Genomic DNA, 50,397 nt, shown 5'->3' with positions numbered 1-50,397 from the left:
CCGAAGGCATAGGCACAGTTCGAGACCACGAACAGGACGATACCCAGAGCCAGCGCGCCGGGCGTGACGAAATAGAGCGCCGCGGTGCCGAGGCAGCACAGAATCCACATCACGACCAGAAACGGCTTCTTGCGTCCCGAGCCGTCGGCGATCGCACCGATGATCGGTGCCAGAACCAGGACGATCAAGTTGCTGGTGCCGACCGCCACGCTCCACCACCAGTCGGCGTTGGCGCCGGGCGCCACCAGCTTGGTGAAGTAGATCGAAAACGCGACCGTGACGATGATCGTGGTGTAGGCCGAGTTGGCGAAATCGAACATCGCCCACGAGACGATCTCGCGTCGCGTAACCGGAGGGTAGTTAGGCATCACGAGCCGCAGTGTAGCGTCCAAGGCTCTCGTCTCGTTGCGCGATCATCGGTTTTGCTGGAGCACAACGAGAGGATCCGCCGCATCGGGGACACGATTCCTTCGTGTCCCCTCCCGACTGCTTTTGCCCGAAAAGCCAACCAAGCGGAGGTCCCTCGTTCTAGACTCCTCGTTCGAGAGTCCGAACTTCGAAGACAGGAGAAAACAGAATGTCTCATCGCACTTCCACTTACACCGCTGCTTTCGCGTTCAGTCTCGTCCTCCTCTTTGGCGCAATCGCGAATCCGGTGGCGGTTGCCCAAGAACGGCCGATCAAGATCGCCGTCGTGGACCTCGAGCGACTGGTGGCACAGTCCACTCCGGGCCAGGCGCTCCAGGCTCGTCTCGATCAGTTTCAAAAGACCGTCCAAGCGGAAGGCGAACAGAAAGCCCAGAAGGCCCGCGACATCCGCCAGAAGGCCAGCGACGGCGGCAGCACGCTGTCCCAAGCGGAGCAGGCTGACCTCCAGAAACAGTACGAGGACGCGACCCTGGAGATTCGTCGCTTTCGAGAAGAGAAACAACGCGAAGGCGAGAGGATCCGAAATGAGGGCCTGCGCGAGATCGAAAAGCAGATGGCGCCAGTCTTCCGCCAGGTCCGCGACGAAGGCGACTACGATCTGATCCTCAACAACATTCCGGGCGTCGTCGTGATGGCCAACGAGCGAGTCGATATCACCCAGATGGTGATGGAGCGCTTCAACGCGGCGCAGCAGTAGGCCTGGTTGACCCACCTGGCCGCGATCGCGGGCGTCCTAATCATCTCGTTCTCGGCGATCTTCGTTCGCCTGGCCGGCGTCTCGCCGGATACCGCGGCGTTCTTCCGAACGCTCTACGCGGTGCCCGTGCTCTTGGCTTTGTGGTTCGCATTCGGCCGCTCGTCGGGTTCAGCCGGACGCGCGTGGATGCTCCAGGCAATGGCTCTGGCCAGCGGCATTTTTCTGGGGATCGACCTGGCCGTCTGGCACCGCGCGATCGAGTGGATAGGAGCCGGCTTGGCGACGGTCCTGGGTAACACCCAGGTGATCTTCGTGGGGCTCGCGGCCTGGCTGCTCCACGGCGAGCGGCCGCGGCGGTCGATGTTCGTCGGTATTCCCCTGGCGTTTCTCGGCATGACCTTGGTTTCGGGCCTGGGGCGCGCCGACGCCTACGGTGACAAGCCGCTCCTCGGCACCTTCTTCGGACTTCTGACCGGGATCACCTATGCGTTCTTTCTGTTGCTCTTCCGGCGCTCGTCGCGCGACGAATCGACGCCGTTCGGCGCCTTTTCCGTGGCGACGGTCGGCGCGCTTCTCGCGGCCGGAGGAATCGGCCGCCTGGGCGGTCACCTCGAGCTCGCTTGGAGCTGGCCCGCTCACGGCTGGTTGATTGCAATGGCCCTCGGCTCACAGGTCGCAGGCTGGCTTCTGATCGCCTACGCCTTGCCCCGGCTGCCGGCCGTCGAGACCTCTATCCTCCTGCTGCTCCAACCCATGGCCACCGTGCTCTGGGCCTTCCTGCTCTTCGACGAAGACCTCTCCACGGTTCAATGGCTGGGCGTCGCCCTGGTCCTGAGCGGGGTCGCCCTGCCGAGCGCCGGCTCGGCGGTGCGCTCCTCGCTCAAGGCCATCGGCAGACCCGGCTCGCGGTGCTCGGTTCGGGAATCAGACTGCGCTGGGAACGAACTGAAGGGATGGTAGACCGTACGGGATTCGAACCCGCACGGTGCTTTCCGTCGACACGGAGGTCGACCCTCGCAGTGGACCGGGCTAGAACAGCTTCCTCGGCTCGACGGTCAGGTTCGCGAGCAGGAGCCCGGTCACCAGGGCCAAAGCGATCATGGCCATGGTGAAGCCGGCCTCGACGCCCGAGACGACGTCCTTGGCGATCAGGGCCGAAAGGCTTCGGAATCCGAGACTTCCGGGAACCAGGAGCAGGAGCCCCGGCAGGATCGGGGTCGCCGAGGGGATGTCGCGCCAGCGCGACATGATCGTGCTTACCGTGCCAAGGAGGAAAGCACCGAGGCAGGTACCGAGCTCCAGCCCCAGGTACTCGGTACCGTAGCGGGCTCCGAGAAAGGCGGTCGCGGCGGCGACCAGGATGACCGGCGCGTCTTCAAGACGCGCCTGAAAGAGCACCGAGAGCGCCATGGCGTTGACGACCAAGGCGACCGCCAGAAACGTGAAGGACAGGCTCTCGGGCGCGGTTGCCGCGACCTCACCGAAGAGGCGTGACGCCAGGGCGTTTCCCAGCGCCATGCCGAAGCCGATCTGGAGAAACGTGATCAGCGCGCTCATCAGCCGAGCCGAGCCGCTGACGATATGACGATGCGCCATCTCATTGACCGCGATCGTGAGCGTCAAACCGGGCAAGAGCACGATCAAGCCCGCCAAGGTCGGGATCGACGGAAACAGCGGTCGAACCCAATGAGCGGCAGCCTGAGAGCCGGCGGCACAGGCGATGCCGGCCACGGCCGGCAGCACCAACGCGAACCGGGGCCAGCGACCGGCGAGGAGCACCAGCAGTCCGACCATGAGGCCGAGGCCCAGCGCAACCATGGCTTCTCGCGCGCCACCGCCGAAGAACATCGAAACCACCGCAGAAACCACCGCGAAACCCGTGACCAATGCCACGGGGCCGTAGAGCGGCGGCTTGGCCTCGATCTCGGCGAGCCGATCGGTGGCTTCGCCGGGAGTCGCTCGGCCGGCGAAAACGTCGCGCAGAACGTCGTGCAGGTCGGCGAGCTTGGCGAGATCGGCTTCGCCCTGATCGAGGCGCACCAACGAAGTCCTGGCGGCCTCTCCCTTTCCGATCGAGGTCACGATCGAGGTCGGGGTGACCAGAAACTGCGCCTGAACGTCGAGCTTGGCGGCGACCTTCGAGAGCGCGGCCTCGATCCGGTGGACCGGCATGCCGTAACGATGGAGAGCCCGAGCGAGTCGTTTCAAGAAGCGCGCCGCCCGGCGGTCTTCGGAGACAGAGCCGGCGTCGCTCGCGAAAGCGTTCGACGAGTCGGGAACCAGGGTCATCCGGACGTCAGGGCAGAAAAGCCTTGGTGTTCGCCATCTTCTGCGGCAGATACTCGTCGATGACGTAATTCAAGCCGTGCTTGGCCAGTGCCTGCTGCTCGACGCGCACGCCCATCTTGATCTGGCGCTCGAGGGCCTCCTGCCAGGGCTTGTGATGCCGAACGAAGGGGTCGTTCTTGAGCGCGTCCTTGGCCCGCTTGATGTCGACATCCTTCAAGGGGTGGGTGGGCAGCTTGTAGTCGACGATGTCCTGGGGCGTCACGCCCAGAAAGCGCGCCTGAGGAACGCAGAAGAACTCGTTCATGTGGGCGGCGTTGCCCGAGCCCACTTTGAGCGTGCGATAGATGTTCGAGTAGCCATAGGGGTCGCCGTCGACGAACACATAGACCGGGAGCTTGCGCTCGTCGGCGAGCCTGCGGATGAACCGCCGGCAGGCGCGGGTCGGCACGCCGCCCATGGATACCAGGATGCAGTTGGCACTGCGCCAGTAGGCGTGCTTTACCAGCCGCTGGAACATGCCCGCGGTCTCGATCGCCAGGATGAAGTCGGCCGAGGTCTCGAAGGCGAGCTCTTCGACCGAGATCGGGATCGAGTAGGCCCCGCTGCCGAACTTGGTGCAATCGATGCGCAAGATTTCGCCAGTCTCGCGATCGTGGTCGATCACCACGAGCTCGCCGGCGACGTCGCCGCCCTTCTCCTCGGGGATGAAGCCGAGCTGCTCGCGGTTGACGCCAAACAGCGCCTCGACGTCTTCCATCACGGTGTCGCTCTCCGGCTGCTCCTTGAACCGGCATTCGTCCCAGTTCTTCGAGACGTAGTAGGCCTCCCGCTTGGTGGCGATATCGTCGGTCTCGACCAGCTCTTTCGAGAACGCCATCATACGCAGCGTCTGGGCGAACGTCTTGACGGTGCCGACCGTGAGCGTGCGCTCTTTCTTCTTGCCCTTGATCTCGAAGTAGCCCTTCTTGGCGCGGTAGACGACATTCGAGAGGCTACGGACCGGAAATCTGAGCGACGGCGTCTTGCGGGTAAGGATTTTCGAGTGTACCTTCTTTGCCTCACCTCGAATCTTCGGAACCACCGCAGTCGCCACAACCCGCTTCGGACTCGCGGCCTTCTTCTTGGTCCTCGCGGTCTTCGCGCGCGTTGAGGCCTTGCCACGAACGGTCTTTGTCGCTGCGCGCATCGGGGCCTTTTTCGTTTTCCGCTTCGCCGACTTCTTTGCCGTGCTCTTCGCCATGGGGGGTCCTCCGACCGAGATTCGCCGAGATCATACGGCAGCCTCGTAGAATGTGGGCCGTGAGCGCGACTGTTCGGAAGCTGGGCATCCTCTGGGCGCTCTATTTCGTCCAGGGGTTGCCGTTCGGCTTTCAGGCGACCGCTCTGCCGGTGTACTTGCGCGAGGCCGGTCTTTCGCTGACCGCGATCGGCTTTGCCACCGCGTTGTCTTTACCCTGGATGCTCAAGGCATTCTGGGCCCCGCTGGTCGACCGCTTCGGCTCGAAGAGCTTCGGCCGCAGGCGCTCGTGGATCTTGCCGCTCGAAGTCGTGCTCGCGTCGCTGTGCATCTTTGCGGCGTTCCTGGATCCGGGCTCGGATTTGAAAACCCTGCTGGCGCTCGTCTTCCTGATGAACCTGGCCGCGGCCACCATGGACATCGCGGTCGACGGGCTGGCGATTGACCTGCTGACGTTGCCCGAGCTCGGCAAGGGCAACATCGCCCAGGTCGTCGGCTACAAGATCGGCATGCTGACCGGCGGCGGGTTGCTAGTCTGGGCGAGCGGCAAGATCGGCTGGCAGGGGCTCTTCCTCTCGATGGCGGGGCTGGTCTTCCTGGTCGCGATCGTCACCTCCGCCTACCGCGAGCGCGATCTTTCCGACCCACACGTGCCGACCTCGCCCCTCGAGCACCCGACGATGAGCGCCGTTCTCAGGCTGCTCAAGGAGTCGTTCGCGACGCGCGGCACCGCGTGGCTCATCATTTTCATCGGCACCTACAAGCTGGGCGAGAACATGGCCGACACCATGTTCAAACCGTTTCTGGTCGATGCCGGATTCGCGCGCGAGCAGATTGGATTGTGGGTGGGCACGTGGGGGATGCTGTTCTCGATCCTGGGCTCGGTTGCGGGCGGTTTGCTTGCGAGTCGCATCCGCATGCTGCACGCGGTCGGCCTCGCGGCGGCGTTTCGGGTCCTGCCGGTGATCGGGGAGTGGTGGCTGACCGTTGTCGAGCCGACCTCCGAGCGCGTGCTGGCGGTGACCTGCGCCGAGCATTTCTTCGGCGGCGCGCTCACTACGGCGCTCTTTGCCTACATGATGGCACGGGTCGACAAGCGCATCGGTGCCACCCACTACACGCTCCTGGCCTCGGTCGAGGTCTGGGGCAAGGTGCCGGCGGCCTGGGTCTCGGGGGCGATCACCCAGGCCACCTCCTACACCTTCATCTTCGGCCTGGCGGCCGTCCTGTCCCTGCTGTTCTTGAGCTTGCTGGCGCCGGTCGGCAAGCACGAGCCCGAGCGTTTGAAGACGCGAAGCAGCCAGCCATAACGCCGCTCAGCTCGCCGTTCGACGGCTTGCCGTCGCGTCGTCCCGGAACAGAGCCTTCCCGAGGGCGTCGAAGCCAAGAGCAGGATGCGGCAAACCATCAACAGCAGGGAAAAGAATCGACGCCCCGACGTGTCGCGAAGGACACACCTGCGGAAGAAGCGCCGTGAGCGTCTCGCAGCGAGCCTCTTTGCGCTCGCGAAGGGACGACTCCGGCGCGACACTATCGGTGCAAAGAGAGATCGCTCGCTTGCGCTTGCCGGCTTCGAGCAGACGCGAAACGCGAATCCAAACCTCCCAACGCAGAGCGGGGAGTCGCAAGTGCCAGGCGGCTGAAGGAGCGTCGCGAGCGTCCCGCAGCGAGCCTCTCTGCGCTCGCGAAGGGACGGCTCCGGCGCGACACTGTCGGTGCAGGCCAAGGGATCCCTCGCTGAGCCTCGGGATGAAGCAAGTGTGCTGAATAGCACGCTTGCGTCACATCTTCCGGCTCTTGCGCAGGGTATCGGTGAGCGTCGTCACCACCTTCTTTTCCTGGCGCTCGGAGAGATCCAGGATCTCGCGCAGGGCGATGCCGACGTGGGGGATGTACTTCTCGATGTACTGTCGCTTCCGCTCGGCATCGCGGGCTCTGGCGGCGCGCTTGAGATGAACGCCGAGCCTTCGCCCGACATGCTGGAGAGCGAGCTTCACTTCCTTGATGATCTCGTCGTAGGACGCCACCGCTTCCTTCGATTCGGAGGTAAACGGCACCCACACCGAAGCGATGTGGACCATCAGCAGAAGTGGCCCCGTCGGCGGCGCTCCGCGGGCCTGAAGCAGGCCGTAGCTCTTCCAGTTCGTACCCAGCACGCTCTTGGTCAAGGCGCAGGCACCGGCCTGATAGAGAAGCGGCACCCGGTTGGCGTAGCGGAAGACGGCGGCCAGGTCCTCGGCGCCGAGCTCGCCGCCATGAGCCAGGCCCACCTCGACCTGAAACGGATTCCCACGGTAGACCGCCGGTGACCGGGTGATGGCATCGTAGTACTCGGCCTCGACCTGCTCTTTCAAGCTGGAGAGGATGCGCTCCTCGCCGATCGGAGACAGGCAATCGGTCGGCGGTGCCGGAATCCTGGCCTCGGCGATGGCCGCCAGCAGCAGCTCCACGCGCTCGGGCGAAACCCGCCTCGGGGAGCTCCGCGAGCGCAAGCCCGCCGCCTCGGCCAGGCGTCTGGCAGTGGTTGGACCGACCCGGCTGAACTCGGTCTGGAAGAACTGCTTCAAGGTCGTCGCCTGGGTGTCTTTGAGCATCCGCAAGAGCAGACCGAGCTCGACTCCGTACGGGTGAGGCTTGATCTCGCGCGCCTCGACCGGGAGCTCCATTGAGGCCCGCTTGAAGACGATCGGCTCACTCGTTTCCTCGTCCTCGCCCGGAGGCCAGAATCGGATCTCGACGTGTGGGTTAGCGAGCGTGGTCTGGCGCAGGTAGTTCTCGACGCCGTGCTTGCCGCCACGGTAGACACCTTCGAGCTCGATCTCGACCCGGGTGCCGTGGGCGTCTTCCCAGGGCACGGTCGAGTCCTTCTGGACCACCGGCTGGTTCTTCTTGGTATCGATCACGAGCTCATAGCGATGGGCGGGACGGCGCTTGGACGTTCGGCTCTCGATCACGATCGGCTTGCCCGTCGTGAGCTGACCGTACATGCCGGCGGCGCTGATGCCGATGCCCTGCTGGCCGCGGCTCTGGCGCAACCGGTGGAACTTGGATCCGTAGAGGAGCTTCCCGAAGATGCGCGGGATCTGGTTCTTGAGTATTCCCGGGCCGTTGTCGGTTACCGCGACCCGGTAGCGGTTCTCACCGGTGGCCTCGATCGAGATTTTCAGCGTCGGCCGGATGCCGGCTTCCTCGCAGGCGTCGAGCGAGTTGTCGACGGCTTCCTTGATGGTGGTCAGGAGGGCCTTGGTCGGGCTGTCGAACCCCAGCAAGTGCCGGTTCTTGGTAAAGAACTCGGAGACCGAGATCTCGCGCTGGGCCGCCGCCATCGATCTGGCGGTAGCGCGCCGTCGAGGCTTGGTCGCCGCGACCTTCGGAAGCCGGGTTCGACTCTGGGCCTTGGTCTTCGTCGCGGTCTTCGCCCTCGATTTGGTTTTGGTCTTGGCCATCCTTTTCGGCGGGGCCTTCCTTGCTTTTCGCTTAGCCATCTTGCTCCGCTCGCCGCGGGGAAATTCCGCGACGGCGCCGATGATATCGTCGCTGCTCGTTGACTGCAGACTCTTCTCCAGGAGACCCACAATGTCCCGATTTCCCTTCCACCACTGGGCGTTGATCACTCGAATCTTGGTCCTTGCCGCTTTCGTTGGAGTCAATCCGCTTTCGGCGGCAACCTTGGTTCACGCCGGCAGCCTCATCGACGGCGTCTCGGACAAAGCACTCGGCAACATGACCGTGGTCGTGGACGGCGATCGCATCACTGAAGTTCGTCGGGGCTTCTCGGCTCCCGCCGACGGAGATTCGGTGATCGACCTCTCCAACGCCACCGTCCTGCCCGGTCTGATGGACATGCACGTTCACTTGACCGGCCAGATGAATCCCAGGAACTACCTCGAGCGCGTGCAGAAGAACACCGCGCACTTCGCGATCCAGTCGGTCGAGTACGCCCGGCGCACCTTGCTGGCCGGATTTACGACCGTGCGTAATCCCGGGGACGACGGCACGATCACGATTGCGCTGCGCGGCCAGATCGACAGAGGCCTGGTGCCGGGGCCGAGGATCTTCACCGCCGGCAAGAGCCTCGCGACAACCGGCGGCCACGCCGACCCCACCAACGGTCTACGAGAGGACCTGACCCGTGACGCCGGTCCCGAGGACGGCGTCGTCAACGGTCCCGAAGACGCGGCCAAGGCCGTGCGTCACCGCTACAAAGAGGGTGCGGACTTCATCAAGATCACCGCCACCGGCGGTGTGCTCTCGGTGGCGAAGAGCGGCCAGAATCCGCAATTCACCGAAGAGGAGCTCCGCGCCATCGTCGCGACCGCCAACGACTACGGCTTCCACGTCGCGGCCCATGCCCACGGCGCCGAAGGCATGAAGCGCGCGGTGCGCGCCGGCATCACCTCGATCGAGCACGGCACCCTCATGGACGAAGAGACCATGGAGCTGATGAAAGAGCACGGCACCTACTACGTGCCAACCATCCTGGCCGGCGAGTTCGTCGCCGAGAAAGCGAAGATCGACGGATACTTTCCGGAAGTGGTTCGCCCCAAAGCCGCCGAGATCGGGCCCAAGATCCAAGAGACCTTCGGCAAGGCCTACAGGGCCGGCGTCAAGATCGCCTTCGGTACCGACTGCGGCGTGTCGCCTCACGGTGGCAATGCTGAAGAGTTCTCGCTCATGGTCGAGGCCGGCATGCCGCCGATGGCAGCGATTCAGTCGGCGACCGTGACCACTGCCGAGCTTCTGAAGATCGACGACAAGCTGGGCTCCATCGAAGCCGGCAAGATCGCCGACCTCGTGGCCGTCCCGGGCGACCCGCTCAAAGACATCTCGGTGCTCGAAAACGTCAGTTTCGTCATGAAGGAAGGCGCCGTCTACAAGGATGACTCGCTGGCTGCGATTCCAAGTTTGAGTCAACCTCGGGATTGACATCTCCCTGGTACAAAGACGGGCTGCGATTCGGCTGCACCGGCTGCGGTAGCTGCTGTCTGATCGATGGCTACGTCTGGGTCGACCGCAACGAGATTCGGCAACTGGCAGAACACCTCGGACTCGAGCTGAACGACTTCGGCCGCAAGTACCTGCGCCAGGGCGGGCGCCGCCACAGCCTGACCGAGATCCCCTTTCCCGGAGACTCGGACAAGAGGGCCTGCATCTTCTGGGACGGCAAATGCACCGTCTACGACGCCCGCCCTCGCCAGTGCCGGACGTTTCCTTTCTGGAGGGAGAATCTGGCGACTCCCGAGGACTGGAAAGAGACCGCGGAGCTCTCGCCGGGGGTCGACAAGGGGCGGCTCTATGAGCTCGAAGAGATCAACCGGCTCGCAGTCGGCAAGGGCGAGACCTCGTAGAGAGGATTCATGACTCGCGCGCCTGGGTCGCCGTTCGAGAGCGGCCCGGAGCGAGCCTCTCTTCGCTCGCGGAGGGACGGCTCCGGCGCGACACTCTCAGCGTTCGGTCATCCGATCACTTGTCGAACAGCTTGAGCACCGCAATGGTCGCGGTGACACCGTCATCCGGACCTTCGACCGCGATTCCGAGATCGACGTTGATCAGAGTGCTCCAGGGTCCGACCATGGTCCCGGCCACTCCGACACCGGCCAAGAGTTCTTGATCGAACCCTGAAATCTCTTCGGTCGCCAGGGCCACATCTGCCAGGGCCTCGAGCCGGAATGTACCGCCGACGTTCCAGCCGTAGTTCAGGTGCGCCGCCAGCGTTTCGTCCGCCCGGATCTTGCCGGTCTCGTAGCCGCGTACCCGAACGCTCGAAAAGGTGCCGAAGTCGAACTTCGAAAAACGATCGAGATTCGAGCCGTCCAGATACTCGACCTCGACGCCGAACTTCAGGAACTTGGGCAGGTGCCAGGTTTTGCCGAGCGCGACATTCCAGGTGCTGTAGGTGTCGTCGTCGGCTTCGAACTCGGTGTTCCCGGGGAGTCCCCAGAAGTCCCAGTCGCCGCGCAGGTGTCGACTGCCCCGTACCCGGAAGCGATAGCCCTTGCGGTTGTACTTCGCGGTCAACCGGAATTCATGGTTGAGATGATTCGATGGTAGAACGAAGTCCTCGGCCGTGTTGTCTCCGCGCCGAAAGCTCTGGTAGCCGAGTTGGTACTGAGCTTCGATCTTGGCGAAGTTGCCGAGCGGACGACCGAGTTTGAGGTCGAAATTCGGATTGGATGTCTTCACCTCTTCCAGGGTCGCCTCCTGTCCGTCGCGAAAGAGCGTGTCGTCACCGCGTAAAGCAAAGGCGAAAGCGTCGATACCGAAATCCCACTTCGTGCCGAGAAAATTCGGATCGCTGATTGCCACCGTGGCCAGCGGCCCGGCGAAGAAGATGTTGGCCTGGGTGCCGGTCTCGCGCCAGTCGAACCAGAACCAGTTCATACCGGCCAGAGGAATCGGGAAGTCCTGATTCTCGTCATAGAAGACACCGCCGACAAGAAAGCGGCGCTTCTTGTCGAACTCCTCCTTGACCACACGCTCACCGGTCTCCTCGTCAACAACCAGGTATTTCAATCCTTCTTCGGTATCGCGAACGATGGTGGCCTCCGAATCGAGCGCCGCCTGGCGCTCGGCGTCGAAGCTCGCCGGGTTTATGCGAACATTGTCGAGGAGAATCTCGCGCTCGACCACGGTCGTGCCTCCGAGGAGCGACCAGATCTGTTGCCCGACCAGGCGAGTCGGGATGTAGTAGCTCGCCGCCGACCAGGGTGCTGACGCCCCGTCGGTGGTCAGCGGGGCGAACGACAGGGTTTCCTCGTTCGAGATCACTTCACCCTCGAGGCCGAGCTGGACCGTACGAGTCTTGACGCGAGCGTAGATCTCGCGATCGATCCAGACCGTGCCCTGGTAGAGCGTGCGCTCCGGAGTCACCTCGACCGCCGGGGCAAAATCGACAACCCAGCAGTCTCTTCCCGCTATTTCCTCGGTGCCACGCAACTGGTATCGGTATTCCTTGGAAAAGGTGATCTCGACCGGCAGCGCCGCGGCTTTTTCGGGCTGTACCAGCGGAATCTCGGGAATCGTCTTCCTCTTCCAGCGCACGCCGTTGACCATGAACTCCTGCCAGACCCAGTCATAGCCGCCGCCCTGCTGGAAGAAGTACGGGCCTTTGAACGTCGCCTCGAGCGTTTGACTCGTCGTGCCGAATTGAAACCGCAGATGAGAGGTGTTGCTGGCAATGTATGAATCGATCTTTCGGGCCTGGGCGTCCTCGAACGCCTGGTGGCGCCTCAGGATCTCCTCGACCGGCATCTGCCGGGTGTCGCTCACCAGAACCTCTTCTTCCAAGCCAAGGATGCCTTCGAGCTCGGCCGCGGTCATGCGAGCGAGCGACAGAACCACGACCCCGTCGGGGTCCGCGATCTCGACCGAGAAGCTCTCCGCGTCGCGCGCGATGCCGTACTGGCGCAGCGTCTCTCCGGTCTCGAAGTTGATGATCGCGGGATCGCGCAGGTGGGGATCGGAGAATCGAAGAGCCAGCTCATCGGCGCCGTCGGGCGCGTTGGCAATGACTCGCAGGCTCAGGTCTTCGCCTCGGACAAACGCCCAGGCACCCTCGGCTCCTTCGGGAGAGCTGGTGGGATCGGGCGAAACGTCTCCCGAAAACTCGCGAGAGAGAAGCTTCAACCGGCGTGCCGTCGGACCGGATATCGAGTCCACCGAGAACATCGCCACGTCCACTCCCAGGTAGGCCAGACGGGCGGCCTCGCCGAGCACCCTCGACTCGGGCTCGGGCATGGGCAACGAATCAACCACTACTACCGCTCCGGGGTCCTGCACACGAATCTCGGTCAAGGCCTGGATCAGCACATCGTCGGAAGCCGGAGTCAGGGCGACGGCATCGGCATAGGCCGCGACCTCCTCCGCGAAGAACGTTCGCACGGCTTCGGCATTGGGAAGCGGCGACGACACCACAAGCGCGCCCGGCTGCGCGCCACTGACCGCCACCGCTGCCCTCTTGAAAAGAAAGGCGTAGTCCTGCCACGAGGCCGAACCTCGCGCCGACCAGGCGATCTGGAAGTGCGTACCGTCCGGGCTCGAGCGCGCCAGCAAAGCCAGGGTCTCGAGCTCCAACGCCAGCTCACCGATATTGTCGAGCAGCGGCGGCGGCGTAGTGAACTCGACTCTCAGCCAAGGTGTGATCTGTTCGGCCGCGAGGGCAGCAAAGCCGGTCTCCAGTGCCGTCCTGACCGCGCCGCCGGGTGTGCCGGGGTTGTCAGAGGCAGAGTCGACGTCGGCCAAGGAGACGCTGCGCTTGACCAGAAGCAACGCCTCCTCTTCGAGAGCCGGCCCTTGGGCCAGCGCAACCGCTGCCGCGCTCCAGTCCGACACCGCGACACCCGCACAGGGTGTGCAGCGCTTGGCCGCTCGAGCCGCAGGGGCGGAAAAGGACAGAATCAGAGCCAGCGCAACCGCTGTGAAACAGCTTTTCATCATCAAGAGCCTCTTCGATAGTTGAGGGCATAGCCCGGAACTTCGATTCCGCTTGCAAGATCCGGTGCATCTATCGGAATCCCAGCCTCGAGCCCCAAGGGGATGACGCCGGCCCACATGCCGAGATCGAGATCTTCTTCGTTGTCACCCGGAGGACCGGTTCGGATCTTGGCCGAGGCCTCATCGAGCGGGAAGGCCAGGACCTCGGTTGCGGCTAGCTCCTGCCGGTCGGCCGGTCGCGAATCTGCGCCGCGGCCCGGGGCCAGATGCTCGACCAGGATATCCAGTGCCCGTCGCTTCTCGGCTTCCTCCCGAATCGGGGTGGCGCAACCCAGAGCCACCACCGAGCGGTAGTTCATCGAGGAGTGAAACTGAGATCGCGCCAGCACCAATCCGTCAAGCAGAGTCACCGACACGCAGGCGTCGAATCCCTCGCGTAGGTGTTTGAACATGCGGCTTGCAACCGAACCGTGGAGGATCAGTCGGTTCCCATCGCGACCGTAGCCGGTCGGAATCACGTACGGCTGCCCGTCGACCGCAAAGCCCACATGGCAGATGAAGCCCTCATCGAGGATGGCGTGAATCGTGGCGGCGTCGTAGTGGCCGCGATCCGATATTCTGCGTACCCGAGTGCGTGGTGTCGACATGGCGCGAACGCTACCGCAGAAGGCGCGTCTGCAGAAACCTTTGCCCCCTCGGAGTCGTTGGAGTAACGTCCGCTCAACCAAACAGGAGGTCCGTTCAATGCATTTGAATCCTCAACGGTGCGCCACGCTTACTCTGCTGATGCTTTTCGCCGCGCCGGCAGTCTTCGCCGAGCATCATGAATCCGAAGCTCCGACCACCGGCTTTCGTGCCTCATTCCTCCTCGACATGAGCTTCGTGGAACAGAAGGTGATGGCCCTTGCCGACGCGATCCCTGCCGGCAGCTACGCCTGGGGCCCCGCCCCCGAAGTACGCACGACGGCAGCTTCCTTCATGCACATGGCCCAGGCCAACCACCAGATTCTTCAAGCGCTCGGTGTCGAAGCTCCGGAAGGCGTCGACAAGATGGAAACCGAGATCACCGAAAAGGACGACGTCAAGGCCGCGCTGGAGGCCTCGTTCGCGGCGGTCAAGCATGCCGTCACCGGGCTCGCGGACGATGATCTCGACACTATGGTGTCTTTCTTCGGGAGCGAGTGGCCGAAGCGTCAGGTCTTGATGCTGGTCGCCGGCCACTGCCACGAGCATCTCGGGCAGGCGATCGTCTACGCCCGAAGCATGGGCGTAGTGCCACCGTGGTCTCAGCCCCGAGATGACTCGGGCGACGAGGGTAGCGAAGACGAAGGCTAGTTTTTAGGTCCATCGAACTGTACCGCGAGGGTGCCAGGTCTAGGCATGGCTCCTTCTCCCCGCTTTCGTGCTGAAGATCCGCCAGGAAATCGACTTCTTCAAGGAGACTCTCGCCGCGGGCGCGACGCCGGAACGCGCCAAAGGCGAGAAACGCTATCTCAAGAGCGACCTGCGCTTTCTCGGGGCCACCAAACCCGACGCGCGGCGGGCGGTCGCGTCCTGGTTGAAGCTGCATCCGAAGCTGAGCCGCTCGGATCTCGTCCGCCTTTCCCAGGCCCTGTGGAAGCGACGGGTCCATGAGCTCCGCTCTGTGGCCGGGATCCTTCTCAAGAATCGCTGGCATCTCCTCGAAACGCGCGACCTCGACGCGATCGAATGGATGCTGCGGCACTCCCACAGCTGGGCCTACGTCGACGAGCTGGCCGTGCACGTGGTCGGGCCGATCGTCGACCGCGACCCGGAGGCGGCCGAGATTCTCGACCGCTGGGCCGAAGCCGATGACTTCTGGATCCGGCGCTCGGCCCTGCTCGCGCTCCTGCTACCGCTGCGGCGCGGCGAAGGCGACTGGTCGAGATTCGTTCGTTATGCCGACCTCATGCTCGAGGAGCGGGAGTTCTTCATCCGCAAGGCGATCGGCTGGGTTCTGCGCGAGACCTCGAAGAAAGAGCCAGACCTGGTTGCAGATTTCCTCGAGTCTCGCGTGGCGAGAACATCGGGTGTCACTTTTCGCGAAGCGGTGAAGTACCTGCCGGCACGACAGGCCACGGCTCTCAAGCGAGCCCGCGACCACCAGGGCTGATCGGCACGTCCTCGCGGCCAAGAAAAGGGGCGCCGACCCGGAGGCCGGCGCCCCTTAGCTGTCGCTCGGGCTCGGTTTGCTAGTGGTCGAGCCAGTCCCAAGACACCCGGACTCGCGGCAGGACGATCCGGGCGTGCCGACGAGAACGCCGCGGGCGGTAGCGGTCGCTGTCCGAGTCACTATCGGAGTCGCCATCCCAATCTCGATAGCGGCGGTGCGCCGGGCGAACACGACCCAACAGATCTTCTGCGTTCATCTCGAGGTCGTACATGGCATCCGAGAGCCTGTCGAACTCGCGACCGATCTTGCGGAAGGCATGTACGTCGTGCATGGTGAACGCCGCTCGAGAGTAGGCTCGCCTCAATTCGTGGAAATCCCTTGCCGTGTGACCGAAGCTCTGCTGCCACCATCATGAGCGGCAGAGCGGTGAACATGACCTGGGCTCTCATCGGCTGACCTCCTTTCTCTCCGCCCATCCGTAGGGCAAGGCCGATGCCAGAAAGTCTAAGCGCTTTGATTTGAGTACGTTGCCGAGAATCACCCAGAGCAAAGCGGCGGCAAATCGTCCCCTCGAGGAGACAACGCGCTCAGGGCAGCGCCGCGAGGAAGGACTTTGCTTCGCTCGGCAGATCGGGCATCTCGTGGTCGATCAAGATGGCGCGCGCGTCGAGCGGCCGGCCATAGTAGCGAACCATCGACTTCTTGTGGGGCGCCAGCCGCGACCCTTCGACCGAGATTCCCGCGAACAGACCACGCGACTTGGCGTACGAGTAGATCTCGGCCTTGAGCCTGGCGTCGGTGCTGGCCTCCGCCGAGCGGCCGAGCGGGCCGGCCGCCACACTGACGTCCCCCCCGAGCGTGAATTGACTCTTCAGAAGGGACTTCACGCTGCGCTCGCTCATCAAGAACAGGACAACGTCGGCCGCCTGCGCACCGACCTGGAAGCCGAAGCTTCCGCCCGAGATGCGCACAAAAACGGGCGCGCTCCAGCCCTCTTTGCCATCTCTGCACGACAGGACACCACGCCCGTGCTTGCCTCCCCAGCCAAAGGCCCCTTTGACGACTCCCGGCATCACGGCCACACAACGAGCCCTCTTCAGAAGCTCATCGGGAACCTCGTGGTCGGGCGTTGCGAGGAGCTCACGAAAAACCTCCTCCGCGGTCTGGACCTTTTGTGCCAAACGGGCATCGGCGCCAGCCGGAGCGCTGGCGGCAAGAGCCACAAGAAACGCGGCAATGACAGCTGCACACGACTTGAAACGTCTGATCATGGGAACCTCCTGGCGTCTCATTACAAGTGGATCGATCTGTGCTCGTCTTCTCTGCAATTACGGGGCCGCATGCTAGCCTTTCGAGACAGGTCAGCATGGAATCGCAGATCCTCCAGATGGCCCATTTCCGCCTTCTGGCGGAATCCCTCGCCATTGGCCTTTGTCCGCAGCCAACCTCTACGGTCAGGGCTCCATCTCGAGCGAGCTCGCTTGGCTCTCGATCCTCGTCGCGCTCACCGCGAACGCTCTCGTAAAACAAGTGCTTGCCTTCGTTCAAGGCGCGAGCGCTTTCGCATGGCGTCTCGGATTCGGTTTCCTACTCATCCTGGGCGCGACCTGGACCGTTTTTCTCCTAATCAGCTAGCGAGTTCAGGTGACGATCCCGTTTCCGAATTCGGAGCCGAGAACATCTCCATGTCTTCGAGACGGACCGCGGTGAGCGCGCCCCCGTAGACGCAACCGGTGTCGAGACCAAGGAAGCCCTCGGCCACGTGCAGGCCCAGAGCGGCCCAGTGCCCGGCCACCAGCGTCGCCTTGCGGCTCGCCCGGCCGGCGAGCGAGAACCAGGGAAGGCAACCAGGGGGCGCCTGGTCGGGCGGACCGGTAAAATCGCAAGGCTCACCCTTCGGATCGATGAGCCGAAGCGAGGTAAAAGCATAGAGGTCGCGTGGCACCTTCGCACTATCGGCGATCGAGTCCAGGAGTTTCTTGCGGCGAGCGTCGTCGCGCAAGACGATCTCGACCGCGCGAGCCCGGGAGGCTGCCTCTTCGAGCGACCATGCGGGAAAAAGCCCCGCGTGTACCAAGGCGACCGAGCCTTGTCGGTGAAAGAGCGGCCGGTGCGCCAGCCACTGAATCAGCGCATCGCGGTCCGGGGCCTCGAGCACGCGCTCGAAGGCCGCGCGGTGATGCGGCCGACCGCGACCGGCCGCGGTCGAGAGGAGATGCAGATCGTGATTGCCGAGAACCGCGACGAAGCGATCACCGAGCGCGAGGCTTGCGGCCCGAGCCCAACGCAAGACCTCGAGAGAGCTGGGACCGCGGTTGACCAGGTCGCCGGTTAACCAGAGGCGGTCCCTTCCCGATTCGAAGGGAATCGCAAGCAGCAACCGCTCGAGCGTCCTGAAGCAACCGTGGACATCACCCACGATGTAGGTTGCCATCGACACGGAGCCAGCAGTTAGCGGGGGGCCATTCGGAGGGCTCCGTCGAGTCGAATGATCTCGCCGTTGATCATCCGGTTTTCGAACACGTGCAACACCAAATCCGCATACTCGTCCGGACGCCCGAGGCGCGAGGGGAAAGGCACCTGCTCGCCCAGCGAGATACGGGCCTTCTCGGGCAGCCCGGCCATGAGCGGCGTGTCAAACAGCCCCGGCGCGATGGTGACCACTCGGATACCCTGGCGCGCGAGCTCGCGCGCGCTCGGCAGCGTCAGCCCGACGACTCCGCCTTTCGAAGCTGCGTAGGCGACTTGACCGATCTGGCCCTCGAAAGCCGCAACCGACGCGGTATTGACGATGGCCCCGCGCTCGCCTCCGTCGTCGGTCTCGTTGTCTGCGATCGCCTCCGCCGCCAGACGCAGGACGTTGAACGTGCCGATGAGGTTGACGTGGATCACCTTCGTGAAGAGCTCCAGAGAATGTGGGCCCTCCTTGCCCAGGACCTTTCCCGGCGTCCCGATACCGGCGCAGCTGACCGCACCGTTCAATCCTCCGAAGCCATCGAGGGCGACTCCAATCGCCGCGCGGACGGAGTCCTCCTGGGTCACGTCGGTTGGCGAGAATCGGGTGGCGTCACCGAGCTCCTCGACAAGTGCGACTCCTCTCTCCTGGTTCAAGTCGGCGATTACCACCCGGGCGCCCTCCTCGACCAGTCGACGAACCGTGGCCTCTCCCAAGCCCGATGCGCCGCCGCTGACCAGAAACGCTTTGTCGCGAACCTTCATGACGTTTCCTCCCAACTTCAAGAGACGAAAAATACCATCGGCCTTCACTACGGGCGCGGTCTGCGCTCTCTTCGAGGCCACCTAGTCGTTCGGCTCGGTGGCCGCCAGGCGGCGAATCATCATTTGGGTCAATCGCGCGACCTTCTCGAGGGCGTCTGGGTCCAAGTTCTCGCCGCAGTCCCGGGGCGAGTGCACCGCGGCGACCGCCGGACTCAGAGAGCCGCTCGCCAGGGTCAGGCAATCAATGCCACGGTTGACGAAGGGAATCGCGTCGACGCCCATGGCCGGTGGCAGAAGCGTGGCGCGCACCGGCAGCCGGAGCTCCGCGGCGGCCCGCCGGGCGACCCCGGAAAGACGCGCAGAGAACTTTCTGCCGAACCCAAAGCGCTCGAGCAGAACCACCCGGCCGGGAATGCCGGCACCGTCCAGGTTGATCGCCACGACGTCCCGTTCCGAAAACTCATGCGCGTGTCCGTCCAGCCAGCGCATCGCCCCCACCATGTGATCTTCCTCGGCGCCGGGAGAGAGAAACACCAGCTCGACGTCCTCCGGGGTTTCTCGCGGAACCCATCTCGCCAGCTCCGCCACGATCGCCACCGAGCCGGCGTTGTCGACCCCGCCCGGAGACCGGTTGCCGCTGCGCAAGGTCGAGAGGACGATCAAAGAGGTACACGCAACCGCCGCCGACAAAGGCGCCCACAGCGACGGAATCGCTCCGCCGGCAAGGCGCACGACCTGGCTGCCACCCAGGGCGAGACTACCCAGGAGGGCGCCCCCGGTGAATGCCGCGCGAAAGGGCAGGGTCAGGTTCTGCGACTTTGAATCGTGATGGGCGAGAACGATCAGAGTCATTCTGGGCGGTTTGCCGCCCACTCCCGCAGCTCGACGTACGCCGGCTACGTTCGCGGTTTCGGTTGGCCCATCGTGCCGGTAGATACGCTCGAGCCAGGGCGCCCAACCCAGAAGAACCGCTCCGGCAATCCAGACCAGACCCAGAAGGACGAGCCCGAGTTCCGGTCGCTCTCGGCCCAGCATTGCCGCGATGGCGACCACCGCGGCGCTGCCGAGCAAAAGAGCACGCAGCGCGCGAAAAGCGGGCCGCACGTCATACGAGAACCATTCCTCGGCCACTTCGAGTCCTTCGGCCTCGAACCAGGAACGAACCAATTGGATGGCTCGCCTGTCCCCCTCGCTTCCGGGATAGCGGGGAAACGCGAGTCGCAGCGCGCGCTCGCGAATCGCTCGGCCCACTGGCGCCGCTCGATTCATCCTGGCTTCTCCACCACCAGGGTCTCGCCGATGCTCAGCCGGACCAGCCGGCGATCGTCTCGCGGCCGGTTCCTGCTCCACCAGGCTTCCACTCGCTCGATCGGCTCGCACAGGGTCTCGTCGGTGAGCCGAATCGAGCCCCAGTGCATCGGGACGAAGGTGCGCGCGCCGGTGTCCAGAAAGGCCTTGCACGCTTGTTCTGGGTTGAGGTGGTTGTTCTCCATGAACCAACCCGGCTCATAAGCGCCGATCGGAAGCATCGTAACGTCGAGTCCCGGGAATCTGCTCCCGATCTCGGCAAAGCCGTCGAACCAGGCGCTGTCGCCGGCGTGATAGATCGCCACACCCTGCCCCTCGAGCACGAAGCCGCCCCAGTGAGACCGGTTGACGTCGAAGACGCCACGTCTCGACCAGTGTCGGGATGGCACCATGGTGACGTCGATGCCAGCGATCTCCGCGGTCTGCCACCAGGCCAACTCCCGCACGGGCCTCGGGCTCCAGCGCGCAAACCACGGCCCGAGGCCCAGCGGAACCAGCGCCGGCACCTCGCCAGGCAACGCCTCGAGGGCCGTCCGGTCGAGATGGTCGTAGTGATTGTGACTGACGAGAACGGCGTCGATGGGCGGCCAGTCGCGCGGGTCGAGGGTCGATGGCGCGAAGTTCGGATAGACCCGCGCCACTCGTTTCGAGAGTAGCGGGTCGATCAGGAAATGCCGACCTCCGAGCGATGCCAAGAAGCCCGCATGACCGAGCCACGTGAGCCGCGGGCGCTCGTCGCGAGCGTGAATCAGGGAGAGATCGGGCTCGACCCGCGTCGCCGCCGGCCCGGGTGAAGTGCGTTTGCGTTTGCCGACCAGAGGCTCCCAGATCCCCCAGCGGAAGATCGCGCTCGGGCCATGGGGCCGGTGTTCGGGTTTCGAGTTCTGATAGCGCAAGGACCTGATCTCCCGCCCGACTGGTTCCCAGACTTTACGCCTAGAATGGCCTCCGGAGATCCGATCTATGCTACGAATTACCCTTACCCTGGTCGTCCTGCTGGCTCTTGGCCTGGTCGGCCGCTTTGTTTACATGAGCATGACAACCCAGCCGCCCGACGATCTCGGCGCTCCGGCCGGCCGGCTCGCGCCGTGTCCCGAGAGTCCGAACTGCGTCTCGAGCCTGGCCGAGCGCGAGAGCCAGAAAGTCGCTCCTCTGCTGGTGCCCGGGCCGGTCGACGAGGCCATGAAGCGAGCGGCCCAAGTCATCGAGGCCATGCCCAGGGCGCGTATCGTGACGTCCGACGATGGCTACCTGCATGCCGAGTTCACCAGTCTGCTCTTTCGATTCGTCGACGACCTGGAGCTCGTTCACGACGACGGTGTTCCTGGCTTTCAGATCCGCTCGGCCTCGCGTACCGGCTATTCAGACATGGGCGCCAATCGCAAGCGCGTCGAAGCTCTGCGCGCGAGGTTCGTCGAGCTCGAATAGGACGAAGAAACCCCCGCCGGCTTCGGACGGGGGCTTCGGCAAAGTGCTGTCGACCGATCAGGGTGTCGAGCGCGGCCCTCTGCGCTGCTCGAAGCGCTGGCGCCGCTCTTCACGAAACGCCCTGCGCTTTTGCTTCACCTGTTCGAGCTGATCGAGTTGCTCCGGAGTCAGAAGGTCGCGAACCTGGCCGGCCTGGCGGGCGCGCAAGACGGCCATCTCGACCCGCAGCGAAGCCAGTGCCGCGGCCTTGGCGCGGATCGCTTCCTCGTCGTAGGGATCGTTCTCGATCTGCTCGCGAAGCTCCGCTCCGAGATCACGCATTTGCTCGTGATAGGCACCGATCTGGCCTCTTTCGGCCTCGAAGATCGTCTTGATCTCGTCTCTTTGGGTCTCGCTCAGGTCCAGGCTCCTCAGAGCCATGTGCAGTCCCTGCGGCCCCTGGAGGCCCGGTCCCCTCATTCCTCTGCCGTGGCCGCGGCGGCCGAAGCCGGGGCCCCTGCCCCAATCGTCCCACTCGTCCCAGCTTCCTTTGTCTCCGAACCCGGGCTCGAAAGCTGTCTCTTCTTCCTGGCCGACGGCCTGGCCGAGGGCCTGGCCGGGAGCGAGCGCCAGAAACAGCAGAGCAACCAAAGCGATCGGCAGCATTGTTCTTCGTCCTGTCATCTTTTTTCTCCTTTTCGTCTGTATCTCGATCGGTCACGCGCGCACTCATCTGGATAGATGCCCCGATCGGCTCGGCGGTTACATCGGCCGTTGGTGGCGCGGATGCGGTCCGGCACCTGTCGGATACCGGTCGGCTACCGACCGGATGCCGACTTGCGAGTCACTACGGGCGGCGGCCGAAGCGCCGCTCGGGCGGCCCGCCCTCACCGGGTCGGAGTCCGCGTTGGCGTCGCTCCCGGCGCGCCATGAGCTCTTCCATCTTCTCGCGTTGTTCGGGGGTCAGGATCTCGGAGATGGCCTCCGCGGTTCGCCGGTTCATGATCCGAACTCGCGGCCCCATCTCTCGACGCAGCTCATCGGCCTCGACGCGGCTGCGCTCGAGGATCTCTCGCACCTCGACGCGCTGCCGCTCGCTGAGATCCAGATGGCGAAACAGCCAGCGCTCGAACATCGGACCCACTGGCATCGGGGGTCCGCCCACGCTGGCTATCTTCTGCGCGTAGAAGAGATGAACTCCCAATGCGCCGATCGCCAGACCACTGGCAAAGAGGGCGGCGGCCGCCAGAATCGCCATGCCTTTGTTCAATTGGGGATCCGTCCTTCCCGGCCGTCGTCGTCTTCGCTCAGCACCCACGTCAGAAGCTCGTCCTCACCGGCCTGCGCCCAGAGCTCTCCGGGCGTCGGCGTCGCCAGCCAGCACCAGCCCAGAAGCGTCAGGGCCAGAGCGCTGGTCGCCGGCAGAAGGCGCACGGCGGCCCAGGCGAGAGGGTCCGGACGCTCGGACAATGCCGCGACCACGCCGGCGGCGAAGCCCGGGCGCGGCCGCTGGTCTCGCTCATTTGCCGCGGGTGCGGACAGCAACTGCTCGGCCGCCCGGTAGCGCTCCCCGAAGAGCTGACACCGTGGGCAGGTGTCCCTATGTCGCTTCAACTCCGCCGGCTCGATTGCGGTACCCGCGGTCAGGTTCTTTCTGTAGGTGCGACAGTTCATTCAAGCGACCCCCTCGTCAACAGAGTCCGCAGCCGCCGACGCGCGCGGTGCGCCCGGACCTTGACCTTAGATCGAGTCCAACCGAGTTTCCGGGAAATCTCGGCAACCGTCCAGCCCTCGCCGTGAAGCAGCTGCAGGACGAAACGATCCTCCGGCTCGAGCGCGGCAACCAGTCGCTCAACATCGAGACGCGTCACCGGATCCCCTCCGGTGATCGGCACGTCCAACGGTTGGTCTTGCGTCTCCTCCGGTCGACGTTTGCGAAAACGAGCGTAGCAGCAGTTCAAACAGACCCGGGTCAGCCAGTGCTCGAAGGGCGCACGCGCGCGGTAGGTGTCGAGCTTGCGCCAAATCGTGAAAAACGTCTCCTGAGCGACGTCTTCGACCTCTTCCGGACGTCGAAAGAACCGGCCGGCCAGACGAAAAACGCGCCGCTCGTAGCGCTTTATCAAAGCTTCGAAAGCGGCCCTGTCGCCACCGCAGGCGGCTTCGATCCAAGCCGCCTCCTCGCGATCGCGTTCACTCGCTGAACCTGTCTGGGTCACCCCGGCGTTCCAGCTGAGTTCCCAATGAGTGCTGCTTGCCATCGCTGTCGGAATACTCCACCCGTTGAGATAGATGCTCGAGTGCCCATCGTGGTTACACGGCCGTTCCCAGCCTAGATCGACCTCGTCTCGGCCGCGTAGCGTCTCCTGAGCCTCAACTTCGCTCCCTCCCGCGTCGCTTGAAATATCTCCCGAATCCTAGGCGCGTAGGAACTCTCGGCGGCCGCAGAACCATTGATCTCGGTGAGGTCGATCGCCCGCAGAGGCTCGCTTCGCCGGGTCAGGAGGTTCTTCAAGAAACCGAGGTAGCGCTCGAGATCCGGGTGATCGGGCGCCACCGCGATCTCCAGCCGCCCTCCGTTGCCCCGGGAGACGATCACCAGCCGCGAACCGTGAAAAACGAGATGGTTCGAGGGGATTCGCGCCGGCAGCGTGCCCTTGAGATCTTCCAGCCCCAGGCCCGCCGGCGACGCTGGATCGGCGGCGTTCATCCAGTAAACCGCATCGGCCGGCAGGCCATCCCGAAGCAGGCGAACGGCATCGTGCGCCGCGAACTGGAGCCCGGCGATGCCCTCGAAGAAATGACCGGCGACGATCTCTCCCGAGAGCTCCATCAGACGCAAGGTGCGAAACAGCCCGGACCAAGAGAACGCGGCGGTTTCCCTCGCCAACAGCTCCCGGAAGAGGATCCCGTATCGATCCAGGAGCAGGCGTACCCGATCTTTGTCGGTCTCCAACCGGTCCAGAGCGTCCGCCGTCTCGGCGGCATCATCGAGGCTGGAAACCACGCCGTCGACGGCGAACCAGTCCCCCGTGTAGAACGCCTTCGGCCGCCAGCGGTCCAAGGACGGGCGGCGGGACGGTCGCCGTGGCGGCCGAGTCGCTCGCCGGCTACGCTCCAGTCCGGTTGAGCCGTTTGCACCGAGCCTTCGCTCATCGAACACGAATCGAGAGGCGGCGCCCTGGCGAACCGCGCCGAAGGTCGTGTTCGAGACCACTCCCCGCCAGGCCTCCTTCCAGAGCAACTCCGCCGTGACCCGGAGCGACTCTCCACGATGGCGGGCGATCTCCTCGAATCGAAAACGGCCATATGGGTTGGGTAGGACCGGCTCTCCGGGCTCCGGGTCCGCGGCGACACTGCGAACCAAGCCGACCTCCTCGGGAAAGGCAAAGCAGAGCCTCTCCTTGCCGCACCCCAGCCAGAGGAAATCGGTCTCTTGAAAGAGACTGTCGAGCCAGGCCGGATAGTACGGATCGAGCCGCGCGGGCAGAATCTCGGACTCCCAAAGCCGGGCCGGCGCCGGATAGCCGATCAAACGGTCCAGCGAGCGTTTCAGGTCGCGGTGGTCGCCACCGCGAGCCAGCAGCCCCTGGCGCGCGGCCAGAAGCAACGGCAGCTCGGCGATCGGCCGAGCCTCCAGGCGCGGCCGGCTCCGCGCGCGCTGGATTCGAAGCAAGCGTTCCAGATTCTCGGCGTCGCAGAGCTCGACCTCTTCGCTGCCTCGCCTGAAGCGATCAACGACCAGAAGACCCTGTTCGACCAGTCGCCCGGCGACACCTTCGAACTCGCTCACCGTCAGGCCCAGGCTCCGGCGCGCCCGGGACTCCGACACCGGCCCGTAGTACCGGATCCATTCGGTGAAGATCTGATCCACTTCGACCGTGGCCGTGCCGGCATCGGTCTGGGCGCCGAGCGCTTCGTCGCCCGCCAGCTGACGGACTTCGGCCGGCTCTCCCAGCGCCGAAGTCAGTCCGGCGAGCCGTTCTCGGGCGCACACCGCGGGCTCCTGCCAACGGAGGCGAACCAGCTTGGCCGAGGCTTCGGCGACCGCGGCGCGAAAGGAAGCGATCGGCTCACCGGGGTCCGGATCACCCGGGACTGAACGGGTCCTCTCGACGTCGGCTCGGGCAGCGGCATCTCGTTCGCCGGCCTCGAGAAGCGCGCGCCATTCCCTTTCCGGAACCAGCCAGCGTTCCTTGACCCACTCGACCAGCTCCAGGGCATCGCGCGGTGCGTAGCCCGGATGCGTGCGCTGGAGCTTGCCTTCGAACTCGGTCAGAAGTGATTCGGCGAATCGCGGCCGGAGCTCGGCCGAGAAGACGACCTCCCTCAAGACGCTGTCGCTCAGGGCTCCCGAGCCACGTTGCCTGGGGGAATCATCGTCATACATGAGGCGGTTGGTCGCCCGCCACATCATGTCGGCGGCGAACGGGGACGCCTCCGAGGTCGCGACCTCGTCGAGCCTCACCTCCCCCCGTTCGATCTCCTGCAGCACCGCCTTGAGGGACTCCAGGTCGAACATATCCTCGAGGCAGGTCCGCCAGGTCTCGACCACGATCGGAAAATCGCCGTAACGAGCGACGGTCGCCAAAAGTTTCTTGGCTCGCTCGCGCTGCAGCCACAACGGCACTCTGCGCTTCAAGTTGGAGCGGGGCAGAAGCAGCGCCCGGCCTGCGTTCTCCCGGAAGCGAGCGCCGAAGAGTCCTGTTGCCTCCAGGCTCCTCTTGAGGAGGCTTTCGAGGGGCTGGGCCGCGAGCCGCGCAAGCAAGCCGGAGAGATCGAACCTCTCGCCGGCGGTGATCAGGAGACTGTCGTTGCTGGCATCGGTCTCGAGGCTCTCGCCGAGCATCCCGCGGGCCGCGACCGGCAGGACCAGGGCCAAGGGCCGGTTGACGCGACCGCCCCAACCGGTGTGGAGAATCCACGTCCGGCGGCCGTCTCCAGCGTCGTCTTCGGGCAGTTTCTCGAGCAGCAACCGGTGGCGATGCGGCACGAAGCCGGCGGCAGAGCGTTGACGCTCCAGAAACTCGATCACCTCGGCGGCCGCGGCCGGCTCCATGGCATGCTTCTCGACGAGCTCTTCCTGCAGGTCTCGGGATCCGTTCCTGGTCGCCAGGCTGCTGTCGGCCCGCTCGAGAAACTCGCCGATGCGCTCGGATAGGTGATAACTGCGGTTGCGCTCTTCGGCTCGCCAGAAGGGAGCAAATGCCGAGCCCTTGCGGGAGGGCGAAGCCAGCACATCGCTGTGGGTAATCTTGCGAATCCTCCAAGCCTGGGCGCCGAGGGTGAAGGTGTCGCCGAGCGAACGCTCCCAGACGAACTCCTCATCGAGCTCTCCGAGTTTGGCCAGGCTCTCGTGATGGCGTAGTTGGAAGTAGCCCCGGTCCGGAATCGTCCCCCCGGCAACGTACAGATAGCGCTCGACGCCTCGCCTCGCGCGCAGCGTGCCGTCCAGCCGATCGAACGCCAGTCGGGGCTCGAGCTCGCGCACCCGACTGTCCGCGTACCGCCCGGCGAGCATTTCGACTACGAGGTCGTACCGGCGGCGAGAGAGCTGCCGGTAGGGGTGGGAGGCGCGAATCCGGTCGAACAGCCGATCGATGCTCCACGTCCGACCCGCCGTCATCGACAGGATCACCTGGGCAAGCACGTCCAGTGCGCACCGGACGGGTTTGACCTCTTCGATGTCGTGCTCGAGGACACAACGGGCCATGACCGCGGCCTGGACGAGGTCGCGCCCCTGAAACGGATAGAGCCTGGCCTTGGCGGTTTCGCCGACAGCATGGCCGGCCCGACCGACTCGCTGCACGGCAGAGGCGATCGTCGGCGGCGTCTGGACCAGCAGAACCTCGTCGAGCGAACCGATGTCGATTCCCAGCTCGAGCGAGTTGGTGGCCACGATTGCTCGCAGGCGACCCTCTTTGAGACGCTGCTCGACCACGGCTCGCAGCTCGCGCGACAGCGAGCCGTGGTGCGAATAGGCAAGCTCTCCACCGGCACCCGACCGCGAGCCCTCGTTCAGAAGCCGAGTGACCTTCTCGGTCGTGCGGCGGCTGTTGGCGAACAGCAGAGTCGATCGGTTGGCCTCGATGGCGGAGCGAAGACTGGTGATCAGCGCCTCCCACAAGTTCGCGGGCGGCTCTCCCGAGAGCGCCTCCTCCCCCGCCGGCGACCGGGGCTCGAGGCCCTCGGGCCGGCAAACGCGCAAGTCGTAGCGCTTCTGGGCGGCGGCTTCCAACATCGCCACCGCTCGCGGGGTATAGACCGCTTCGCCTCCCGAATGACTCAGGCGGTAACCACCCACGAAGCGTGCCATCTCGGCCAGCGGCTTGACCGTCGCCGACAGGGCCACTCGCTGAAACTCGCCGGCGAGATCGACCAGTCGATCGACCGCGGTGATGAGGTGGGTGCCGCGCTTCGACCCCGCCACGGCGTGAATCTCGTCGAGGATCACGGTCTCCAGGCCGGTGAAGAGCTTCTTGCCCCTCGGCGAGGTCAACAGGATGTTCAAGCTCTCGGGGGTCGTGATCAGAATCTCCGGGGGTGTACGCAGCATCTTGCGCCGCTCCGCAGCCGGCGTGTCGCCACTGCGAACAGCGACCCGCACCGGCTCGTCTTCCCGGCCGGCTGCCGAGAACGCCCGGTCGAGCTCGGCCAGGGGAACCAGCAGATTTCTCTGAATGTCGTTGTTGAGGGCCTTGAGCGGCGAGATGTACAAAACCCTCAGATAACCGCCCTCCCAAGCGCCACTCAGCAGTCGGTCCAGGCTCCACAGAAAGGCCGCCAGGGTCTTGCCGCTGCCGGTGGGCGCCGTGGCCAGAACGTGCTCTCCGGCCGCAATGCGCGGCCAGGCCAGGCTCTGGACCTGGGTGGGAGCTCCGAACCTGGCCTCGAACCACGCCCTGGTGGTCCGGTTGAAGGCGGCTAACGCGATATCCGAATCCGGCGGCGCCGGCGCGGGCGGCATCGGCCGAATCTATCGCGTGCCGCTCGCGGAGGCCTCCGCGAGCTCGAGATACACCGGACTCGATTCCAGCTCCACGGTCAGGCCTGGATCCACACACCGCGGCACGCCATCGCGGGAGACGGCCCGCTCGAACGGCGCCTCCAACGTGACCGTCTCCGGCCCGGCCAGGCTCCAAGCCACCAGCAGCTTGCGATTCCCGACCTCGAACAACAGGCCCCTCGTGGTCGCGCTCGGGCTCGCGCTCTCGACGAAGGTCGCACCCGCCAGCCGGCCCTCGAGAGTGGCCAGCGCCCTGAAACTCGGGCGCTCGCGCAGGATCTTCTCCGCAGGGTCCAGCAGTCCGTAGCCGCGAGCCGCGAGCTGCCACCAGTAGACGCGCTCCACGAAGCCGCTCGTCAGACTCAAGAGGTAGTAGCGCGTCAGGTAATCGGCCTGCGTTTCTTCGTCGACCGACACCGTTCTGCCGGCGGGTGAGTGCGGGCCTTCCCACAGCGGCCAGTTCACCTCGGTGATCCAACACTCGTCGCCACTGTTTCTGGACGTCTCGGCGATGGCCTTCAACAGGGCGCACTTGGCGACCGTGTCGAAGCCCAACTGCCGGTTCTCGGGGGCACCCCGGCGATCCACGTAGAGCAACGAGGACACGACGTCGAAGTAGGCCTCGCTGGTCATGTTCAAGACCGCAGCCGTGACCTGCAGCTCGAAATCGATGACCGCCGGCCCGATCAGCCGTCCGCCCGGGTGGGCCGAGAAAACCTCTCGGGCGATGGCCGCCAGCCGGAGATACTCGCGGTAGTTCCAGATCCCCCATTTCGATCGGTTGATCGCCTGGCCGATCTGGAAATCTCCGCCCAAAGGGCGAAAACGGTCCGCAAGCTCGGCCACGGAGCCTCGCCACCGACCGGGGTCACGCACCAGCTCGCGGTTCTGAGGCAGGGCGAAAGCCAGCTCGTAGCCACGCGCGACCAGCTCCCGCGCCAGCGCCTCCTCATCCTTGTGGTCCCGCTGCCAGGGGTGAAGCCGCAACAGCAGTCGGCGCACCCCGAGACGCTCGACGGCCGCGAGCAGCTCTTCTTCGCGACCCGGCAAGGGTCGAAGGGCAACGCCGGCTCCGAGCCACCGCCGCGGCCGCCGGCCGCCGTCTTTCATCAAATCGCGGTAACGCTTCCAGATCCGCGGCGCCGAACCGACGGCTGCGGTGATGGCCGCCGTGTGGGCGGACGCGTCGACCAGCCGGATCGCCATCCGCTCTCGCCGGCTCGCGTGCTGATGCGGCTGGTCGGAAAGATGGTCCCAGACCGCTTTGTCTCTCGCCGAGGCGCCACCGGGTGCCTCCGGGATGTGCGCGTAGGTGGAACGTGGAACGAGCCAGGACTTGACCGTGCGCAGGGGTCGGCGCAAGCGGGGCTTCCACCGGTTCTTCGCCAGAAACGTCTGCTGCAACATTCGAAACACCAGCCCGCGGCCCGAAGAAAGCGAGAGGTCCCGGCCCCAATATGCGCGCCAGAAGGATCGCCGGTCGGCCCGATCGAGAATCGGCAGCCGGCTGATGTCGCGCAGTCGACGGATCGCGCCCAGATCGGACCGCAGGCGCGAACGGTCCAGGTCGATCAGAAAGATCTCGAGCACCTTGCCGGTGCGCACGAGCAGGTTGCCGATCGAAAGATCTCGGTGCCAGACGCCGGCGGCATGCACTCGCCGGAAGGTATCTCCGATCGCCGCCATGAGCTCGGCCCGGTCGATCCCGGGAAAGTCCGCCCGCTCTGTGCCCCTGGCGATCGCGCGAAAGTAATACCGGCTCTCGACGAAATCCTCGAGTCGTCCGGTCACGTACAAAGACGGTCCGTCCGCTGACTCGGCTTCGATCAGGAAGAGCGGATCGGGAGTCCTGATGCCGGCCTCGAGAAGCACTCGGGCGGCCTTCCAGCTCTTCTCGGCCTTGCTGCCTCGCCAACGGCGCTTCCAGCGCGCTCGTCGGCTCCGATTCGAGAACTGCTTGACCACGACTTCGTCCGCTCGACCTTCGGCTAGGTCGCTCAGGTCGATCGTGTACAGATAGTTCCGCCCCCAGTGCAGGGTCTCCTGGGCTTGACCCGGATCGCTCAATCGGCGAACGGCAGCTTCCAACCGATTCTCTGCGACGATGCTTTCGCGTACCTCGCCTCTCCAACCGGCGAGGCTGAACACTCGAGTCGACTTCATTCGTCCGAGGTTAACCGAGCAAGCGCATTACGCCTCCGCGATGTGGTACTCCTCGTGGTGAAGCGCGCGGTCGGCCTCGAGCACCAGCTGTTCTCCCAGCGCCTCGCGAAGCTCGTCCAGAATGTCGTGCTGCTCGCTCTCCAGGGAGCGCAGCACCTCGCTGTGTACGTAGACCACCAGTTGGCGGTCGCCGAGGCGGTTCGCTCGGGCCAGAACCTCCCGCCTCAGTCGCAGGCAAATCGTTGAAAGCGATCGAATCCTGCCGCTTCCTTCACAGGTTGGGCAAGGGCGCGTCAAAAGCCGGCTCAGGTTCTCGCGGCTGCGTTTGCGCGTGATCTCTACCAAGCCGAACTCGGAGAGGCTCAACACCTGATGCTTGGCGCGGTCCTTCTTGAGCTCCCTTTCCAGCGCCTCGAACACGGTCTCGCGGTTCTCCGGCTCGGTCATGTCGATCAGGTCGACGACGATGATACCGCTCAGGTCCCTCAAGCGAATCTGTCGCACGATCTCTTCGACCGCTTCCAGGTTCGTCTGCAGCACCGTCGATTCGAGGTCTTTCCCGCCCACGAATCTGCCCGTGTTGACGTCGATCGCCACCAGCGCTTCCGTCGGGTTGATCACGAGGTAGCCACCCGAGCGTAACCAAACCTTGCTACGCAAGGCTGCGTCGATTTCCCGCTCGATCCCCAGCTCCTCGAAGAGTGTTCCCTCTTCCCTCCAAAGTCGAACCCGCCCGACGAGACGAGGCGCGAGACCGCGAGTAAACGACACGATGTCGTCGAAGGCTTCGGTCCCGTCCACCAGCAGCTCTTCGATTTCAGCCGTGAACCGGTCCCGAACGAACCGGAGCGCCAGGCCCTCTTCGCCATGGAGAAGACTCGGCGCATGGGCCGTTTGCGAGCGCTCTAGAATCTCGTTCCACTTGTCTCGCAACACCGCCAGATCCTCTTCAAAGTCCTCGCGCTGCTTGCCCTCTCCCGCGGTGCGCACGATCAACCCGCCGTCGTCGGCTCCGAGCTCGTCGAGAACCGCACACAATCGCTCTCGCTCGGCGGCGTCCTGCAGCCGCCGTGAGATCCCGTTGCTCGCAACCGTCGGCGCGAAAACCAGATACCGGCCCGGCAACGTGATCTCGGTCGTGATTCGCGCGCCCTTGTTCGGTAGCGGCGCTTTGACGACCTGGACGATTAACTCCTCGCCGGCGGTCAGCACCTCCTCGATCGGCGGGACCGAGACCGGTGGAAACTCCTTGGTCTGCGGATCGGCATCGGAAAGATCATCAATCGCGGAGAGTGCTTCCCTCACGTCGCCCGCGAACAGGAACGCGTCTCGAGCCAAGCCGATATCCACGAACGCCGCTTGCATTCCCGGAAGGATTCTCGAAACCCGCCCTTTGAAAACGTTGCCGACGACGCTCCTGTTCTTCTTCCTCTCCAGGTGAATCTCGGTCAGGCGGCCCTCTTCGAGGACCGCAACCCGGGTCTGGTGGCGGTCGCTCTCGACGAACAACCGGCACCTGGGATCGGTCGACTCTTCAGCGATTGACATAACGACGAAAGTCGATCCCAAGAATCAGTCCGGCGGCAATGAAATTGGCCACGATGAAGGAGCCACCGTACGACAGGAAGGGCAGCGGAATACCGGTAATCGGGACCAGGCCGACGACCATCGCGGTGTTGTAGACGACGTGAAACGAGACCAGAGACAGGAAACCCACAACCAGGAGAATCGCGGTCCGGTCCCGCGCCCTGAGCGCGACGGCGAAACCGTTCATGATGTAGCTCGAGAACAGCACCAGAACGGCCAGAACACCGAGAAACCCCCACTCTTCGGCAAGCACGGCGAAGATGAAGTCGGTGTGGCGTGCGGGCAGGAAACGAAGTTGACTCTGGGTACCCTGCATATAGCCGCGGCCGATCAGCATGCCCGAACCGACCGCGATCTTGCTTTGCTGGAGTTGGTAACCGGCGTTGAGCGGATCGCTGCCGGGCGAGAGAAAGGTCTTTACCCGGGTTCTCTGGTAATCCAACATGGCGAAGTTCCACACCAACGCACCCAGGACCAGAAGAACCAGCGCACCTGCGACCAGGACCCTCCAGCGCACCCCGCTGACCAGTAGCATTCCGGCCAAGATCGGTACGAACATGGCCGCACCGCCGAGGTCTCGCTCGAGAGCCACCAGAAGCACGGGCAGCGCAGTGATGCCGCAGGCGGCCAGAATCTGCGGAATGCGGACGAACCTGCGGTTGATACCGGCGAGGTAGCGCGCCAGCAGCAGAATCGTGGCCAGTTTGGCAATGTCCGACGGCTGCAGCTGAGCGGCTCCCACGCGCAGCCAGCTGCGGGCACCGCCAGCCTCGCTGCCGATCACCAGCACCAGCACCAGCAAGAACATCGCCGCCGCGTAGATCGGCACCGAGAACTTGGCCAGCACCTGGTAGTCGAGACTGAACGCGATCGCGAATGCAACCAGACCCAACACGATGCGCAGCGCCTGTTTCGGCAGATAGTCCAGGGCCAGCTCTGAGCTGGCGCTGTGGATGGTCGCCAGCCCGATCAAGGCCAGCAAAATCGCCGAGGCAAGCAGGCCCCACCGGACACCGCCGAGATGTCGCACCGTCAGCTGCTGGTCAGGAAAGGTCGCGAGCACCGTCGGCCCCGTTGAAGTACTTCTCGTAGAGATTCCTGGCAAGCGGCGCGGCCGCCTCCGAGCCCTTGCCTCCATGTTCGACAAAAACCACGACCACCAGCTCGGCGTCTTCGGCGGGAGCGAAGGAGCCGAACCAGGCATGGTCTCTCTTCTCGAAGGGCAGCTCGCTGCTATCGATCCAGGCCTTTTGCTCGACGACCTGAACCGTGCCGGTCTTGCCCGCGATGTCGACGTTTCGGAGCCGGGCGCTGGCGCCGGTGCCACGGTCGTTGACCACCGCCCAGAGCGCCTTGCGCACGACCTCGAGCGACGCGCGCCCGACGGCCACCTCCCGCCGCGGAGCGGTGCCGTCCCGAGCCACGAGATGCGGCTCTATCCGATAGCCGCCGTTGGCAAAGACCGCCATCAAGGACGCCATCTGCAGCGGCGTGACCAGCAGCGGGCCCTGGCCGATTGCCACGGAAATCGTCTCGCCCGGGTACCAGGGCTCGCCACGGGCCTTGAGGCTCCACTCCAGGTCCGGCACCAACCCTCGTTTTTCACCTTCGAGATCGATTCCGGTGGTCCCGCCGAGTCCGAACAGCCTCGCATAGTGCGCGATTTTCTCGATTCCAAGCTTCTGCCCCAGATGGTAGAAGAACACGTCGCAGGATTCTCGGATCGCCTGATGAAGATTCACCGAGCCGTGCCCGGCCGCCTTCCAGCACCGGAACCGCCGATTGTAGATTCTGGTAGCGCCCCGGCAGAAAACCCGGTCCTTCTCGTTGACCACCGCTTCTTCGAGACCCGCTACCGCTACCACGATCTTGAAAACCGAGCCGGGTGAGTAGGTATTCTGGACCGCCCGGTTTTGGAGCGGATCGTTCGGGGCCTCCACGATGTTCTGCCACTGATCGCGATCGAGACGGCGCGCGAACACGTTCGGGTTATACGAGGGGGACGACGCGAAGGCCAGGATCTCGCCGTTGCGCGGATCGAGGGCAATCGCGGCACCGACGCGGTTCTCGAAGTAGCGAGCCGCTTCTTCTTGAAGATCGAGGTCCAATGCCAATTGCAGATCACGCCCGGAAAAGGCCTGGCGGTTGCCATACTCTTCGCGAAGCCTTCCCCGGCTGTCGACGACCACGACTCTCTCCCCGTCACGCCCCCGCAAATACGAATCGCGCCTGCTCTCGATGCCGCGGCGGCCGACCAGGTCACCGGCGCCAAGCTCTCCGGCCGCCAGCTGGAGCTCCCGGTCGGTCGCTTCTCCGAGATAGCCGAGCACGTGCGCGGTCGTCGGGCCATGCCGGTAGAGGCGCAAGTGCTCGACGTCGATCTCGAACTCAGGATGCTCCAGCGCCTCTACCGAGAACCGCGCCACCTGGGCCAACGCCAGGTCTTCGGCAAGAAGCACCGGTTTGTACACCGAAGCTCCACGCGCTCTTTCCAGTACTCGCTGCAGATCATCCGCCGGTCTGTCCAGAACCTGAGAAGCGAATCGAATACTGGCGTCGAAATCGGCACTCCTGCTGCGATCGAACAGGAGCCGGTAGCTCGGAATGTTCTCGACCAGAAGGCGACCATGGCGGTCGTAGATCAGGCCACGGGGAGCTTGAATCGCCGCCTTGCGCAAGCGGTTGTTCTCGGCCCGCTCGCGATAGAAGGTGCCGTGCACAACCTGGACGAGCCAATAACACGACGCAATCAATGCGACCACGATCAGGAACACCAGCCGCAGCGCCGGTAGCCGGCGGACCAGATCGTCTCGATGTTCACGGACTTCCATCACCGAACGAGCCTCATCGAAGCCTGGCGGCTCGGTTGCGGCGCCAGGTGTTGCGCCAGCGCAACGCCCGCCCCTGCAACATGAAACCGACGGCACCGGTCAGTCCTACCGTCGCGAACATGACCATGAGCCAGGTCAACTCCGGCGGCGCCGCGCCGGGGCGCAGAAGACGCGAGAGTGCCACGAGAAGCAGCTGCTGAACCGCCGCACCCAGGGAAAAGAGAAGAAATACGCCGCTGGTCTTCTCGATCACCAGCCTCTGCGCCGCCACTGCGGCACCGTAGCCCACCAGCGTGTTGCAGAAACCGTAGGTTCCGTAGAGACCTCCGGTCATAGCATCCGCGCACCAGCCGGTCACCAACCCGCCCAGAAGCCCGGCAAGCGGGCTGCCGCCGAGAGCGTTGAACAGTGCGACCACCAAGAAAACATCGATCGCCGATGAGAAACCATCGAACAACCGGACTCCGAGCACATGAACCATCGCGGCCACGAGCAGGCCTGCCAAGAACTTAACCGCCCGCATCGTCGGCTTCCAACATGTCGACAGGAACCTGCTCCGGCTGCAGCAAGAAAACCTGATCCAACTGGCCCAGATCGACCGCCGGTACCAGCACAATCTCGTGAAACAGCTCTCCCCCAGGGGTCACCGAGACCACCGTGCCGACCGGAATCCCGCGCGGATAGACACCGTCTATCCCGGCGGTGAGGACACGGTCGCCCACCTTGACCTCTTCCTGTAACGGCACGAAGTCCATCTCGAGAAGACCGCGCTCGCCACCTCGAACCACCCCTTGCCGTCGCGTGCGTTCGATCATGGCGCCGACGCTGGCCGAGCGGTCGGTGATCATCTGGACCTTGGCGTAGCGCCCCGCCGGGACCACGACCCTCCCGACCAGGCCGGCATCGGTAACCACGGGCTGTTGGCGATCGACGCCCTCCTCGCCGGCGTAGAGCATCAGGGTCTGCTGCCAGGATCCATAGTCGAGCAACACAACATCGGCCACCCGCGGCCGAACGCCAGAAGACTGAGCGTAGCTCGCCGCTTTCGACAGCAGCTCCAGCTTTTGCTCGAGCCCGAAGGTCTCGACTCGCTGCCGACGCATGGTCTCTAGCTCGCTCCTGAGCTTCTCGTTGTCGGCGCGAAGAGCCTTGCGGGTCTCGAAGCCTTCGCGCAATCCGGAAACGGCGCGTGCCGTGGCATCGACGCCTTTCGCCAGGGGCGCCACCAGGCGCAGCATCGACGCCTCCAGCAGATTGTGGGCCTGATCGTCCGAGCGCACTTGGGCGCTGAGCAGAACCAGCTGCGCCAACAAGACGCCGACAAGCAGCCAACGGATGCGCTTCTCCGTCACCCTTCACCTTTGGTCCAGAACAATTCGACTGTGCGAAGTGCAAGCGGAGACCGGCCACTCAGAGTATCGATACCTTCCTGAGAAGCTCGATGTCCTCCAGAACTCGGCCGGTCCCGAGAACCACGCTCGACAGCGGATCCTCGGCAAGAACCACGGGCAGCCCGGTCTCGTTACGCAGGCGCTGATCGAGGCCCCGGAGCATCGAGCCGCCACCGGAGAGAACAATGCCCTTATCCATGATGTCGGCTGAGAGCTCGGGAGGGGTTCGCTCGAGAGCCATGCGTACGGATTCGACAATCGTCGTGACCGGCTCGGCCAGCGCCTCTCGTATCTCCTCGTCGGTTACCGGCAGGTTCTTGGGCACGCCTTCCACCAGGTCGCGCCCCTTGATTTCCTGCCTCAACTCTTCCTTGAGAGTGTAGGCCGACCCGATGTCCATCTTGATCTGCTCGGCCGTGCGCTCTCCGATCAACAAGTTGTATTTGCGCTTCAGGTACTGAATGATCGCGTCGTCCATCTCGTTGCCGGCAATTCGGACCGAGCGACTGTACACGGTTCCCGCCAGCGAGATCACCGCGACGTCCGTCGTGCCACCACCGATGTCGACGATCATGTTGCCCGACGGCTCGGTAATCGGGAGGCCGGCGCCGATGGCCGCCATCATGGCCTGCTCGACCAGGTAGACCTCGGCGGCGCCGGCACGCATGGCCGAGTCCTTGACCGCTCTCTTCTCGACCTGGGTGATCTCGGAAGGCACACCAATCACGATTCTCGGATGAACGTACATTCGCCGATTGTGCGCTTTCTGAATGAAGTACTCGAGCATTCGCTCGGTCACCTCGAAGTCGGCGATGACGCCGTCCTTCATGGGCCTGATCGACTCGATGTTTCCCGGAGTTCGTCCGAGCATCTCCTTGGCTTCCGCGCCTACGGCCTCGATGCGGTTCGTGAGCTGGTTGACCACGACGACCGACGGCTCACGCACGACGATGCCCTGGTTGCGCGCATACACGAGCGTGTTGGCGGTTCCCAGGTCAATCGCCAGATCGTTGGAAAAATATCGAAGCAGTGACGCGAACGGCATGCGAATTCCTATCCTCCCTCTGAACCGGCTTCGGTCGACCGCGAGGCGTTTTGCGGCGCCGACGTCTGCCTTGAAGCCAGCACCCTGAAGCGGTGAACCGGACTCCACGGCCCCCTCTCACCCTCGACGTCGAATGCCGCGACCCGCCAGACGAACGCCCCCTCGCCTCTCAACCCGAGCGTCGCCCGCGTCTTGCGGCGTTGCTCAGTGTCGATCAGGTTGTCGACAAACAACCGGTTGCCCGAAACCTGCAGCGCGTAACGGTCGGCTCCCTGGACCGGTTGCCAAGACAGCGCCAGCTGCCGAGAGCTGTCGAGGTAAAGCTCGAGGTTGTCGTCGGGGCTGATCAGCTCGGGCGGATCGGGCACGCGCCTCGGGCGCGAGATTCCGCTCTTGCTCTGCAAGACCTGCTGCAGTTCGCCCACCTCGCGCACCGGACCACCCTCTTTCGAGCTCACCCGAACGCCGCCCCGAAACGCCGCGAACTTGCCCTCACCCTTCTGCTCATCGTACGACACCACCGCCTCGGAACGCTGTCGAACCTCCGCCTCCGCCTTGGGCGTGGTTACGCGACTCGTGGCGTCGGCGGTGCTCAGGTTGACCCAACCCGACTCGAGCGCGATGGTGCGCCCGCTCTCTCCGAACACCGATGAGCGCGTCCGGCTGACCAGGACAACGGTTCCGGGCCGCACCGTGAACAGGGTCCCGTCCACCATCATGACCTCCGCCGATCCGTTGCCGGATGTCTTTATGTAGTCGCCGCCGTGGACGACCATTCTGCCCCGGGCCGGTCGCCATTCCCCCCGCTCTCCACGGCGCAGCTCGACGCCACCTTTCGTGGTGATGAACTGGGCCTCGCCGGAGGGGCTGCGATTTCGCAATGAATCAACGATCGAGGACAGAAGCGATCGGCTGCGCTCCGCCCTGCCGAGTGCTTCCGACAGCTCTTTCTGGCCGTAGAGCGCTCGCGCCGTGGAGAGCTCGGCCTTGGCGATCTGGTACTTCTCTCGATAACCGGTAATCCCCCGCTCCTGCTGAAGCCGCTTGGCCAGCGCGTCCGCCTCCTCGAGCGCCAAGAGAACTTCGCGATCCAGAAGATGGTTGGAAAGCAGACGATAGCCGACGAATCCACCACCGAGAATGGTCAGCAGCAGGAGGAACGAAGTCCAAGCCCGCACCGAATCTACGGAGATCTTGTACCAGTAGCGTTTGTTGTTCTTGTTGACTCCGGTTGCCACCGAACTCTCCGAATTTCGGAAGCGGCGAATATAGCACAAAGCCAATGTTCACCGTGGTTTGCGCGTCGCGCGCAAATTCCCGGCGGAAAGATCCGCCCGCCGGCTCCCGCCGGGGCACCGCGAGCTCCCGGCCTGCTAAACTCCCTGGCCGGCCCGCTTCCGGGCCTCGGAGGTCAAATCGATGCTGAAAGCCTTTCGCGACAACCTGAAATACCTGAGCTGGGTTCTCTGGCTGGTGATCATTGCTTTCATCCTGGTCGCGTTCGTCGGTCTCGGTGATCCCGGTGGCGGCGGCGGAGGCACCGACGTCGCCGTCACGGTGGGCGACAGGACCGTGTCCTATCGAGAGTTCGAGAGCGCCTACCGCCGCATGGAGGACTTCTATCGACAGGCCTATGGCGAGCAGTTCAATGCCGACTTCGCTAGACAACTGGGCCTTCATCAGCAGGTGCTCGATACTCTTGTCGCCGATCGCATCCTCCTCTTCGAAGCCGATCGGCTCGGGCTTCAGATCACCAACGAAGAGCTCCAGAAGCAGATTTTGAATCTGCCGGTCTTTCAAGCCGAAGGCGGAGCCTTCATCGGCACCAAGGAATACGAGCGCATTCTCCGCCAGAACGGCTACACCACCGACGGTTTCGAGGCCAGCCTGCGCCAGGATCTCCTGCTCGACAAGATCAGAGGCCTGGTAACCCAGAACCTGTACATCTCCGACGCCGAGGTCGAAGATGAGTATCGGCGGCAGGTCGAGCGTGCGAAGATCCGTTTCTTCAAGGCGCCCTACTCGGCACTGGCAGAAGCGGCGGTCTTCGCTGACGAGGACCTGGTTTCCTATTACACCGAGCATCAGGATTCCTTCGAGACCCCGGAACGCCGGGTCGCCGAGTATCTGGTCGTCGACATCGAACAGGTTCGAAACTCGCTGACCCTGACACCCGATGAGCTTCGCGCCTACTACGACGGTCATCAGGACGAGTTCGACCGACCCGAGCAGGTGCGTGCGCGACATATCCTCCTCCAGGTCAACGACAGCCGCAGCGAGCAAGAGGCCGTTCGGCTACTCGAAGATGCCAAACAGCGGGTCGCGGCCGGCGAGGATTTCGCGAACCTCGCCACCGAGCTTTCGGAAGATCCGAGCAGCAAGACGCGGGGCGGCGACCTGGGGCTCTTCGGCCGTGGCGCGATGGTCGAGGCCTTCGAAGACGCGGCCTTCTCGACACCGGCCGGGCAGATCACCGGTCCCGTCCGGACCGACTTCGGCTACCACCTGATCGAGGTTCTCGAGCGCGAAGATGGCGGCCTGTCGCCCTTCGAAGAAGTCGAAGTCGGCATACGCCAACGCTTGCTGGTGGAACGGTCGAGCGAAGCCGCCGAACAGAAGGCGAATGAGCTCTATGAGCGGCTCACCTCTTCAGAGCTCGATCTCGCGGCGGTCGCGGAGACCGACGACACCGTCACCTTCCAGGCAACTCCGGCGTTCGCGTTGAACGAGAACGTGCCCTCGGTCGGGCGTTCGACGCCGTTCGCGACTGCCGCCTTCGATCTCGAGATCAGCGCGATCTCCGAGCCGGTCCGAATCACCCGCGGCTGGGCGCTCCTGCGCTTGGCGGAGATCCAAGAGCCTCGCATCCCCGAGCTCGACGAGGTCCGCACGGAAGCCGAGGCCCAGCTGCGCGCCGAGATGGAGCGCGAGGCGGCGCTCGATCGCTTGGACGCGGATCGAAAATTGGGACTCGACGCTCTCGCCTCCTCGATCGACGCGAGCATCGAGGAGACCGACAGCTTCGGCCTCAATGACGCCGTCGGCTCCCTGGGCAACAACCGGGAAGTCGCCCAAGCGGCACTTGACGCCGACGAGGGCAGCGTCGTCGGTCCAATGGCTACGGACAACGGCGCCCTGATGTTCGAGGTAGTCGAAAGGGTGCGCATGGATCCAGCCGAGTTCGCAAGGCAGAAAACCTCCACTCGCGAGACGATTTCGAGGCAGCGTGCTGGACAGCTGGTCTCGGCATTGATCGCGGAACGCAGAGAAGAGCTCGAGGTTTCCTTCGACCCGCAATTGCTGGCGACCTTCGCCCTCGACCAGGCCGGCCCGGCCTCCGGCTGATCGCGGAAGGCCTCGTCAGGATCTCTACCCGATGATCGGCTATCTGCGCGGCAAAGTCCTCGACGCCGGCCCTGAGGCCGTCTTGCTCGACGTTGCCGGAGTCGGCTATCAGCTGGCGATTCCGCTTTCGACCTACTCGGAGCTGGATCGATCCGACAAGGCCGAACCCATCGGTCTGTTTGTTCATACCCACGTGCGTGCCGACGCGATCGAGCTGTTCGGATTCTGGACGGCACGCGAACGTAGCCTCTTCGAGTTGCTTATCGGTGTCTCGGGCATCGGGCCTCGGCTCGCGCGCGTGATTCTCTCCGGCATGGCACCCGAGGACCTGGTTAGCTCGATCTCGAGCGAGAATGTGGTCCGCCTGGCCACCATTCCCGGCATCGGCAAGAAGACCGCGCAACGCATGGTGATCGAGCTCAAGGATAGAGTCCGCGACCTGGGCGGCGATCTCGCCGCGAGCGTTGCCGCCTCGCCCGACGACGACCTCCTCGCCGCGCTCGTCAACCTGGGCTACCGCAGTGGCGACGCCGAGAAAGCCCTGGCCAAAGCGCGAGCGAAGAATCCCGATGGCGACTCCGAAGATCTACTCAGAGCCAGTTTGAACTTTCTCTCGCGCGCCTGAGACCGGTCCTGAAACCGGCAGGAGTCTCTTCGGCTGAACCCGACAGCGGCCGCTACAATAGCCTGGATGTCTCCCGACCGACAGCTCATGTCCGGTGCTCCGGACTCGGAGGACCTGGGTGTCGAGATCTCGCTCCGGCCCAGAACACTTTCCGAGTACGTCGGGCAGACGCGCATCGTCGACAAGCTCCGAGTATTCGTGGAGGCCGCCCGCGGCCGGCGCGAGTCGCTCGATCACGTGCTTCTCTTCGGGCCGCCCGGGCTCGGCAAGACCACCCTCGCTCACATTATCGCGCAAGAAATGGAAACCTCGATTCGGACGACCTCCGGTCCGGTTCTGGAACGTGCCGGTGATCTCGCGGCAATCCTGACCAACCTCCAGCCGGGCGAGGTTCTCTTCATCGACGAGATTCACCGCTTGGGGCCGACGGTGGAGGAAATCCTCTACCCGGCACTCGAAGACTATTCGCTCGACCTGGTCATCGGACAGGGGCCCGCGGCTCGGACGATGCGCATCGACCTGCCGCCCTTTACGCTCGTCGGCGCAACCACTCGAGCCGGGCTCATTACCGCCCCCCTCCGGGCCCGCTTCGGCATTGTCCACCGGCTCGACTTCTATCAACCCAAGGAACTGGCGACCATTGTTCGCCGGTCCGGCCAACTGCTCGAAATCGCGGTTGACCAAGCTGGGGCCCAAGAGCTTGCCGGTCGAAGTCGCGGCACGCCGAGGATCGCCAACCGCTTGCTTCGCCGGGTGCGCGACTACGCACAGGTTCACGGCAACGGCACAATCGACCTCGAGTCCGCAAGCAGCGCCCTCGAACTGCTCGAGGTCGACGAGTTCGGGTTCGACGAGGTCGATCGCAAGATTCTGGCGACCCTGATCGACCAGTATCAGGGCGGTCCAGCCGGCATTCAGGCTCTCGCCGCGGCGGTCGGCGAAGACCGTGGCACGCTCGAAGATCTCTACGAGCCCTACCTGATCCAGGAGGGATTTCTGCAGAGAACTCCGCGCGGTCGGATCGCCACCCGTCGAGCCTACGACCACCTGGGCATACAACCGCCCTCGGGCGCCGTCGGCTCTTTGTTCTAGCCCGACCGAGAGCGTCTTGAGGTCCGCGGTCGTCGTTTTCAATCCACTCGCCGGCAAGCGGCGTTCGCCGGCACTTCTTGCGAAGCTGCTTGCCGGTCTTCGACAGAGTGGATTCGAGGCGACGCCGATTCCCACTCGCGGACCCGGAGACGCCGAGAGCCGCGCCCGCGAAGCCGCAGCGGAAGGCGTCGAAACGGTCTTTGCGCTTGGCGGCGACGGCACTCTGCGCGAATGCGCCGCCGGGATCCTCGGCTCAGAGACCGCGCTCGCCTTCCTGCCCACCGGCACGATGAACGTCATGGCTCTGGAGCTCGGGGTTCCGGTACGACCGGTCAGGGCCGCGCGTGCCTACGCCGGCGCCCGCGAAACTCGCCTCGGCGTCGGACTGGCAGGCGAGACCCCTTTTCTGATGCAGGCGTCCGCCGGGGTCGACGCTTTCCTGATCGCGTCCTTGCGGCCCCGGGAGAAGAAGTGGTTGGGCTGGGCCTCGGTGGTGCCGGCGATTCTGCGCTCGCTCGTCAGGTATCCGTTCCCGGTCTTCGAGGTCGAGTCGCAATCCCGAACTCACCGCGTAACCCTGGCTGTCGCTTCGAACATCCTTCGTTACGGCGGGCCCTTCAAGCTGACGCCTCGCGCCGATGACGGGAAGCTGCAGCTCTTTCTCTTTTCGGGAAGAGGACGCGGAGGCGCGGTAAGGTTCGCCCTCTCCCTTCTCCTCGGTCGCCATTTGAGGCTCCGCGAGAGCGCACTCGAACCGACCCGGCAGGTGAAACTCAAAGCCGGGCCGGAGGTTCCCTTCCAGATCGACGGCGACGTCCTGGCTCGGGAGCCGGGTCGGCCGCTCGTAGTATCACTCGCGCAAGACACGCTACGCCTGCTCCTTCCGGCCGCTTGAGACGATGCCCGAGCTCCCGGATATTGAGAGCTACCTGGGGGCGCTGCGCTCCCTGGTAGCCGGCTCGCGACTCCGGGGTGTGCGTTTGTCCAGCCCGTTTCTTCTGCGGTCGGTGGAGCCACCGCTGTCGAAAACCGCCGGGCGTTCGGTTCTCGGGGTCACCCGTCTGGGAAAGCGAGTCGTCCTCGCCCTGGAAGACGACCTCTTTCTGGTCCTCCATCTGATGATCGCAGGCCGGCTGCACTGGAAAGCACCCGGCGCGAAGATCCCCGGCCGAGTGGGACTCGCGGCTTTCGACTTCGATCCCGGAACCCTCGTTCTGACCGAGGCGGGATCGAAGAAGCGCGCATCCCTCTATGCCGTCGCCGGCGAAGAGGCCCTCGCCGAGCACGACCCCGGCGGGCTCGAGGTGTTGGACACCGACCTCGAGACCTTCGCCTCGGCCGTGCGCTCGAGGAGCCACACGCTCAAACGCGCGCTCACCGATCCCCGGATCCTGGCAGGGATAGGCAACGCCTACTCGGACGAGATTCTCCATCGGGCGTGCCTGTCGCCGTTCAAGCGAACGCGCGACCTCGGCGAGGACGAGGTCGCGCGCCTGTTCGAGGCCACTCGAGCCGTTCTGAACGAGTGGACCGCCCGGCTGACCGAGGAAGCTAGACGCAATCGGGACGGCTTCCCCGCCAAGGTCACCGCCTTCCGCCCCGAAATGGCGGTTCACGGCAAACACAGGGAGCCCTGCCCGGCCTGTGGCTCGCCCGTGCAGCGCATCGTCTACGCATCCAACGAGGCCAACTACTGCGCCTCCTGCCAGACCGGGGGCAAGATTCTGGCCGATCGGGTCTTGTCCAAGCTCCTCAAGGACGACTGGCCCCGAACGCTCGAAGAGCTCGAAGAGCGGCGCCTCTAGCCGGTCTCGGTAAGGCGAATCCACGCAAGTTCGCTAAGATGACCATCATGTCGACGACGTCCAAACAGGTCGGGCAGACGATCTTCACCCGCTGGGTTTCGCGCCTGCGGTTCCCTCAGCTCTTCACCTTCACCGCCGCCCTCTTCTTTGTCGACTTCCTGATTCCGGACCTGATTCCCTTCCTGGACGAGATCCTCCTCGCCGCCGCGACTCTTCTCCTCGCCAATCTGAAGGACAAGACAGCCGTCCCGGAAGTCGAGAAACCCCCCGAGAAGGACATCACGCCCCGCGACTGATCCCTGATCCGTCTCCCGCTGCCCGCGTTCACTCAGCCGGCGCGTAGGAAGTGCCATCGAAGCCGTTCGCCACTCGGACTGCGCTCGAATACCACGGGTTCTATTCGCCGCCTAAACTCGCGCAACAGGGAGGCCGCACCGGCGCCCTCGGCGGCTCGCTCCAGGACATCGGCGGCGTCGGAACCGGCCTTGGTGATGTAGGCCTGCCAAACGGCTTCGCGCACCGGCATGGTGGTCATCGAGACGTTCGGGATCTTGCGCGCGCCGGTCCTCAGAACCCCGAGCTTGCGTTTGAGAACCGCGGGATCCTCGACGGTGTCGCGCTGGTAGCCGGTATACGGCTTGGGAATCAAGATGTTGACACCGAGATGGATATTGCCGATGACTCCCGATGGGGCCAACTCTTCAAGCATGATCTCGCGGCATCGTCTGGCGATCGCCAGAATCGCGTCCACGTCGCTGTCGGTCTCACCCGGAAGGCCGACGATGAAATAGAGCTTGAGCTGGGTGAATCCGGCGCGAAAGATCAGCCTGACCTTGTCAAGCAGCATCCTGTTTGGCACCGGCTTGTTGAGCTTGATCCGCAGCTCGTCGCTACCGGTCTCTGGGGCCAAGGTGATCGAACGATCGCCCGATGCGGCCAGGGCCGCGAGGACGCTCTCGTTCACGGCCGGAATCCGAACCGAGGAGACCGAAGTGCGAAAACCGAGCTCGTTGGCGCTCAGGAGAATCCTTTCGAGCTCCGGATGATCGCCGACGGCAGTGGCCACGAACCCGAGCTGGTCGGTGACCGGCCGCGCCCCCGCGAGCGCTCCGAGAATGAACTCGGTCGGGTGCCAGCGGAAGCGGCCCATGCCGAAGGTCGCCCAGCAGTACATGCACTTCTCGGGACAGCCTCGAGACATCTCGAGCAGAAACTTGTTGGCGAACTCGGTGTGCGGTGTGACAATCGCGGTGGTCGGCAGGTGGCCCGGCTCGAGCATCTGCTCGGCGCTCAACTCGAGTTTGGCCAGTTTTTGAAACGCCGGGCCCCGATCTCGAGTGGCTTCCGGATGGTGGAGCTCGGGGATGAAGAATCCCGGCTTGCCGGCAAGCCGCTCGAGCACCGCCTGGCGGCTCTCTTCCTCCAGTGCCGGCAGGAGCTCGGGCAGAAGATTCTCAGCGGCGCCGAGGGCGAAAACATCCACGAACTCGGCCAGCGGCAGGGGATTGATCGATGCGCACGCTCCGCCGACGATGATCACGGGGTCATCGGCTCTCCGCCGGCTGCGGCGCAGGGGGATCCCTGAGCGATCGAGCATCTGCAACAGGTGAACGTAGTCGCCCTCGAAGGAGACCGAGAACGCGATCGCACCGAACGCCGAAAGCGGCGTGTCGAGCTCCACCGACCTCGGCTCCCCCGAGCCGTCGGCGAAGAAGCGCTCGCAAGACCAGTCCTCTGCCCGGTGAATCAGGGTATAGAGGCGCTGGAGGGCCAGCGACGACATGCCCAGGTGGTAGCTGTTGGCGTACGCCAGCGCGAGACTGTAGCGCCCGTGGGGCGAGAAGCGCTCGACCGGGCGTTCTTCGGCGCGGTGCGCGCTCCAGTTCTGGCTCATCTGGGGTAAGGGCTTCTCTCCGCGGCTCGGGCGGGCGTTGGTCGTCATTCTAGCCGCCCCCCGCGTCACCAGGGGTCGGATAGAGTCTCCTGCCGGTGTTCGCGCCGAGAGATCCGGGCTCGAATTCATACCGTATAGCTTGCTGACGCCATGATCGTCGCCGACACGAAAACGCCGACCCTGTTAGTTCTGACCCGGGGACCTCGCCCGGAGAGCCGCCGCAAGCGTCTTCTGCCCGGGCGGCTCGCCCACGTCGAAACGGAGTTTCACCAACAGAGCCTCGCGGAAACCATTCGCTGCGGCCGGCAGCTGGGCTGCCGGATCGTCGTCTCCTGTCCACGAGGCCTCGACTTGCCCGAAGACGTTCGACTCGTCCCTCAGGCCGGGCGCACTTTCGGCGAGCGCTTCGCGGGCGCTCTCGAGCACGCGCGCGCCATAGGCTCAGGGCCGGTATTGGTCGTCGGCACCGACACCCCCGGGCTCGGCACCCGAGTCCTGAAGGAGTCGCTCGCGCGCCTCGAGGCCGAACCCGACAGCGTCGTCCTGGGTCCCGCGATCGACGGCGGTTTCTACTTGCTGGCATTCAACGGGGCCCTGGACGGGATCGATTGGGAACGGGTCTCCTGGTGTTCGGGGAGAACTCGCGCGACGCTTCGCGCCCGAATCGAGGCCGTCGGCCGGAAGGTCCGCTTTCTAGAGCCGCGGGCCGACCTGGACCGCGCGCCCGACATGGAGCGCTGGTTGGCGAGTGGCCGCGGAGAAGAGCGCTGGCGCATCCAGGCCGCTCGCATCATTCGACTTCTGGCCGAGCGACTCCTCCTGGAGTTGCCTGCCCCGTTCTTGCCCTTCGACGCACCGATACCGGCCACCGTTTCGGGCCGCGCACCGCCACGCTAGCTCCTTCTTCTCGCACCGCTTCCGCAGCCAATTGCCGGCTCCGGAGAACCTCAGGCCGCCTCAGATCAAGAAGGAGTGGAGCATCATGGCTCTAGCGAACGTCGAAAAAGTCGTCAAGGATCGTTACCGAAAAGGTGCCCAGAACCAGGTCGCCGAGCTCTGCTGTCCGGTGGACTACGATCCCCAATACCTCGAAGTCATTCCCAAGAAGGTCCTCGAGCGTGACTATGGTTGCGGCGACCCGAGCCGGCATCTGAATCCCGGTGAGACCGTGCTCGACCTGGGAAGCGGCACCGGCAAGATCTGCTTTATCGCCGCTCAGGTGGTCGGGCCGGAGGGTCGTGTCATCGGCGTCGACATGACGCCCGAGATGCTCGAAGTCGCGCGTGAGTCGGCGCCCGTGGTCGCCGAACGGCTCGGCTACGCCAACGTCGAGTTTCGTCGGGGCCGCATTCAGGACCTATCCCTGGACTGGGACCTGCTCGAGCGCGAGCTCGCCGCCCAACCGATTACCAACGCCGAATCGCTGTTCGCCGCAGAGCATCGAGCCGACGACCTTCGGCGGGAGCGGCCGTTGGTCACAGACGAGTCGGTGGACGTAGTGGTTTCCAACTGCGTCCTCAACCTGGTCGAGAACGCAAAGAAGCAGAAGCTGTTCGCGGAGATCTACCGCGTCCTCAAAACCGGCGGCCGGGCGGTGATCTCCGATATCGTCAGCGACGAGCCGGTGCCAATCGAGATGCAGAAGGACCCCGAGCTGTGGAGCGGCTGCATCTCCGGCGCTTTCACCGAGCATGGCTTCCTCGAGGCCTTTGAGCGGGCCGCCTTTCACGGCATCCGCATCCTGGAGCGCGACCGGAACCCGTGGCGCGTCGTCGAAGGGCTCGAGTTTCGCTCGCTCACCGTCGAAGCCTTCAAGGGCAAGGAGGGCGCCTGCCTCGAACGCAACCAGGCCGTGGTCTACAAGGGGCCGTTCAAGGAAGTCCTCGACGACGATGATCACCGCTTGGAGCGCGGTCGGCGCTACGCGGTCTGCGACAAGACCTACCGGCTGTACTCGACCGCGCCGTACGCCGAGTCTTTCGAATTCATCGATCCTCTCGAGGAAATCCCGCTCGACGCCGCACAGCCCTTTGATTGTTCCCGGACCGTGCTGCGCCACCCAAGAGAGACCAAGGGCGAGGACTACGAAGTCACGACAGAGCCGGTCCCGTGCTGTGAGCCCGGAGACGGCTGCTGCTGATGCCCGACTTGTCGCCGGCGACCCCGGCCGAGGCATCGAGTACCGCCCCCTGGGTCGAGTTGCGCTCTCTCGACACACTCTGGTTCCAGGTTTCGGGAACCGTCTGCAACCTGGCTTGCACGCACTGTTTCGTGTCGAGCTCGCCGACCAACCATACCCATGAAGCGCTGTCCCTGGCCGAGATCGTTCCCTACCTCGAAGAAGGCTCTGCTCTGGGTGTCAAGGAGTACTACTTCACGGGCGGCGAGCCGTTTCTGAATCCCGAGATGGAGCAGATCCTGGAGAAGACCCTGGAGTACGGCCCGGCCACGGTCCTGACCAACGGGCTGCTGCTCAACCCCGACCGCTGCCGGAAGCTCGCTCGAATGGCTCGCGATTGCCGCTACTCCCTAGACTTTCGTGTCTCGCTCGACGGCTATTCTGCCGCCACTAACGATCCGATTCGAGGGGCGGGCACTTTCGAGCGGATTCTCGCGGGGATCTCGAACCTCTTCAAAGCAGGGCTCAACCCGGTGATCACCGTGACCGAGGTCTACGATGACAACGGCTCGATCGAGGGCAAGACTCGATTCTTCGCTCTCCTGGCGGAGCTCGGCATCGAGAAGCCCCGGCTCAAGATGCTGCCGGTCTTTCGAATCGGAGCCGAGGCCGAGCGCACCGGAGCCTACGAAAGCTGGCAGCGACTGCGCACCAGCGACAAGCCGGGAAGCTGGGACCACCTCCAGTGCTCGAGCTGCCGGATGGTGACCGACCAGGGGGTCTGGGTCTGTCCCATACTGGTCAACGAGCCCGACGGGAAGATGGGGGCAGAGCTGGCCGACACTCTGAACGCCTTTGCCATGACCCACTCCGCCTGCTGGACGTGTCACGTCTACGGCGTGAGCTGCAAGACCTGAGATTCGTCATGGACCGCGACGACGAGAAGCTGACTGCCCATCGCGGCCTGGCGACCTGGGGCGAGAAGCTCGTGCCGCTCGGCCGGTTTCACGAGGCCACCGCCCACGCCGGACGGGTTCTGGATGGCGCCGATCGCGAGCGGGAAAGACGGGCCTTTGCCGCGCGGCGCCCGGATTCGACCACCGTAGAGGGTCCCTATACTCGTGTCGCGGTCTTTGGTGGTGTCTACAACAACCACTGCGCTCTGGAAGCACTGCTCCAGGCTGTCCGTGACGATGCCGTCGAGGCTGTCTATTGCCTCGGCGATCTGGGCGGCTTCGGGCCGAGCCCGGAGAGAGTTCGACCGCTTCTGGAGCAGGGTGGCGTTCTCGCCATCCAGGGCAACTACGAGGAGTCTCTTGCCGCCGGCCACGACGACTGCAACTGCGGATACACCGACCCACGCGACAATCACTTCGCCGAGATCTCCTATAGCTACACCGCGGCCAGGACCTCGGCGGAGTTCAAGCGCTGGATGGGTGATCTTCCGCCCCGCCGGCGCGTCTGGGTCGGAAACCGCGAGTTCCTCTTGGTTCACGGCTCGCCGCGAAGGGTCAACGAGTTTCTTTTCGCCTCGACGTCGCCGGACCCGTTTCTCGAGGTACTGCTCGATCAGGAAGGCGCCGACGGCCTGCTCTTCACCCACACCGGCCTGCACTGGCACCGCCGGTTGCCCTCCGGCAGAGATGCCATCAACGCCGGAGTCATCGGACGGCCCGCCAACGACGGTCGGACCTCGGTTTGGTATACGCTGATCGAGGCCTCTGGGGACGATGTCTCGATCACCCTGAAACCGCTCGACTACGACTATCAGAAACTGATCATCGAAATGCGCGCCGAGGAGCTTCCCGAGGAGTTCATCGAGACCATTGCCACGGGCTGGTGGACGACCTGTCTCGAGATCTTGCCGGCCAAAGAGCGCGCGCTCTCACGCTATTGAGACGAACTCAGATGAGAGCCGCAAAGCCACACTCGATCGCGATTCTGGGAGCCGGGCCGACGGGCCTCGAGGCGGCGCTGGCCGCGGCCGAGCGCGGCCTGGCCTTCACCCTCTACGAGGCCGCCGAAGGCGTTGCCGGTCACGTCCGAGACTGGAGCCACGTCGAGCTCTTCTCGCCCTGGGCGTACGACGTTTCTCAGCGCGCGCGTCGAGCACTTTCGGCCGCGGGAGTCGGGCTCCCCGATCCGAACGACTCCACCTGCCCGACCGGGGCGGAACTCGTCGAGCGCGTGCTCAAACCGCTCGGTGACCTGGCCCAGATCCGCCCCCATCTTCGCACCGGAGTGAAAGTCGTGAGCGTCGGCCGGGAAGGCCTATTGAAGCACGAGGAGATCGCGACCGAAGCGCGCCGAGAACGGCCATTTCGGCTCTTGCTCAGAGACA

Annotated in this window: 45 protein-coding genes (1 of these 45 running past the window's edge); 19 read left to right on the top strand and 26 right to left on the bottom strand. The window is 64.5% G+C overall.

Going from position 1 to position 50,397, the window contains the following annotated elements; all coding sequences use genetic code 11:
• On the bottom strand, positions 1-392 hold a 392-nt coding region (locus GY769_00850), incomplete at its 3' end, for an MFS transporter (GenBank protein MCP4200465.1).
• A 185-nt stretch (positions 393-577) separates the two neighbouring features.
• Between GY769_00850 and GY769_00845 the strand changes: the two genes are divergently transcribed.
• The gene (locus GY769_00845; protein MCP4200464.1) at positions 578-1,126 is read left to right on the top strand and encodes an OmpH family outer membrane protein; all 549 of its coding nucleotides are present in this window, start codon (positions 578-580) and stop codon (positions 1,124-1,126) included.
• A gap of 6 nt (positions 1,127-1,132) precedes the next feature.
• Positions 1,133-2,086 (top strand): EamA family transporter, encoded by a 954-nt coding sequence (locus GY769_00840; GenBank protein MCP4200463.1) that lies wholly within the window; start codon positions 1,133-1,135, stop codon positions 2,084-2,086.
• Positions 2,087-2,155: 69 nt separating this feature from the next.
• On the opposite strand, the gene GY769_00835 is transcribed toward GY769_00840, so the two are convergent.
• Together GY769_00835 and GY769_00830 are read right to left on the bottom strand one after the other, a co-directional pair.
• Positions 2,156-3,334 carry a threonine/serine exporter family protein gene (locus tag GY769_00835; protein MCP4200462.1) on the bottom strand — a complete coding sequence of 393 codons (1,179 nt, stop codon included), beginning with the start codon at positions 3,332-3,334 and terminating at the stop codon, positions 2,156-2,158.
• An 88-nt stretch (positions 3,335-3,422) separates the two neighbouring features.
• Positions 3,423-4,601 (bottom strand): DNA topoisomerase IV subunit A, encoded by a 1,179-nt coding sequence (locus GY769_00830; protein ID MCP4200461.1) that lies wholly within the window; start codon positions 4,599-4,601, stop codon positions 3,423-3,425.
• Positions 4,602-4,705: 104 nt separating this feature from the next.
• Here GY769_00830 and GY769_00825 point away from each other — a divergent pair, with 104 nt between their 5' ends.
• On the top strand, positions 4,706-5,962 hold the full coding sequence (locus GY769_00825; GenBank protein MCP4200460.1) for an MFS transporter: 1,257 nt from the start codon (positions 4,706-4,708) through the stop codon (positions 5,960-5,962).
• Positions 5,963-6,433: 471 nt separating this feature from the next.
• Here GY769_00825 and GY769_00820 read toward each other — a convergent pair whose 3' ends face one another.
• On the bottom strand, positions 6,434-8,098 hold the full coding sequence (locus GY769_00820) for a DNA topoisomerase VI subunit B (protein MCP4200459.1): 1,665 nt from the start codon (positions 8,096-8,098) through the stop codon (positions 6,434-6,436).
• Between the two features lie 130 nt (positions 8,099-8,228).
• Between GY769_00820 and GY769_00815 the strand changes: the two genes are divergently transcribed.
• Together GY769_00815 and GY769_00810 are read left to right on the top strand one after the other, a co-directional pair.
• On the top strand, positions 8,229-9,578 hold the full coding sequence (locus GY769_00815; protein MCP4200458.1) for an amidohydrolase family protein: 1,350 nt from the start codon (positions 8,229-8,231) through the stop codon (positions 9,576-9,578).
• Complete coding sequence (locus GY769_00810) at positions 9,575-10,000, top strand: YkgJ family cysteine cluster protein (GenBank protein MCP4200457.1); 426 nt, start codon at positions 9,575-9,577, stop codon at positions 9,998-10,000. The genes GY769_00815 and GY769_00810 overlap by 4 nt, the downstream gene beginning before the upstream one ends.
• A 115-nt stretch (positions 10,001-10,115) precedes the next feature.
• On the opposite strand, the gene GY769_00805 is transcribed toward GY769_00810, so the two are convergent.
• Positions 10,116-13,088: a hypothetical protein gene (locus tag GY769_00805; GenBank protein MCP4200456.1), complete on the bottom strand. Its 2,973-nt coding sequence runs from the start codon at positions 13,086-13,088 to the stop codon at positions 10,116-10,118.
• Positions 13,088-13,732, bottom strand: a complete 645-nt coding sequence (locus GY769_00800; protein MCP4200455.1) for a pyridoxamine 5'-phosphate oxidase family protein — start codon at positions 13,730-13,732, stop codon at positions 13,088-13,090. The genes GY769_00805 and GY769_00800 overlap by 1 nt, the downstream gene beginning before the upstream one ends.
• Positions 13,733-13,829: 97 nt before the next feature.
• On the opposite strand from GY769_00800, the gene GY769_00795 reads away from it, so the two are divergent.
• Together GY769_00795 and GY769_00790 are read left to right on the top strand one after the other, a co-directional pair.
• Complete coding sequence (locus GY769_00795; protein MCP4200454.1) at positions 13,830-14,420, top strand: DinB family protein; 591 nt, start codon at positions 13,830-13,832, stop codon at positions 14,418-14,420.
• 70 nt (positions 14,421-14,490) lie between these two features.
• Positions 14,491-15,219 (top strand): DNA alkylation repair protein, encoded by a 729-nt coding sequence (locus GY769_00790; GenBank protein MCP4200453.1) that lies wholly within the window; start codon positions 14,491-14,493, stop codon positions 15,217-15,219.
• Between the two features lie 79 nt (positions 15,220-15,298).
• Here GY769_00790 and GY769_00785 read toward each other — a convergent pair whose 3' ends face one another.
• The 6 genes from GY769_00785 to GY769_00760 all read right to left on the bottom strand — a co-directional run bounded on the left by GY769_00785 (position 15,299) and on the right by GY769_00760 (position 20,642).
• Positions 15,299-15,583, bottom strand: a complete 285-nt coding sequence (locus GY769_00785; GenBank protein ID MCP4200452.1) for a hypothetical protein — start codon at positions 15,581-15,583, stop codon at positions 15,299-15,301.
• Between the two features lie 223 nt (positions 15,584-15,806).
• Positions 15,807-16,490, bottom strand: coding sequence for a lipid-binding SYLF domain-containing protein (locus tag GY769_00780; protein MCP4200451.1), 684 nt, complete (start codon positions 16,488-16,490; stop codon positions 15,807-15,809).
• 356 nt (positions 16,491-16,846) lie between these two features.
• Positions 16,847-17,653: a symmetrical bis(5'-nucleosyl)-tetraphosphatase gene (locus GY769_00775; GenBank protein MCP4200450.1), complete on the bottom strand. Its 807-nt coding sequence runs from the start codon at positions 17,651-17,653 to the stop codon at positions 16,847-16,849.
• A gap of 17 nt (positions 17,654-17,670) precedes the next feature.
• A complete protein-coding gene (locus tag GY769_00770) occupies positions 17,671-18,438 on the bottom strand; it encodes a 3-hydroxyacyl-CoA dehydrogenase (GenBank protein ID MCP4200449.1) in 768 nt (255 codons plus the stop codon).
• An 81-nt stretch (positions 18,439-18,519) separates the two neighbouring features.
• Positions 18,520-19,707 carry a M28 family peptidase gene (locus tag GY769_00765; GenBank protein MCP4200448.1) on the bottom strand — a complete coding sequence of 396 codons (1,188 nt, stop codon included), beginning with the start codon at positions 19,705-19,707 and terminating at the stop codon, positions 18,520-18,522.
• Positions 19,704-20,642, bottom strand: a complete 939-nt coding sequence (locus GY769_00760) for an MBL fold metallo-hydrolase (GenBank protein ID MCP4200447.1) — start codon at positions 20,640-20,642, stop codon at positions 19,704-19,706. The genes GY769_00765 and GY769_00760 overlap by 4 nt, the downstream gene beginning before the upstream one ends.
• A 67-nt stretch (positions 20,643-20,709) precedes the next feature.
• On the opposite strand from GY769_00760, the gene GY769_00755 reads away from it, so the two are divergent.
• A complete protein-coding gene (locus GY769_00755) occupies positions 20,710-21,174 on the top strand; it encodes a DUF1499 domain-containing protein (protein MCP4200446.1) in 465 nt (154 codons plus the stop codon).
• A 57-nt stretch (positions 21,175-21,231) separates the two neighbouring features.
• On the opposite strand, the gene GY769_00750 is transcribed toward GY769_00755, so the two are convergent.
• The 13 genes from GY769_00750 to GY769_00690 form a co-directional block, all read right to left on the bottom strand.
• Positions 21,232-21,837 (bottom strand): Spy/CpxP family protein refolding chaperone, encoded by a 606-nt coding sequence (locus GY769_00750; protein ID MCP4200445.1) that lies wholly within the window; start codon positions 21,835-21,837, stop codon positions 21,232-21,234.
• 163 nt (positions 21,838-22,000) lie between these two features.
• The gene (locus GY769_00745; GenBank protein ID MCP4200444.1) at positions 22,001-22,423 is read right to left on the bottom strand and encodes a hypothetical protein; all 423 of its coding nucleotides are present in this window, start codon (positions 22,421-22,423) and stop codon (positions 22,001-22,003) included.
• Complete coding sequence (locus GY769_00740; GenBank protein ID MCP4200443.1) at positions 22,420-22,827, bottom strand: hypothetical protein; 408 nt, start codon at positions 22,825-22,827, stop codon at positions 22,420-22,422. Before GY769_00740 ends, GY769_00745 begins: the two co-directional genes overlap by 4 nt.
• Positions 22,824-23,414, bottom strand: a complete 591-nt coding sequence (locus GY769_00735; GenBank protein MCP4200442.1) for a sigma-70 family RNA polymerase sigma factor — start codon at positions 23,412-23,414, stop codon at positions 22,824-22,826. The genes GY769_00740 and GY769_00735 overlap by 4 nt, the downstream gene beginning before the upstream one ends.
• A 71-nt stretch (positions 23,415-23,485) precedes the next feature.
• Positions 23,486-28,120: a DEAD/DEAH box helicase gene (locus GY769_00730; protein MCP4200441.1), complete on the bottom strand. Its 4,635-nt coding sequence runs from the start codon at positions 28,118-28,120 to the stop codon at positions 23,486-23,488.
• Positions 28,121-28,129: 9 nt separating this feature from the next.
• Complete coding sequence (locus GY769_00725; protein ID MCP4200440.1) at positions 28,130-30,322, bottom strand: hypothetical protein; 2,193 nt, start codon at positions 30,320-30,322, stop codon at positions 28,130-28,132.
• A 27-nt stretch (positions 30,323-30,349) separates the two neighbouring features.
• Positions 30,350-31,870 carry an Rne/Rng family ribonuclease gene (locus tag GY769_00720; protein MCP4200439.1) on the bottom strand — a complete coding sequence of 507 codons (1,521 nt, stop codon included), beginning with the start codon at positions 31,868-31,870 and terminating at the stop codon, positions 30,350-30,352.
• Positions 31,857-32,972: a rod shape-determining protein RodA gene (rodA, locus tag GY769_00715; GenBank protein ID MCP4200438.1), complete on the bottom strand. Its 1,116-nt coding sequence runs from the start codon at positions 32,970-32,972 to the stop codon at positions 31,857-31,859. Before rodA ends, GY769_00720 begins: the two co-directional genes overlap by 14 nt.
• Positions 32,953-34,740: a penicillin-binding protein 2 gene (gene mrdA / locus GY769_00710; protein MCP4200437.1), complete on the bottom strand. Its 1,788-nt coding sequence runs from the start codon at positions 34,738-34,740 to the stop codon at positions 32,953-32,955. Before mrdA ends, rodA begins: the two co-directional genes overlap by 20 nt.
• Before the next feature lie 13 nt (positions 34,741-34,753).
• Positions 34,754-35,263, bottom strand: coding sequence for a rod shape-determining protein MreD (gene mreD / locus GY769_00705; protein ID MCP4200436.1), 510 nt, complete (start codon positions 35,261-35,263; stop codon positions 34,754-34,756).
• Complete coding sequence (mreC, locus tag GY769_00700) at positions 35,250-36,092, bottom strand: rod shape-determining protein MreC (GenBank protein MCP4200435.1); 843 nt, start codon at positions 36,090-36,092, stop codon at positions 35,250-35,252. The genes mreD and mreC overlap by 14 nt, the downstream gene beginning before the upstream one ends.
• Before the next feature lie 58 nt (positions 36,093-36,150).
• Positions 36,151-37,176 (bottom strand): rod shape-determining protein, encoded by a 1,026-nt coding sequence (locus GY769_00695; protein MCP4200434.1) that lies wholly within the window; start codon positions 37,174-37,176, stop codon positions 36,151-36,153.
• Positions 37,177-37,184: 8 nt separating this feature from the next.
• Positions 37,185-38,414, bottom strand: a complete 1,230-nt coding sequence (locus GY769_00690) for a hypothetical protein (protein MCP4200433.1) — start codon at positions 38,412-38,414, stop codon at positions 37,185-37,187.
• 181 nt (positions 38,415-38,595) lie between these two features.
• Between GY769_00690 and GY769_00685 the strand changes: the two genes are divergently transcribed.
• The 6 genes from GY769_00685 to GY769_00660 all read left to right on the top strand — a co-directional run bounded on the left by GY769_00685 (position 38,596) and on the right by GY769_00660 (position 44,339).
• A complete protein-coding gene (locus tag GY769_00685) occupies positions 38,596-40,521 on the top strand; it encodes a hypothetical protein (GenBank protein MCP4200432.1) in 1,926 nt (641 codons plus the stop codon).
• Between the two features lie 31 nt (positions 40,522-40,552).
• Positions 40,553-41,146 carry a Holliday junction branch migration protein RuvA gene (gene ruvA / locus GY769_00680; GenBank protein ID MCP4200431.1) on the top strand — a complete coding sequence of 198 codons (594 nt, stop codon included), beginning with the start codon at positions 40,553-40,555 and terminating at the stop codon, positions 41,144-41,146.
• A 66-nt stretch (positions 41,147-41,212) separates the two neighbouring features.
• The gene (ruvB, locus tag GY769_00675; GenBank protein ID MCP4200430.1) at positions 41,213-42,238 is read left to right on the top strand and encodes a Holliday junction branch migration DNA helicase RuvB; all 1,026 of its coding nucleotides are present in this window, start codon (positions 41,213-41,215) and stop codon (positions 42,236-42,238) included.
• Positions 42,239-42,254: 16 nt separating this feature from the next.
• Positions 42,255-43,133 (top strand): hypothetical protein, encoded by an 879-nt coding sequence (locus tag GY769_00670; GenBank protein MCP4200429.1) that lies wholly within the window; start codon positions 42,255-42,257, stop codon positions 43,131-43,133.
• 4 nt (positions 43,134-43,137) lie between these two features.
• Positions 43,138-44,043, top strand: coding sequence for a formamidopyrimidine-DNA glycosylase (locus GY769_00665; protein MCP4200428.1), 906 nt, complete (start codon positions 43,138-43,140; stop codon positions 44,041-44,043).
• Between the two features lie 47 nt (positions 44,044-44,090).
• Positions 44,091-44,339 (top strand): hypothetical protein, encoded by a 249-nt coding sequence (locus tag GY769_00660; GenBank protein ID MCP4200427.1) that lies wholly within the window; start codon positions 44,091-44,093, stop codon positions 44,337-44,339.
• Between the two features lie 32 nt (positions 44,340-44,371).
• Here GY769_00660 and GY769_00655 read toward each other — a convergent pair whose 3' ends face one another.
• Positions 44,372-45,937: a radical SAM protein gene (locus GY769_00655; GenBank protein MCP4200426.1), complete on the bottom strand. Its 1,566-nt coding sequence runs from the start codon at positions 45,935-45,937 to the stop codon at positions 44,372-44,374.
• A gap of 150 nt (positions 45,938-46,087) precedes the next feature.
• On the opposite strand from GY769_00655, the gene GY769_00650 reads away from it, so the two are divergent.
• The 5 genes from GY769_00650 to GY769_00630 form a co-directional block, all read left to right on the top strand.
• Positions 46,088-46,834: a DUF2064 domain-containing protein gene (locus tag GY769_00650; GenBank protein ID MCP4200425.1), complete on the top strand. Its 747-nt coding sequence runs from the start codon at positions 46,088-46,090 to the stop codon at positions 46,832-46,834.
• A gap of 85 nt (positions 46,835-46,919) precedes the next feature.
• Entirely contained in the window at positions 46,920-48,077 is a 1,158-nt protein-coding gene (locus GY769_00645) for a methyltransferase domain-containing protein (GenBank protein ID MCP4200424.1), read from the top strand.
• On the top strand, positions 48,077-48,973 hold the full coding sequence (locus GY769_00640) for a radical SAM protein (protein MCP4200423.1): 897 nt from the start codon (positions 48,077-48,079) through the stop codon (positions 48,971-48,973). Before GY769_00645 ends, GY769_00640 begins: the two co-directional genes overlap by 1 nt.
• 8 nt (positions 48,974-48,981) lie before the next feature.
• A complete protein-coding gene (locus GY769_00635; GenBank protein ID MCP4200422.1) occupies positions 48,982-49,953 on the top strand; it encodes a metallophosphoesterase family protein in 972 nt (323 codons plus the stop codon).
• A gap of 11 nt (positions 49,954-49,964) precedes the next feature.
• Positions 49,965-50,397 carry the beginning of an FAD-dependent oxidoreductase gene (locus tag GY769_00630; protein MCP4200421.1) on the top strand. The gene runs 824 nt beyond the window's last position, so the window shows 433 of its 1,257 coding nt (coding positions 1-433); its start codon is at positions 49,965-49,967; its stop codon lies beyond the right edge, outside the window.

This window comes from bacterium, from assembly GCA_024224155.1.
Classification (GTDB): domain Bacteria; phylum Acidobacteriota; class Thermoanaerobaculia; order Multivoradales; family JAHEKO01; genus CALZIK01.
Note: the sequence above shows the minus strand (reverse complement) of the source record. Positions and strands in the feature narration are given on the sequence as shown.

What these genes read in the sequence shown, in the direction of transcription:
- GY769_00845 (MCP4200464.1), top strand. Translation starts at nt 578, where the DNA reads ATGTCTCATCGCACTTCCACTTACACCGCTGCTTTCGCGTTCAGTCTC.
- GY769_00830 (MCP4200461.1), bottom strand. Translation starts at nt 4,601, where the DNA reads ATGCGCGCAGCGACAAAGACCGTTCGTGGCAAGGCCTCAACGCGCGCG.
- GY769_00825 (MCP4200460.1), top strand. Translation starts at nt 4,706, where the DNA reads ATGTGGGCCGTGAGCGCGACTGTTCGGAAGCTGGGCATCCTCTGGGCG.
- GY769_00820 (MCP4200459.1), bottom strand. Translation starts at nt 8,098, where the DNA reads ATGGCCAAGACCAAAACCAAATCGAGGGCGAAGACCGCGACGAAGACC.
- GY769_00815 (MCP4200458.1), top strand. Translation starts at nt 8,229, where the DNA reads ATGTCCCGATTTCCCTTCCACCACTGGGCGTTGATCACTCGAATCTTG.
- GY769_00805 (MCP4200456.1), bottom strand. Translation starts at nt 13,088, where the DNA reads ATGATGAAAAGCTGTTTCACAGCGGTTGCGCTGGCTCTGATTCTGTCC.
- GY769_00800 (MCP4200455.1), bottom strand. Translation starts at nt 13,732, where the DNA reads ATGTCGACACCACGCACTCGGGTACGCAGAATATCGGATCGCGGCCAC.
- GY769_00795 (MCP4200454.1), top strand. Translation starts at nt 13,830, where the DNA reads ATGCATTTGAATCCTCAACGGTGCGCCACGCTTACTCTGCTGATGCTT.
- GY769_00780 (MCP4200451.1), bottom strand. Translation starts at nt 16,490, where the DNA reads ATGATCAGACGTTTCAAGTCGTGTGCAGCTGTCATTGCCGCGTTTCTT.
- GY769_00775 (MCP4200450.1), bottom strand. Translation starts at nt 17,653, where the DNA reads ATGGCAACCTACATCGTGGGTGATGTCCACGGTTGCTTCAGGACGCTC.
- GY769_00770 (MCP4200449.1), bottom strand. Translation starts at nt 18,438, where the DNA reads ATGAAGGTTCGCGACAAAGCGTTTCTGGTCAGCGGCGGCGCATCGGGC.
- GY769_00765 (MCP4200448.1), bottom strand. Translation starts at nt 19,707, where the DNA reads ATGAATCGAGCGGCGCCAGTGGGCCGAGCGATTCGCGAGCGCGCGCTG.
- GY769_00755 (MCP4200446.1), top strand. Translation starts at nt 20,710, where the DNA reads ATGCTACGAATTACCCTTACCCTGGTCGTCCTGCTGGCTCTTGGCCTG.
- GY769_00750 (MCP4200445.1), bottom strand. Translation starts at nt 21,837, where the DNA reads ATGACAGGACGAAGAACAATGCTGCCGATCGCTTTGGTTGCTCTGCTG.
- GY769_00740 (MCP4200443.1), bottom strand. Translation starts at nt 22,827, where the DNA reads ATGAACTGTCGCACCTACAGAAAGAACCTGACCGCGGGTACCGCAATC.
- GY769_00735 (MCP4200442.1), bottom strand. Translation starts at nt 23,414, where the DNA reads ATGGCAAGCAGCACTCATTGGGAACTCAGCTGGAACGCCGGGGTGACC.
- GY769_00730 (MCP4200441.1), bottom strand. Translation starts at nt 28,120, where the DNA reads ATGCCGCCCGCGCCGGCGCCGCCGGATTCGGATATCGCGTTAGCCGCC.
- GY769_00725 (MCP4200440.1), bottom strand. Translation starts at nt 30,322, where the DNA reads ATGAAGTCGACTCGAGTGTTCAGCCTCGCCGGTTGGAGAGGCGAGGTA.
- GY769_00720 (MCP4200439.1), bottom strand. Translation starts at nt 31,870, where the DNA reads ATGTCAATCGCTGAAGAGTCGACCGATCCCAGGTGCCGGTTGTTCGTC.
- mrdA (MCP4200437.1), bottom strand. Translation starts at nt 34,740, where the DNA reads ATGGAAGTCCGTGAACATCGAGACGATCTGGTCCGCCGGCTACCGGCG.
- mreD (MCP4200436.1), bottom strand. Translation starts at nt 35,263, where the DNA reads ATGCGGGCGGTTAAGTTCTTGGCAGGCCTGCTCGTGGCCGCGATGGTT.
- GY769_00695 (MCP4200434.1), bottom strand. Translation starts at nt 37,176, where the DNA reads ATGCCGTTCGCGTCACTGCTTCGATATTTTTCCAACGATCTGGCGATT.
- GY769_00685 (MCP4200432.1), top strand. Translation starts at nt 38,596, where the DNA reads ATGCTGAAAGCCTTTCGCGACAACCTGAAATACCTGAGCTGGGTTCTC.
- ruvA (MCP4200431.1), top strand. Translation starts at nt 40,553, where the DNA reads ATGATCGGCTATCTGCGCGGCAAAGTCCTCGACGCCGGCCCTGAGGCC.
- ruvB (MCP4200430.1), top strand. Translation starts at nt 41,213, where the DNA reads ATGTCTCCCGACCGACAGCTCATGTCCGGTGCTCCGGACTCGGAGGAC.
- GY769_00665 (MCP4200428.1), top strand. Translation starts at nt 43,138, where the DNA reads ATGCCCGAGCTCCCGGATATTGAGAGCTACCTGGGGGCGCTGCGCTCC.
- GY769_00660 (MCP4200427.1), top strand. Translation starts at nt 44,091, where the DNA reads ATGTCGACGACGTCCAAACAGGTCGGGCAGACGATCTTCACCCGCTGG.
- GY769_00655 (MCP4200426.1), bottom strand. Translation starts at nt 45,937, where the DNA reads ATGAGCCAGAACTGGAGCGCGCACCGCGCCGAAGAACGCCCGGTCGAG.
- GY769_00650 (MCP4200425.1), top strand. Translation starts at nt 46,088, where the DNA reads ATGATCGTCGCCGACACGAAAACGCCGACCCTGTTAGTTCTGACCCGG.
- GY769_00645 (MCP4200424.1), top strand. Translation starts at nt 46,920, where the DNA reads ATGGCTCTAGCGAACGTCGAAAAAGTCGTCAAGGATCGTTACCGAAAA.
- GY769_00640 (MCP4200423.1), top strand. Translation starts at nt 48,077, where the DNA reads ATGCCCGACTTGTCGCCGGCGACCCCGGCCGAGGCATCGAGTACCGCC.
- GY769_00635 (MCP4200422.1), top strand. Translation starts at nt 48,982, where the DNA reads ATGGACCGCGACGACGAGAAGCTGACTGCCCATCGCGGCCTGGCGACC.